Raw genomic sequence first — 47155 nt, forward strand, 5'->3', positions numbered from 1 at the left:
CCAGGTCGATCAGGCCCTGGTCGACGAGCTGGACGGCGATGCGGAAGGCGGCGGCGGCGGTGCGCTTGCCGACGCGGGTCTGGAGCATCCAGAGCTTGCCGCGCTCGATGGTGAACTCGATGTCGCAGAGGTCGCGGTAGTGGTTCTCGAGCTTCTGCATGATCGCCATGAGCTCGTCGTACGACTTCTTGTCGAGGTTCTCGAGCTCGGACAGCTGCAGGGTGTTGCGGATGCCGGCCACCACGTCCTCGCCCTGGGCGTTGGAGAGGTAGTCGCCGTAGACACCCTGGGTGCCGGTGGAGGGGTCGCGGGTGAAGGCGACGCCGGTGCCGGAGTCCTCGCCGAGGTTGCCGAAGACCATGGTGCAGACGTTGACCGCGGTGCCCAGGTCGTTCGGGATGCGCTCCTGGCGGCGGTAGAGCCGGGCGCGGTCGCCGTTCCAGGAGTGGAAGACCGCGTGGATGGCGAGGTCCATCTGCTCGCGCGGCTCCTGCGGGAAGGCCCGGCCGGTCTCGCGCTCGACGATGCCCTTGAACACCTCGACGAGGGCCTTGAGGTCCTCGGCGTCCAGGTCCAGGTCGTTGACGGTGCCCTTGGCGTGCTTGGCCTCGTCGAGGGCCTCCTCGAACAGCTCGCCCTCGACGCCCAGCACGGTCTTGCCGAACATCTGGACCAGGCGGCGGTAGGAGTCCCAGGCGAAGCGCTCGTTGCCGGACTGCGCGACCAGGCCGGCCACCGACACGTCGGAGAGGCCGATGTTGAGGACGGTGTCCATCATGCCGGGCATGGAGAACTTGGCGCCGGAGCGTACGGAGACGAGCAGCGGGTTGTCGGCCTGGCCGAGCTTCTTGCCCATCTCCTTCTCGAGGGCGTCCAGGTGGGCGCTGATCTCCTCGTGGAGGGAGGTGGGCTCACTGCCGGTCTCCAGGAAGACCTTGCACGCCTCGGTGGTGATGGTGAACCCCGGAGGGACGGGGAGCCCCAGGTTGGTCATCTCGGCCAGGTTCGCGCCCTTGCCTCCGAGAAGATCCTTGAGGTCCTTGTTTCCTTCGGTGAAGGAGTAAACAAACTTCTGCTGGGACGTCACGGGAAGGTCTCCTCGAACGCGGTTGCCCTGACGCCGGAGAACATACCCATTTCGAAGGCACTTCTCTGCCCTGAATAGGCCACACGAGGCTGGTACCGCGAGGTAACCCGCTAGATCGAATGCACATAAAGGCGTTCACCTCTGTTGGTGAAATCGTCCGGATGACGCGATGATGCGTTCAAGTCTTGAACGCGTTGCAACGCGAAGATCACACCAACCGGACGGAGAGTGTCAGCGGATCGCGCCTTGTGTTTCCCCGGCTTGATTTCCTGCACCCCGATCGGCCGAACCCCGGCCACCGGCTTCGGGAAGCGATCCATGGCCGACCTGTCCACTTCGTCCACTGACCGGGCGTCAGTCGACCTCGCATGTGGTCAGCGTCACCAGCACATCTCACCGATCGGGCGCTGATCATCCTCACACTGCGCGGCGATTCGCGCACCTTGAGTCATATGATCACGCCAAAAAGGAGCCCTCCTGTCCAGAATGGACAAGAGGGCTAGGCCTTGGTGGCCAGAGGCCCCGGAGGGGCTACTTCGCCAGTTCGTCTAGATCATCCGCCGGAGGTGTCCGATTCGGCGTCTTCGCCCGGGCGGGCGCAGTCGTACGGATCGTCCAACCACCCCTCGGGCAGGACCACCCGGCCGTTGCCGCTGGTGCGGCCCCGGGGGCCGTCCGCGCCGATCGGCCAGGTCTGGGTCTGCTCCACCTGGGCGAGGGTTTCGGCCAGTTCCTCCAGGGAGGAGGAGTTGGCGAGCCTCACCCGTAGCTCGGAGCCGACCGAGAAGCCCTTGGTGTACCAGGCGACGTGCTTGCGGAAGTCGACCACGCCGCGGGTCTCGTCCCCCATCCACTCGCCGAGCAGCTGGGCGTGGCGCACCATCGCCCGCGCCACGTACCCGAAGTCCGGGCGGGCGTGGTCGACGTCGCCCTCGAAGATCGCGACCAGGTCCTTGAACAGCCACGGCCGGCCCAGGCAGCCTCGGCCCACGACCACGCCGTCGCAGCCGGTCTCGCGCATCATCCGCAGCGCGTCCTCGGCCGACCAGATGTCCCCGTTGCCGAGCACCGGGACGTGCGCCGGGACGGACTCGCGCAGCCGGGCGATCGCCGACCAGTCGGCCGTGCCGCCGTAGTGCTGGGCGGCGGTGCGCCCGTGCAGGGCGATCGCGGCCACGCCCTCCTCGGCGCCTATGCGGCCGGCGTCCAGGTAGGTGAGGTGGTCGTCGTCGATGCCCTTGCGCATCTTCATGGTCACCGGCAGGCCGGCGGCGTTGGCCACGGCCTCGCGCAGGATCTCGCGCAGCAGGTTGCGCTTGTACGGCAGGGCCGAGCCGCCGCCCTTGCGGGTGACCTTGGGGACGGGGCAGCCGAAGTTGAGGTCGATGTGGTCGGCCAGGCCCTCGTCCGAGATCATCCGGGCGGCCTTGCCGACGGTCACCGGGTCCACGCCGTACAGCTGGATCGAGCGGGGCTTCTCGCTCGCGTCGAACTTGATCAGCTGCATGGTCTTGGCGTTGCGCTCGACCAGGGCCCGGGTGGTGATCATCTCGGAGACGTACAGGCCCTTGCCGCCGCTCTGCTCGCGGCACAGGGTGCGGAACGGGGCGTTGGTGATCCCGGCCATCGGGGCCAGCACCACCGGCGGCCACACCCGGATCGGGCCGAGGTCCAGCGGCGCGAACTCGGCGTCGGAGGCGGGGCCGGTCGCGGTGCCGACTGCGGTGCCGGACTCGGGGCGGGCTGCGGCGTCGGACTCGGGGCCGGGCAGGGTCTCGGTCGCGGTGCCGGGCGCGGTGGGGGCGGGCGTGGCTGTCATGGGCGCGGCTGACCTCGGATCGGGGACGGGACTCTCCATTGTCCCCCACCCGGGTCAGCCGCTTCCTCCCCCGCCGGGCGGCGGCACCCGGCGGGATCCGAAGGAGAGGGCCTACGGGTTCCCGCCGCTGCCGTAGCCGATCTGGAGCGAGCCGGAGCCGACCTCGGCGACCAGGCTGTTCGAGCTGGCGGCGTCGCCCAGCGAGGCGTCGATCTGGCTGCTGCCGGAGCCCGTCCGGCCGCTGATCCGGTAGTGGCTGCCCTTGGGCACGGTCACCGTCGCCGAGCCGGAGTTCGTCTTCACCCGGACGTCGGCGGGCGCGGTCGCGAAGTCCAGCTGCACGGAGCCGGAGTCGCTGGTCGCCTCCACCGTGCCGGACCCGAGCCCGGTGCCCTGGACCATGCCGGAGGAGGTCTTGGCGTGCACCGGGCCGGTGAGGCGGTCGAGGCCGATCGCCCCGGAGGTGCCCTCCAGGTCGACCGGCCCGGTGAGGTCCTCCAGCTCGACGCTGCCCGAGGTGACCAGGCCGCCGACCTCGACGCCGGGCGGCACCTCCAGGTCGATCTGGGCGCCGCAGTTGTAGAAGGGGAGCTCGCGCCGGCACTGCACGTTGACGGTCATCACCCCGGCGGCGTCGACCTCTGCCTTCACCTTCGGCTCACTGACCGTCCAGTCGAGGCGCTTGGTCAGCAGGACCCGGCCGTCCGACCCCGGCTTGACGCGCACGGACGAGCTGCCCGTCACCAGCTGGATCCGGTGGACGGCGACGGGGTACACCGTGTTCTCGGTGCGCTCCTGCCTGGCCACGACGGCGAGGGTCTGCCCCCCGCCCATGACCAGGACGAACAGCACGGTGGCCAGGCCGGTGATCCGCCAGATCCGGTCGATCCGGGCCGTCCGGGCGGTCCGTTCGGTCCGTTCGGTCCGTTCGAACCGGCTCACGCTCCCCCCACCTCCAGGAAGCGCAGCACCGCCATCACCCGGCGGTGGCTGTCGTCCGTCGGCGGCAGGTCGAGCTTGGTGAGGATGGAGTTGATGTGCTTGGCCACCGCGCTGTCGCTGACCACCAGGGCTGCGGCGATGGCCGCGTTGGAGCGGCCCTCGGCCATCAGCCCGAGGACGTCGCGCTCGCGCGGGGTGAGCTTCTCCAGCGGGTCGTGCTTGCGGCGCACCAGCAGCTGGGCGACGACCTCCGGGTCCAGGGCGGTGCCGCCCGCGGCGACGCGCTGGAGCGCCTCCACGAAGTCGTCCACGTTGGCGACGCGCTGCTTGAGCAGGTAGCCGACGCCGCTGGTGTTGGTGGCCAGGAGGTCGGCGGCGTAGCGCTCCTCCACGAACTGGGAGAGCAGCAGCACGGCGACCTGCGGCCACTGGCGGCGGATGATCATGGCGGCCTTGACGCCCTCGTCGTGGAATCCCGGGGGCATCCGGACGTCGGCGACCACCACGTCGGGCAGGTGCTCCTCGACGGCCGCCAGCAGTTCGACGGCGTCCCCGACGGCGGCGACGACCTCGAAGCCCACCGCCTCCAGGACCTTGACCAGGCCGACCCTCAGCAGGACCGAGTCCTCGGCGATCACAGCGCGCACGGCAACTCCACGGAGATGGTGGTGGGCCCCCCGAGGGGGCTGACTACGGACAGGGTTCCGTCGACGGAGGCGGCGCGCTTGCGCAGTCCGGTGAGCCCGGTGCCGCGCGAGGCGTCGGCGCCGCCCACCCCGTCGTCGCTGATGACCAGGTGCAGCCGGCCCGCGTCCGTGCGCACCGAGACGTCGACGGAGGCGGCGCGGGCGTGCTTGGCCACGTTGGTGAGGGCCTCGGAGACGGTGAAGTAGGCGACGGCCTCGACGGTCGGGGCGATCCGCTCGGCGAGCTCGACGTCCAGGCGCACCGGCAGGGGCGCGCGGGCGGCGATGCCGGAGAGGGCGGCGTCCAGGCCGCGGTCCTCCAGGACGGCGGGGTGCAGGCCCCGGACCAGGTCGCGCAGTTCGTCGATGGCCGCCTGGGCCTCGGCGTGTGCGTCCTCGATGACCTGCATGACCTCGGGCGGGGCGTCCTTGAGGGTGCGCCTGGCCAGGCCCAGGTTCATCGCGAGGGAGGTGAGGCGCTGCTGGGCGCCGTCGTGCAGGTCGCGTTCGATGCGGCGGCGTTCGGCGTCGACGGCGTCGACCAGGCCGGCCCGGCTCTCGGCGATCTCCTCGACCCGGCGCTCCAGTGCCTCAGCGCGGTTGGGGCCGAGGAGCTTCTGCGCGGCGAAGACCTCCAGCCAGGCCAGGGCGGCGGTGAGCCAGGGCGTCACGATGATCAGCACAACGCCGACCACGACGAGCACCACGTCCAGGCCGGCCAGGTCGTGGCGCAGCCCCACGTCGGGCGGCAGCAGCCAGACCCAGGCGTAGAGGGTGGTGAGGACCAGGGCGACGCCCCAGAGGTAGACGACGCTCAGGGCTCCGGCGGCGAGGACCGGGCCGACCAGGAGGTGGTGGACGAACTGGCGCCAGTTCAGGCCCAGGCGCAGCCGGCCGATCCGCCAGGTGAGGGAGGCGCCGGGCGGCGGCACCTCGACGCCGTACAGGGCGCGCAGCCGTCCGCGCTGGGCGGCGGTCAGCAGGCGGGCGCAGGCGACCACCAGGGCGAGGACCGCCCAGAGCAGCTTGGGGGAGGTGACGCCCAGCCAGACCGGGGCCGCCAGGGGTATGCCGGCGGCGGCGAATCGGGTGTCCCGCCAGACGCCGGGCGACCACGGTGGGCGCCCCAGGCTCCTGACGAGCGCTCGGCGCAACGTGGTGGAGGTCATGGCCGACAGCGTAGGACCCGCAGATCAGGGCCCACCATGAAGGGGGGTTCCGGGTGGGGGTGTAGCTAGCTACACCCCCTTTTCGGTGTGGAGCACCACCGACAGCGGCCCCGGTGGGGCGGGAGTCTTGACGGCATGACGACGACCGCTTCGCACTCCGCCACCCCGCCGCACCGGCGGCCCGCCCTCGGGGGCCACGGGGGTGTCCCCGAGGACGCGCTGCTGCGCCCGGTGCTGGTGCCGGAGGCGGGGTCGGTGCCGGGGTCGGGGTCGCTGCCGGGGTCGGTGCCGGGGTCGGAGTCGGGGCCGGAGGGTGCGCTGCCGGCCGGTGTCGGCCCCTGGTCGGTCCGCTGCGTGCGGCCGAACCGGGGGCGGGCGGCGCTGGAGCTGTACCAGGACGGCGAGTTGGCCGATGTGCTGGTCGCGGCGCGGCTGACGCCGCAGCTGCTGCGGGGGGCGCGGCGCTGCCCGTCCGCCTCCGGTGGTTCCCGGGCGGCGCGGTCCTGGCGGGCGCGGTCCTGGCAGGCGCTGGCCTGGGGGCGGCTGCCCGTGGGCGGGGAGGTGCCGGCGGTGGAGTTCACCGGGCGGCGGCGGTTCCGGTCGGCGCCGTGCGCGGTGGCGGCCGAAGTGGTCACGGTGGCCGGGGAGTTCTGGCTGGCGTGGGCGCAGGGGCCGGTGGACGCCGTGGTGGTGCGGGTCTCCGGTGCGGGGGTGGCCGAGCGGCTGCCGCTGGAGCGGGTGCGCGGGGCGCAGGATGCGCCGGTCGGAGGTGCCCGGTGAGCACCGCCCTCGCGTTCGGCGCCCCGGCGTCGTACGTCCCCTCCGCCCGGCTGGCCCGGGTGCCGCTGGTGGCGGCCGTCGCCCTGGTGCCGTGGCTGCTGATGCTCGCCGCCCGGCACGAGACGCCGTGGGTGGTGCTGGACCTCGCGGAGTTCTCCGTACTGCTGTGGCTGGACGCGCTGGTGCGTCGGCGCAGCGCCGGCGCCGCCTGGGTGGGTACGGCCGCGGCCCTGCTGCTGGCGGGGGACGCGCTGGTGGACGTGGCCTTCGCCGGGCCGGGGCACGAGGTGCTGGCGGCGCTGGCGATGGCGGGGTGCGTGGAGCTGCCGCTGGCGGCGGTGTGCGTGCTGCTGGGGCGGACTGGTTTTACAGCTTCTGCATGAGGGCGCGGGACTCCTCGTCGAGCGGGGTGTAGGCGATCATGCGGGTGCCCTGGGAGGGGCCGAGCCAGAAGTTGGTGTACTCGCAGCTCAGCAGGCCCACGCCCGGCACCTGGAAGCGCTTGACGCCGTTGCCGGGCAGGGCGACGTCATGGCGCTGCCAGGACTCCTCGAAGTCCGGGGAGGCCTTGCGCAGCCGGGCCAGCAGGCACTTCCAGGCCGGTTCGGAGCCGTGGTCGGCCATCGCCGAGCGGAACCGGGCCACCATGCCGGGCCGTTCGCTGCGGTAGTCGATGAGCACCGTGCTGAAGTGCGAGGGGGTGAACGCCAGCCACAGCAGGTTGCGGTCCTCGGGCGGGAGTTGCTCGAGGTCGCCGACGAAGGCCGGGTAGGTGCGGTTGTACGCCAGTACGTCGTAGCGGCTGTTGATCACCACCGCCGGGTAGGGCTCCATCTGCTTCAGGAGCAGTTGCACGCCCGGGGTGACCGAGAGGCACTGGCGCACCGGGGCCGGGTCGTCGGCGCCGGCGAGGGTGAACAGGTGGGCGCGCTCGCTCGGGTCGAGCAGCAGGGCGCGGGCCACCGCGTCGAGCACCTGGGCGGAGACCTGGATGGCGCGCCCCTGCTCCAGCCACGTGTACCAGGTGACGCCGACGGCGGCGAGCTGCGCGACCTCCTCGCGGCGCAGGCCCGGGGTGCGGCGGCGGCCGGTCATGGGCAGGCCCACCTGCTCGGGGGCGATGCGCTCGCGGCGGCTGCGCAGGAACGCGGCCAGTTCGTGGCGGCGGGCGTCGCCGGGGGTGGCGGGCTGCGGGGTGGCCTGCTGTTGGGTGGTGGAGGTGGGGCGGGCTTGCGGGGCCTGCGTCATGACGCTCATCATCCCAGGATGCTGCAGTGGGCAGGCGGTTGCCAGGTACTCGTTATACCTGGATAAGTCCACTCTGGTACCAGGCTACGGCGGAGCGGATCGTAGGACCCGTGACCCGACAACTCGCCGCCTCCCCCACCCTCGCCCGTCCCGCAGCCGCTCCCTCCGCCGTCTCTTCGTCCGCCTCTTCCTCTGCCTCTTCCTCCGGCAGCCCGTCGCTGGGCACCGCCGGGCTGGTGACCGTCCTGCTCGGGGCGTTCCTGCCGATGCTGGACTTCTTCATCGTCAACGTCGCCCTGCCCACCATCGACCACGACCTCGCCGCCGGGCCCGCCGTCCTGGAACTCGTCGCCGCCGGATACGGCATCGCCTTCGCCGTCCTGCTCGTCCTCGGCGGGCGGCTCGGCGACACCTACGGCCGCCGGCGCCTGTTCGTCATCGGCGCCGTCACCTTCGCCGTCACCTCGCTGGCCTGCGGCCTCGCCCCCGGCGCGTGGAGTCTCGTCGCCGCCCGCGCCGCCCAGGGCGCCTCGGCCGCGCTGCTGCTGCCCCAGGTGCTCGGCACCATCACCGCCGCCACCGAGGGCGCCCGGCGCGGACGGGCGCTCAGCATCTACGGCGCCGCCGGCGGGATCGCGGTCGTCATCGGGCAGGTGCTCGGCGGGATGCTCGTCGCCGCCGACCTGTTCGGCACCGGATGGCGCTCCGTCTTCCTGATGAACGTTCCGTTCGCGCTGCTCGCCGTCGTCCTGGCCGTCCGGTACGTGCCGGAGAGCCGCGCCACGCAGGCGGCCAGGGTCGACGTGCCCGGGACGGTGCTGCTCACCGCCGCGCTGCTGTCACTGCTCGTACCGCTGATGGAGGGCCGCGCGGCGGGGTGGCCGGTGTGGTCCTGGGTACTGCTCGCCCTGTTCCCGGTGCTGGCCGTCGCGTTCGCCCTGGTCGAGCGCCGGGCCGAGCGTTCCGGGGGCACACCGCTGGTGCCGCCGTCCCTGCTGCGCATCCCGGAGATGCGGCGCGGGCTCGGCATCGCGCTGCCGTACTTCGCGGGCTTCGGCGGCTTCATGTTCGTGATCGCCGTCGTCCTCCAGCAGGGGCTGCACCTGGGCGTGGTCGCCGCCGGGTGGGCGCTGGTGCCGATGGCGGTCGGCTACTTCTCCGCCTCGCTGGCCAGCCCCCGGCTGCTCGGGCGCTGGGGCAGCCGGGTGCTCAGCGCCGGGGCCGTCGTCCAGGGGGCGGGCCTGGCCGTGCTCGCGGTGACCGTCCTCACCGACTGGGAGCACCTGACGCCGCTGGTGATGGCGCCCGGCGTGGCCCTGGCGGGCATCGGGCAGGGGCTGATCGGCACCCCGCTGTTCCGGATCGTCCTGTCCAAGGTGCCCGCCGCCCGGGCCGGCGTCGGCTCCGGGGTGCTCGCCACCGGGCAGCAGTCCAGCCTGGCGCTGGGCGTCGCCACCCTCGGCTCGCTGTACCTGGCGCTCTCGCCGAGCCTGGGGGTGGACCGGGCGCTGGCGATCTGCCTGGGGCTGCAGTTCACCGGGTCGGTCACCATCCTGTACCTGACGACGCGGCTGCCGCGGTCCATCGGCTGAGGCTTCCCGCCTCTCCGGGGGCGGGCGGGGACTACGCCGGTAGTGCCACTACTTCGGTAGTGGCACTACCGGCGTAGTGGCGTTCCTCCCCCGTGGCGGCACTACGGAAGTAGTGGAACTACTGCAGTAGTTCCACTACTTCCGTAGTTCAGGGGAGTCCGGGCCATCGGGCCGTGGCCTGTCAGGCCATGCTCCGGACCACGGACACGTACTCGCGGATGGCGTCCCGGTTGCGGACCAGGCAGTCGATCCGTCTCGACATGCGGTCGGTCTCGGACTCCAGGGTCTCCAGCATCTCCGCGGTGGCCTCGGCGAAGTGGATCGTCCGGGGCGCGTCCAGGCAGGGCAGGATCTGCTTGATGATGCGGGTCGGCAGGCCCGCGTCCAGGAGGCCCCGGATCTGCAGCACCCGGTCCACCAGGTAGTCGTCGTAGTCGCGGTAGCCGTTGGGCCGGCGGCTCGGGGTGATCAGGCCCTGCTCCTCGTAGTAGCGCAGCAGGCGCGGGGTGCTCTCCGTCATCCGGGCAAGCTCGCCGATCCGCATATGACCACCCTCACGCCGGGGCCGGAGTCCGGCCGGCTGGACCTTGACATGGATGTCAACGATAGAGCATCGGCCCCATGCCGGCATCTGAACTCCGCTCCCCCGCACGGACCGTGGGAGCCGCCGTCGCGATGGCCGGCGCGACGGTCGCCCTCTCGATCGGCGTCCCGGCCGGAACCCTGCTCGGCGGGGCCGCCGGGTGGCGCCTCGCCCAGTCCCTGCTCGTCACCTGCTGGAACCTCGGCATCGCCACCGCCGCCGCCACCGGCGGCCTCCTCCTCGCCCACACCGGGCCCATCTCGCTCTCCTGGACCGCCCTCGCCCTACTGGCCGCCGCCCTGACCGTGACGGCCGGTGCCCACCACCACGGCTTCCCCCTGCGCAACTCCCGCCCCAGGTGAGGCGGGAGGCGGGATGGAGGCGAGCCGCCGATCCACACCTGACATCGCGGCCGCTCGACTCGCACCAACCGAAGGATCCGCCCCATCCCGATGGCCACCCCGTCCCACCGTGTCCGAGCCTGGGGATCTCCGGACTCGGACACGGTCGACTCCGGCAGCCGAATCAGCTCAGCCGCCGGAGCGCTGCACGAGACGCGGGCGGAGGAATGCCGCTGACCGCGCGGGCTGGACGCCCGGAACGCTAGTCGGTGGGCAGGGTGCCGAGGAAGGTGTCCAGGCAGGTGGTCACGGTGTGGAGGATGTCGATGGAGGCGAGGGAGTCGCCGGGGAGTTCGAGGGAGTGGTCCGCCGAGGGGATCTCCAGGACCTGGTGACCGGTGGCGGTGGCGGTGGGGCCGTTCCACCAGTGGTCGGCGGTGCCGCCGATGAGGAGGGTGGGGGCCTTGGCGGCGTGGAGGGAGGCGGCGACCCGCTCGGCGATGAGGAGGGGGGTGAGCCAGGCGGCGGGGAGGTCGCGTTCGGCGGCGAGGCCGGTGGCGAGGGAGCCGAGGGACTTGCCGAGGAGGAGTCCGCAGGCGCCGTCCTCCGCGTCGACGGCGCGGGCGACTTCGTTCTCGACCCAGGCGATCCGGTCGTCGGTGGGGAGGCCGCCGAGGTCGCCCGGTGGTTGCCACCACAGCTCCTGGACGGTCCATCCGTGCCGGAGCAGCACCTCGCGGGCGAAGTGCAGCAGCGGCCGGGCCGGCGAGTAGCCGACGCCGGGGACGACCAGGGCGACGCGGCCCCGGCCGGCGTCATAGCGGGTGGGGTGGGAGAGGGCGGGGTGGGAGAGGGGCGGCGGGGTGGGCATGGGGGCCAACATATCCGCGCCGTGGGCGGGCTGACATTCTTCGGTGCACGGAGTTCCGCCGCCGCTTCGCCGAGTTCAGGGGAGATCCCATGCCGTGGTTCACGCTCGAACGGTTCGACCCGTCCTTCTTCGACACCGCCCCGCACCGCCACTCGTACACCATGGACCTGCCCGTCAGCCCCGAGGCCGTCTGGGAGGGGCTGGCCGGCGCCGCGCCGCTGTCCTGGTGCCGGGGACTGGGCAACGGCCGCTTCACCTCTCCCCCGCCGCACGGCGTCGGCACGACCCGCGAGATCACCGCACTCCAACTGCTGCACCTGCGTGAGGAGTTCGTGCGCTGGGAGGAGGGCAGGCGGCACTCGTTCATGGTCACGGAGGCCACCCTGCCGATCTTCCGCCGCTTCGGCGAGGACTACGAGGTCGTCCCCACCCCGACCGGCACCCGCTTCACCTGGACGTTCGCCTTCGAACCCGAACCGCTGCTGCGCCGCCCCGCCGCGCTCACGGACGCGCCCGGCACCAGGTTCATGAGGAAGCTGGTCGCCGACACCAAGCGGCACTTCGGCGCCGCATGACGGCCGTCGACTGGGACCGGGTGTGGCGCTTCGCCGAACTGCGGTGGCGCTGCGGCACGTCGGCGGGTTTCGTCGCCGCCTGTACGGGCGATGCCGGGCGCGCCCGCGCGGCGGCGGAGCTCGGTGCGCGGGCGTACGCGATCGCCCCGCTGGACCTGCGGGCACTGGAGGCCATCGCCGAGGAACTCGCCGTGATGGAGCGCGAGTTGGAAGGCCACCCGCTGCGGCCCGTCGACCCCGCGCCGGACGAGTTCGACCGCATCATCCGCGAACACGCCCGGGACGTCCTGCGCACCCTCCTGCCCGACGGGCACCAGTATCAACGGGAGTACACGCGCAGCTCGTTGGACTACCACTTCCGGCTCCTGTGCCACCTGCCCGGCCTCGACCCCGCCACCCACCGGGACGCCCACTACCTCTACGGACGCGCCACCATGGCCCTCGACCTCGGCCACGCGGCCGCCTTCGGCCGGGCGTACGCGCGGCTGCGCGCCCTGTGGGAGGCGAACCGGCCGGAGGAGGAGGACGTATGACGTGCGATCATCGCCGGATGCGCGCACTCGAGGACCTGATCACCGTCGACGACCCCGCCTGGCCCGCGCTCGGCCCGGCCCTCGCCGCCACCGGAGCCGTCCAGGTCCTGCCGCCCGGCGACCCCGAGGAGGGGCGGCGCAGCCTGCTGCAACTCCAGGTCACCGCACGCTCGACACTCGGCGCGCTGGTCCTGCACACCGGCGGGCTGCTGCTGGACGGCGGATGGCTGCGCGTCCTCGGCGGCGGCGCGGGCGAACTGCCCGGACTGGGCCGCGCCAACCGCTTCCCCACCACCGTCGACCCCGGCTGGCAGCCGGACACGGGCCTGGTCGTCGGCTACGACGTCCTCGGCGGCGTGTTCGCCCTCAACGGCCACGACCCCGCCGGCGCGGGCCGCCCCGGCGCCCCCGGCCAGATGACGTACTTCGCGCCCGACACCCTGGAGTGGGAGGCCATGGAGACCGGCCACTCGGGCTGGATCGCCTGGCTGCTGGACGACCGGCTGGAACAGTTCTACGACGGCCTGCGCTGGCCCGGATGGCGCGAGGAGACGGCGGCCCTGACCCTCTCCGAGGGTTTCACCGTGTACCCGTTCCTGTGGTCCCAGGAGGGTCAGTGCGACCTCGGCGGCCTCAGCCGCCGCGCGGTGGGGATGCGCCAGCTCCTGGGCTCGGCGGCGGAGTTCGCCGGCCAGCTGGGCCTGGCCGACCCGGGGTTCCTGGGCGAGGTCTGATCACCGCCGACCGTGCCGTGAGCAACGGGCGGGCGAGTCGTCCGGGAGGGGTGGTGCGCGAGAAGTCGGGTGGGCCGACTTCTCGTGCGGCGGGGTGGTGGGGCGTTGCCACGGGAGCGATGCCACGGGAGCGTTGCTGCGGGGGTGGGGGTGGGGGGATGCTCGGGGGATGGGGATGGTGAGGGGTTTCATTCGGCTTGAGGGTGGGCTCGTGCTGCGGCGGTTCGAGGGGGAGGCGGATCTGGCGGAGTTGTTCCGGGTGGTGGAGGAGTCGGTGGAGCATCTGCGGCCGTGGATGCCGTGGGTGGCGGAGCACGGGGTGGAGAAGACGCGGGAGTACCTCGCCCGGCAGCCGGGGCAGTGGGAGAGCGGTGAGGAGTACAACTACGCGCTCGTGCTGGACGGGGCGATCGTGGGGTCCGTCGGGCTGTCGCCGTGCGGGGACGCGCCGGTGGCGGGGCGGGAGATCGGGTACTGGCTGCATCCCGCGGCGACGGGCCGGGGGCTGATGACCCGGGCGGTCGGCGCGCTGGTGGAGGAGGCGTTCCGGGTGCCGGGGGTGGAGTACGTGGAGGTGGCGCACGATGTGACGAACCTCGCCAGCGGCGGCGTCCCGGAGCGGCTGGGGTTCGGCGTGCACCGCCGTAGGAGCGTCGAGCCGCAGGCCCTCGGGGAGACCGGGGAGGAGCAGGTGTGGCGGCTGACCTGCGGCGAGGCGCGGGGGCGGTAGGGCGAAAATCGCGTTGCCGAGGGCGGCGGGGGCGGGGAATGCTCCGGGGATGGAGACACCACAGCCTGTCGTACGCCTGGCCGACGGCCTCACCCTGCGTCGCTTCGAGGGGGAGGCCGATCTGCCCGAGTTCCTCCGGGTGATCGAGGAGTCGCTGGAGCACCTGCGGCCGTGGATGCCGTGGGTGGCCGAGCACGCGCCGGAGAAGACGCGGGAGTTCCTCGCCGGGCGGGCCGGCTGCTGGGAGAACCGGCAGGAGTTCACGTACGCGGTGACGCTGGACGGGGCGATCGTCGGCGTCTGCGGGCTGTTCCGGCGGGAGCACACCCCGGAGGGCGGGCGGGAGATCGGGTACTGGCTGCACCCCGCGGCGACCGGCCGCGGGGTGATGACCAGGACCGTCCGCGCGCTCGTGGAGGAGGCGTTCCGGCTGCCTGACGTCGAGTACGTGGAGGTGGTGCACGACGTGGCCAACCTCGCCAGCGGCGCCGTCCCGGCCCGGGTCGGGTTCACCGTGCACCGGCGCGAGGCCGCCGAGGAGGATCTCGCGCCGGCCGAGAGCGGGGAGAACCAGGTCTGGCGGCTGACGCGCCGTCCCGCCTGACGAGGGCCTCAGGCGGCCGGCCGGGCGATCTCGACGACGTCGAACGCGGCGGCGTCGGACGCGGCGCGTACCCGGACCTCGCCGCCGGCCGGGACCAGGCTGCCGTTGCCGAGGATCAGCGTGTCGGCGGGGTGGGCTTCGGCGGTCGTCGCGGGCATACTGCGGACGGGGGCTGTGCCCTCCAACTCGGCTCGGGCCGTGGGTGATCGGTGCAACGGGGAACGGGGAGGCTGGGCTCGTGGAGACGGTTGTGGTGTTCGGGGTCGTGCTGGTGGGTGCCATCGTCGGGGCGGCGGGGTTCCTGATGTTCCGGGAACGGTCGCGGTCGCGCGGGTACGGGGGCGGGGAGGGCGCGCTGATCGAGGCGCGGGCGACGGCGGAGGCGGCGCGGATGCGGGCGGCGTACCCGACGGTGTCCGTCCACGAGAGCAGCCTGGGCAACGAGGAGCTGTTCATCCCCCGGTAGCCGGCGGGTGGCAGCGCCTGCGAGAACTTCGCAGGTGGGAGCGTCCGATAACCCGGTGATCGCGGAGGAGGTCGTCCGCTAGCCTCTGCCGGATGACGATCTCTTATGACGTGACGGGCGAAGGCCCCGCAATCGTTCTGCTGCATTCGGCCGTGTGCGACCGGCGGATGTGGGACGAGCAGTGGAAGGCCCTGACCGAGGCCGGGTACCGGGTGGTGCGGCTGGACTTCCGCGGGTTCGGCGAGTCGCCGATGGCGGACGCCGCGTACAGCGACGCCGGGGACGTGCTGGACCTCCTCGACCGCCTCGGAGTGGAGAGCGCCGCGCTGGTCGGCTCCTCGTACGGCGGCAAGGTCGCGCTGGAGGTGGCGGCGACGCGGCGGGAGGCCGTGACGGCGCTGGCGCTGCTCGCCGCCGGGATGCCCGGGCACGAGCACAGCGCGGAGGCGCGGGCCTTCGGCGCCAAGGAGGACGAGCTGCTGGAGGCCGGCGACGTCGCGGGCGCGGTGGAGCTGAACGTGGCGGCGTGGCTCGGCCCGGAGGCCGGCGAGGAGGCCCGGGCGCTGGTCCGGGAGATGCAGCGCAACGCCTTCGAGGTGCAGCTGGCGGCGACGGAGTTCTTCCGCAGCAGCCCGGAGGTGGACCTCGGGAAGATCACGGCGCGGTGCCTGGTCGTGACGGGGGCGCACGACCTCGCGGACTACCGCGAGATCGCGGCGGCCCTGCCCGAGCGGATCGCGGGCCCGGTCCGGCACGTGGACCTGGAGTGGGCCGGCCACCTGCCGAGCCTGGAGCGACCGGCCGAGGTGACGGACCTGCTGCTGGACTTCCTCGGCGGCGAGTGACGGTTCGTCCGTTTGCGCCGGATGGCGGGTTCCCGTCATGATGTGCCGCCATTCGACGAAGCGGGAGCACGCGAGCCATGAACATGCAGGTCACCTACGACGCGACCACCGAGGACATCGTCGCCTCGGTCACGGCGAACGCGGCCTCCCGGCTCTGGCTGCGCTGGACGATCGTCGGCCTGTGGCTGGCGCTGGCGGCGGTCTGCCTGGCCTCGGGCAGCGTCATGTTCGCGATCGCGGCGGTCTGCTTCGGGTTCGTCCAGGTCGTGAACATCACCTCGGGCGGCAAGCGGATGGGCCTGAAGGTCGCCCCGCGCTACGTGGGGCCGACGGTCGTCACGCTCACCGAGGACGCCCTCGAGCTGAAGACCCCGGCCCTGGACCGCCGCATCCCCTGGACCTCGGTCAGCACGGTGGCGCACAACCCGGTGGCGTGGACGGTGCTGGCGCGGAAGACGGGCTCCGCGCCGCTGTCCGCGACGGTGCTCAAGGCGCCGTTCACCGAGGCGCAGCGCGCCGAGGTGGACCGGTTCCTGGCGGGCCTGCCCAAGGTCAGCCACAAGGGCGGCCCCAAGGACGGTCAGCAGGGCGGCCGGCAGGGCCAGGTGCCGGTCGGCGCGCGGTAGGGAAGCGTTTCTCCCGGGCCTCGGTCGTCAGCGATGACGGCCGAGGCCCGTGACGTACTCCCGCAGGAGCCGGCCGAGGGCCTCGGGGTGTTCCAGGTGGACGTCGTGGCCCGCGCCGGGGACGCTCGCGGCGACGGTCTCGGGACGGCGCTCCAGCATGGCCGCGGTCTCCTCGGCGGGGATGATGCCCGCCTGGCCGAAGACGGCGAGGGTGGGGCAGCTGAGGCCCGTCCACTCGTCCCAGAAGGAGCGTCGGGCGATCTCGGCCAGCGCCTCGACCATCACGTCGGTGTCGAAGCGCGGCCGCCAGCCGCCGTCGCGCTCCTCCAGGCCGCCCGCCCAGCCCTCGCCGACCGTGCCGCCGCCGAAGAAGCCGACGGCGGCGGCACGGGAGGGGAAGGGCAGCGGCCAGGCGCCGAGTGCCTCGCCGATCGCGGCGGGCAGGCCCGGGTCGGCGCGGCCGGGGCCCGCCTCGACGAGGACGAGGCCGCCGGCCAGGTCGGGGTGCGCGGCGGCGGTGAGCATGGCGGTGTGGCCGCCGAGCGACTGGCCGACGAGGACGGGCCGGTGCAGGCCCAGCTGCTCGACGACGGCGACCACGTCGGCGACGTACGCGCCGCGTGAGACGTCGCCGGGGCGGCGCTCGCTCGCGCCGTGGCCGCGCTGGTCGACGGCGACGAGGCGGTGGTGGCCGCCCAGGTGGGCGGCGAGGGCGTCCCACTCCCCCGCGTGGCCGGCCAGTCCGTGCAGCAGCACGATCGGGACGCCGGGCCCGCTCCGGTCGCGGCAGGAGAGGTGGACGCCCTCGCGGACGACGGTGTGCTCGGTCCAGGTCATGCCGGGTTCTCCAGGGGTGGGTGATCTCCGGGGTGGGTGATCTCCGGGGTGGGTGACTCCGGGCCGTGGCCGAGGGCCTAGAGCTGGCTCAGGATCGTCGGGTCCGTGATCTTGGTATCCGCAGCCAGCAGCATCGCCTTGCTGAGGATCACGGCGAGCATCCGGTCGCCCTCGAAGGGCAGGTAGCCCGTCTGCGGGGCCGCTGCGGCCGGCTTCGGGACGATGCACAGGTACTGGTCGTTCGGCGTCATCAGGATGTTCCCCGAGCCGAGGTGGATCTTGTACGTGTGGCGCTCGCCCTTCACGTGGAGGAAGCGGCCCTCCAGGGTGCAGCGGTCGGCGATGGCCAGCCGGGGCACGAGCCGTTCCAGCAGCGTGCGGCGGGTCTCGGCGCCCTGGCCGAGCTCGCCGAAGCCGTACGAGGCCCAGTACGCGCGGTAGCGGCCCTCCGGTCCGCCGTCGTACCAGGTGGGGTCGTTGCCGACGCTGGCCACGCCCACGAACAGGTCGACGTCGCGCAGGACTTCGGACAGCACGAGCGGCGGGACCTCGGCGATCGGGACGGGCTCCACCGGCTCGGCGCCGTCCCTCGGCCACATGCGGTACTCGCTGCCGTAGCAGTCCGCCTCGTTCTGCGGCGCGTCGATCGGATAGAAGCGCACCTGGTCGGTGGTCAGGCGCAGGTAGCTGCCCGACTCGGTGGTGTCCTCGCCGAACTCCTCGCCCTCCCCGTGGATCCAGTACTCGGCGCGCAGCCCCCACTGCGGCAGCGCGCGGGTGGCGGGCGGGGCCGAGTCGTCGACCATCAGGCGCAGCTTGTTGCGCCAACCCCGCACCGAGGCCAGGGAGTTGAACTGGTGCTGGCGCAGGACGTGCGCGGCGAAGCGGTTGGAGTACGTGCCCGTCGCGCGTTCGGCGTCGGTCAGCAGGTACACCTCGCGGTGGGCCTGCTTGAACGGCTGGGTGATCGTGTGCCGCTCCAGCCAGTCGCGCCAGGCGACGATCGCGGCGGGCTCGTGGTCCACCGGGTGCCAGAGCCGGACCTCGCCCCCTTCGCGCACCGGGTCGTCGGCGAGCGTGCGCAGCTCGCCGTCCGCGAACCCGACCGCCGTGCCGTCGACCGTCCACAGCAGCCGGCGGGCCAGGGTGCCGACCAGGGGGTGGTCGAGGTAGCGCTCGCGCCAAGTGGCGTACGGCCAGGTGCGGTTGGCGAGGAACTGGCGGTCGAGGCGCTCGCTCTGGGCGGAGAGCATCCCGTCGATGTCCTTGACGGCCGTCTTCAGCTCCTTGAGCTCCTCGGCGTGGTCGCGCTTGACGGCGGCGGGCACGCTCTTGACCTCCTTGCCCACGGCGTTGCGCCAGCCCAGGAGCACCCTGGTGCCCCGGACCTCGAGGACGGCCGCGACCTCCCCCAGCAGCAGCTCGGCCCGCCCGACATCCGTCAACCCGTAGGCGGGGACGGCGAGTTCCTCGATCTCCTCACGGGACAGGCCCAGCGCCTCCGCCCGCGTCTGGAGCGCGGCGTCGACCAGCTTGAGCGTGCCCTTGTACGTCACGCGGGTGCCCAGGCGGGCGAGTTCGGCGAGGGCCGCCTCGCCGTCGAGGCGGGAGAGCGCGCCGACGGCGGCGTTGGCGACCTTCGGGTTGCGCGGGCCCAGCCCGGGGATCTTGCGGAGGGAGGTCTCGACGAGCGCGCCGAGCGCGCGGGCGCTGTCCGGGTGCGCGGGCAGCAGGGCGAGCACCCAGGCCAGTCCGCGCAGGGCGTTGGCGTTGTACGCGTCGTAGGCGCTCTGGCCGTCCGCCCCGAGGGGTTCACGGCCCACCGCGAAGGTGCGGCGGCCCGCGAGGGCGAGCCAGGGCAGCAGGACGACCCGGACGCGGTCGGCTCCGAGGGGCAGGATCAGGCTCTCGGCCTGCTTCTCCCACGGACGGGAGGGTCTGGCGGCGGTGGCGGTCACCGCGTGCCGCAGGAGCGCCTGCATGTCGGGGTCGCCTTGGGTGTCGCGCAGGGCCTGCTCGGCCCACACCTCGCCGACGTTGAGGACGGGCTCGGTGAGGCCGGCGGCGAACTCGACGAGCGGCTTCCTGCAGTACGGGCTCATGGCGGAGCGCCGGAACGCGGCCACGATGTCGGGTGCGAGGAGGCGACCGGCCTCGATCTCGGCCTCGGCGAGGAGCTGGTGGTGGTGGCGGTACCCCACACCCGACTGGCGGCCGAGTTCGGCGAGCTTCTCCCGGTGCTCCGCCGGGAGCCGGTCACGGAACAGGTCGTGTGCGAATTCGCAGAGCAGGGCCGGGACGTGATCTCGGACGACCGTGCCCGCCTCGGCCGCGAGGTGGTGCGCGACCAGCGCGTCGGCGAGCGCGGTACGGCCGGCGGACGGCAGCGCGCTCAGATCGTGGAACACGCTGTTCCACCGGCTGTCGTGGAAGTTTCCCCTCGCGGCCACCGCCTTCAGCAGGGCGACGGCGAGTTCGTTTGTCCGCCCCACGTACGGCCGGAGCAACTCTGTGATCTCCTCGAAGTCCGTCACCGTCATCCCCCCACCAGCGGCACGAGCTTCAGGAACGTGACCTCCGTGCCGAGCCCGAGCTCGACCTCCTCCTCCGCGTCGGTCACCTGCCGGTCCCCCACCAGCACCAGGAAACCGTTGCCCGCGAACGCCCGCAGCGCCAGTTCGGTCTGCGCCTCCGGGTCGATCCGGCGCGGCGTGCGCAGCGCGTACCCGTTCAGCACCCGCTCGGTGTCGTGCGGCTGCACGAGCCCCTGGAACACCTGCGGCGCCTTCGCGTTGAACTCGGCGACCTCCTGGAACACCCTGCGCCGGATCAGCTCACGCACGGTGAGCCTCTCCTCGAGGATCTCCAGCCCCCACCCGTCACTGCGGTCGCCGGCCGTCGTCTCGTCGACGAACATCACGATTGCCATGCCGCGAACAGTACGGGCCCGCGGTGACAGTCACGCCCGGCGGGCCTCCTGGTCGGAAACGTCGGCCAGGTACTCGCCGAGGCTCGGCAGGGCGCTCCACAGCTGGTCGAAGTGGCCGGTGAAGTAACCCATGAAGGTGCGGTCCTCGACGCTGAAGCCGTTGAGCTTCTGGCGGGCGTGGCCGGAGAAGGCCAGGAAGACGACGCTGTCGTCGATCAGCGCCATGTTGAGGCCGTCGGCCGCCGCCGTCCACCGCTGCACGCGGGCCTCGTAGTTGAGCAGGTCGTCGGTGTCCTCGTGGTGCCGCCGGGCCCAGGCCAGCATGTCGGCCTGCGGGACGCCGTCGCGCTCGGGGACGCCGATGATGCGGCGCACGCAGCGCTCGTCCTCGCTCTCCGCGCCGGCCCAGGCGAGGATCTCGCGGAAGTACTCGACGGAGGCCGGGGTGGTCAGCGCGGTCGGCGGGGACTGGCGGGTGTAGGTGAGGCGGATCTCCGCGCGGGCCAGGCGGACGCGCTCGGTGGCGGCGGCGTAGAACTCGGGGTTGTTGCGGTACCAGTGGGCGGACAGTTCGGCGGCCCCGAGGAGGTGCTCGGCGATCGGGAGGCCGGGGGGCGCCTCGTGATCGGGCTCCGGCGGCGGGGTGGTCGTGGCGCACTCCAGGCGCAGCGTGGTCAGGTGGCCGCGGGCCTCCTGCCAGCGCGCCTGCCACGCGTCCGGCCGCTCCCCGCACGCCTCGGCGAGGGCCGCCATCTGCTCCCAGCTGGGGAAGCGCTTGCCGTTGAGCAGCGCGGACACCGTCGTACGGCCCCACCGCATCCGGGCCGCGAGGTCCTGGAGCGTGGGCTCGCCGCCGCGGGTCCAGAGCTTGCGCAGCTCGGCGGCGAAACGGAGTTGGGGCGCCGGGATCGGGTCGTACGGCTTCGACATGGCTTCCCTTCGGACGGGCGCTGAGCGGGCACTGAGCGGGCGCGGGCGGGAACTGAGCGGGCGCGGGCGGGAACTGGCGGGAACTGGCGGGCAGCGGCAGGAATCGACGGAACCGATGCCCTGATTGTCCGTCAACGACCGCTTGTGCCGTCCGGGTTCCGCCGTTCGTCGGCGAATGCCGCCGGCGCCCGGCTGGGACCGTGCGCGTTCGCGATTCATTGAAGCCCGCGAGGGGCGCTCCCAGACTCGAAGTACCCGGTAAGACCGGCCACTTCGGCGGAGGGAGAACCCCATGTGACCCACCACCGGTGAACAGAACACCCCGCCGTCCCGGGCCCGCGCGCCCGGGACGGCTCCACCAGAAGGAGAGGACCAAATGCTCGCAGACATCACCCTGGACCTGCCCCGGGCGCACCTGCTGTTCGTGGCCGTGCTCGTGCTCGGCACCGTGCTGGTGCTGGGCGGCTTCCTCCCGGCCGAGTCCCTGTGGGGCGCACTCGCCGCCCCGCTGGCCCGGCTCACCGCCGGCCCCGCCGCCGGACGCACGGGCCTGCGCTACGCGGGCCGCCTGCGGGGCGGGAGGGCCGCCCGATGACCGGGACCACCGAGAGGCACTGCCCGTCCTGCCGCACCGGCACCCCGTTCGACGGCCCGTGGACGGTCCCGGTCGTCCACTGCTCGGGCACCCTGGAGATCCGCGAGGAGTGGACCTGCCGCCAGTGCCACACCCGCACCTCCACCCCCCGCCGCCCCACCGCCCCCCGCCCCTCCTGCCTCCCGGGCCCCGACCCCGGAAGCTGTCACTGAGGCCCCCTCCCGGGCCGCCCCGCGCAAACGGGGCGGCCCGGGTGCGTCGCGTTATGCTCCGGCGGTGACGCTCTACTTCGATCCCACGGCCGGTCTCGGCGCCGATCGCGACACGTTCACCGGCCGCTGGGAGGACAAGCTCTGGCTCAACGTCCCCGGGCCCTTCTACGGGGCCGATACCGACACCTGCTGGACCGGCAGGCTGTCCGCGCCCGACCACGTGCTCTACGGGGGCGACTACCTGACCGAGTACGTGTACCGCCAGCCCCGCACCCCGGCGGAGGTCGCCCTGCTGGTGGAGGGGGCCTACCAGGACCCCTTCCTCGGGTACGGCTGCGACGGCGACACGCACTGGACGCCGGAGGGCGTCCGGGAGTGGTGGCGCGACCGGGGCCGGGTCACGGACTTCCTGTCCGGCCGGGACTGGGAGGCCTACAACTCGGTGGAGCAGGGCATCGCCGCCTCCGTCCGGGACTTCGAGTCCTACCTGGCCGGCGGCCTCGCCCAGGACCTGCGGACCTACCTCTACTGGCTGGAGCAGGGCAGCTCCCCCACACCCGAGGACCGGCTGCCGGAGCTGTAGCAAATCGTTCGCACGCCGTCCGCGCGGCGGTGCACACTGCTCGGCATGACCGAACCCGGAGACCAGCCCCCGCAGCCCCTGGAGTGGTGCGTCGTCGCCAACGTCGCAGCTCAAACCCGTCATGGGATGAGCGGTGACGTCGAGACCGGCCTCAAGCACTTCGCGCCGGGCGCGAAGCTGTGGGTGTTCCCGCCCCGGTACCAGGGGGACGACGACCGCCTCCACGTGATCGGCGTGCACCGTGGGAGCCGGACGCGCTACATCAGCATGATCCTCTTCCGGAAGCACCTGGAGAACTTCCGGGTCAAGGGCCTCTACAGCCCTGCGGTGCAGCGCGTGAAGGAGAGCAGCAAGTACTGGAGCTGGGGCCGGGTGTGGTGCTGCCCCGAGGTCGCCCAGCCCTGGATCGACCGGTGGAACGACCCCACCTCCGGCTCCGCGCCCGAGGACTTCCCGGCCTGGCCGGTCCGGCGGACCCACAGCCACAACGAGACCTGCCCGCACGGGAGTCAGTGACGGTAGGCCGCCGTCGCGATCGCGACGAAGGAGCGGATCAGCGGGTTGGTGTCGCCCTCGTTCCACGCCGCGACCACCCGGCTGGGCGGCATGTCGGTGAGCGGGACGACGGCCAGCTCCGCAGGAACCTCGTGCCCGAGGGGCGCCAGGCCGACCGTGCCGTTCCACAGCACGACCTGCAGGCACTCCTGGACGGTGCTCACCATCGGCCCCTCGCGCGGAAGGCCCCCGTTCCAGTAGGACTTCCACACCGGGTCGGTGCCCTGCGGGAACTGGAACCAGCGGCGGTCGCCCAGTTCGGCGAGACTCAGGCCGTCGCGGCGCGCGAGCGGGTCGTCGGCGGGCAGGACCACGCCGACCGGGTCGGCGCGGAGGGTGCGGACCGTCAGGGCGGTCTCGTCGAAGGGCGCCCTGGTCAGGGCGACGTCGACCAGTCCGGCGCGCAGCCCGCAGGTCGGGTCGGTGAGGTCGGTCTCGCGGACGCGGATGTCGATGCCGGGGTGGCGGCGACGGTAGGCGGCGGCGAGGCGGGCCACGCCCGGGTCGGTGCCGTCGGCGAGGATGCCGACGGTGATGCTCGATGCGCCGGCCGCCGCGCTCACGCGCACCCGGAGGCGGTCGGCGTGGTCGAGCAGGGCCCGTGCTTCGTCGAGCAGTACGGAGCCGACGGGGGTGAGGGTGACTCCCGTGGGTGAGCGGGTGAAGAGCAGGGCCCCGGCCTCGGCCTCCAGCTGCTTGATCGCCCGGCTGAGCGGCGGCTGGCTCATGTGCAGGCGGGTGGCGGCGCGGCCGAAGTGGAGTTCCTCGGCGACGGCGACGAAGTAGCGCAGGGTCCGTAGCTCCACGCTGCCACGATACCCGTGGGGTATCGGGGCGGCGGGATGGGTCTTGGACGGCGGCGGGCGCCCGGCGGTGCACTGGTGGGCATGACCGAAGAAACCCGCGCCACGGTATCGGTGGTGCGCCCCGGTGAGGGCGAGAGCATCGTTCTGGGCACCACCCGCATGCGCATCCTGGAGGACGGCAGCCACACCGGCCACCGCCTCGCCATCGCCGAGTCCGTCCTCGCCCCACACACGCAGGGGCCACCGCAGCACCGGCACGCGCAGCACGACGAGGGGTTCTACGTCCTCTCCGGCACGGTGCGGTTCACCGTCGGGGAGGAGACCTACGACGCCGGGGCGGGCACGCTGGTGGTGGTCCCGCCCGGGGCCCCGCACGCGTTCGAGAACCCGGCCGACGAACCGGCCGTCCTGCTCAGCACGTTCACGCCGGACCTGTACGTGCAGTACTTCCGGGATCTCCAGGAGGCGCCCCGGGCCGGCGTCGAAGTGATGAGCCGCTACGCGACGGAGCTCGCGTGAACGTCGCGTACTGGGTCGTCGCGGGGCTGCTCGCGCTGTTCTACCTGTACGCGGGCGGGCTGAAGCTGGTCCGCAGCCGCGATCAGCTCCGCCCGATGATGGCGTGGGTGGACGGCGTGCCGCTGCCCGCCCTCAGGGCGCTGGGGGCGGTGGAGGTGCTGGGCGCGGCGGGCTTGGTGCTGCCGCCACTGACCGGCGTCGCCCCCTGGCTTGCGACGGTCGCGGCCCTCGGCTTCGTGGTGCTGCAGATCGGCGCCATCGCCGTCCACCTGAGCGGCGGAGACCGAAGGATCGCCCTCAACGCGGGGCTGCTGTCCGGTGCTGTCGTGACCGTCTGGCTGACCATCGGGCTGTGATCGGTCATCGCCCGGGGCTGATATGACCTAGGAGGGGAAGCACGGGATACCGGGAGCCAAGTGATGCGACTCAACAGCAAAGGCCAGATCACGATCCCCGCAGACCTTCGAAAGAGGTGCGGTCTCCACCCCGGGGACGAGGTGGATGTGATCGAGGAGGAGGGCGGTCTGCGGATCGTGCGCCGGACCGGGGCGAGCACCCGAGGCCAGCGGATAGCACGGCGGATGAGAGGAACGGCCGCAGGCGGGATGTCGACCGACGAGATCATGGAACTACTGCGTGGCGAGTAGCCGACGGCTCGTGGAGCAGGACTTGCCGGCTGCGGTCGTCGACAGCAGCGACGACCGCAGCCGCCTCACTCGTCCGCACGTTGCGGAAGAGGTTGCCAGAATGCGGATATGGCAGACCTCACGATCCGGGGCATCCCGGACGAGCAGATCCAGACCTTGAAGGCCCGTGCAGCCCGCGCCGGTCAATCGCTCCAGGAGTTCATGCGGGACTTGATCGCCAGAGAGGCGTCGCGACCCACGATGGCGGAGCTGACAGCACGGTTGGATCGCGAGGCCATCGATGAGGGGCGAGCCGGACGTTGACCATCGTTGACTCTGATTCTTGGGGAGGTGCCCGCTAGACGGCCGGGGTGCAGATGACGTTCGCGACGAGGGTGCGGTACTCGGTGTCGCTGGTGTTGTAGGCCGTGACCTCCCATCCGTTCCCGTCGATGCGCTGCCGGGACGACATGAGCAGGGCGTAGTAGTTCGGGTCGGTGCCGTTGAAGGAGGCACGGCCTCCGCCGCCGGTCACTTCCTGGCCCGCCGGGCACAGCGCATCGGCGATGGCGACGCCGTTCGGCGGCAGGCTGACCGCGGGGCCGTCGTGGATGGTGTGCTGTGCTCCGGCGACGCAGACCACGAACGAGCTGAGCTCCCGAGGGAGGGTGGTGTTGTTGACGCCCCTGGTGACCCAGGCGCCGTAGGTCGGGAACGTCCCCATCGCGAGCGCGTTCCCCGCGTCGGTCCAGAAGCCTCCCCCGGTCACCTGGTAGCCCTGGGGGCAGCGCGCGGTCACGGAGTCGGTCCACGGCGAACTGCGCGGCAGGTCGATCCGCTCCGAGTCGAAGCTCTCGTGGACCAGTTGGCTGCAGACGACATAGGCCGCGGCGTAGGCCGGGGAGCCGGTCTCGTTGCTGTAACTGACCTCCCAGAGACCGCCGTTGATGGACGAGCTGTTGAGGAAGAGCCCCACCGCCTTGCTCACTCCCCCGCCCCCGCTGGGCTCCCAGCCGGCCGGGCACTCGGCCCTCGCGATCGCGCTGTCGCCGGGTAGCACGAGGACGTCGGGGCCCTGGACCCCGAAGTGCCTCGGGGCAGCCTGGCGTCCCGGGGCCGGGGCGGCGGCACTGGCGGGCGCTTGAGTCACGGCGGTCAGGCCGCCGGTGGCGAGGACCAGTGCCACGACTGCGGCGGGGATCGTCGAGCGGGGCATGGTCACGTCTCCTCGGGATCGGCTGCCGGGGCCGCAGCACATAGCCCAAGGGGAGAAGCCGTGATGCCGGGTCGCAATCCGGCGGTGGCGGCCGGGTGACGGCAGCGCAGGAAGTCGGCCGGGCCGACTTCCTATGCTGCCGTCACCCGTCCTTCGCAGCACGCAGGCTGTAGAGCTGCGGGACGCCCACCCCTGCGGGCAGGCTGAAGTGGCCGCCGTCGTGCTCGTGCAGGAACTCCAGCCGGAGGCCCGCCGCGATCAGGGCGCTGACGACGTCGCCGACGCCGTGCCGCCATTCGTACGTCAGGGTCGCGGTGGTCTCCGCAGTCCGGTCGGCGTAGCTGCCGGGCTCGTCCACGACGATCGGATCGCGGTCGAAGTAGTCGCCCTCGACGGTGCGGCCGTCCTCGGAGAGGACTTCGGTGACGGGATGGAACTCGGCCAGGTACAGGAAGCCGCCCGGGGCGACCAGGGCCGCCGCCGTCCGCGCCCACCGGGCGATGTCGGGGAGCCAGCACAGGGCGCCGAGGCCCGTGTAGACGATGTCGAAGGTCTGGTCGTCGAGGGCGCGGACGGCGTCGTACACGTCCGCGGTGACGAAGCGGGCGGTGGTGGCACCGATCTGCGTCGCGAGGCCGTCGGCTACGTCCACGGCGGGCTCGGAGAAGTCGAGGCCGGTGACGGTGGCTCCACGGCGGGCCCAGGACAGGGTGTCCAGGCCGATGTGGCACTGGAGATGGAGCAGGGTCTTCCCACGGACGTCGCCGACCTCGGCGAGTTCGAAGTCGCGGAGTGTGTCACTGCCCGCGAGGAAGCCGGGGAGGTCGTAGAAGGTGCCGGCGGTGTGGATCGGGACGCGTTCGTCCCAGAGCGCACGGTTGGCCGTGCGCCAGTCTGCTGGGTCTGAGGTCGCCACCATGACGGACACCGTATGCAGGCGCACGGACGGTGATCAATCCGTTTTCGGAATCGTGCGGTAGCTTGATCGGCCGTCAGCCGTCCGTGATCCATTGTGGTCGAGCGGCTGGCGTGTTCAAGTAATTCGTTCTGATTTCGGGGGATTTCGAACCATGCGTTCCATGCGCATCACCCTGGCCGCAGCCGCCGTCGCATCGCTGACGCTGACACTCGCCGCCTGCGGTCCGGACGACGACCCGGCTCCGGCTGCCACTGGCGCCGCGCCCACCACGGCGGGGGCGGGCAAGGCGGCGGGGAAGCCGCTGACGCAGGAGCAGCTCGTGAAGGCGCTGCTCACCAAGAAGGATCTGGACGCGGACGAGCAGCGCTCGACCGTGGGCCCGACCCAGCATGAGCACAAGCAGACGGCGGAGAAGCCCGCCTGCCAGGCCATCGCGGACCTGGACGACGCTGGGAACGCGGCGAAGGCGCCGGTGGCTTCGGCGACGGGGGCGTACTACCACGGCATGGGCCGGGAGTATCTGGAGATCCACCTGACCCAGTACGCGCCGGGGCAGGCGGAGAAGGCCATGGCGGTTGCGGAGTCGGCACTCGCGTCCTGCGCGAACGTCAAGATCGCCATGACGGGGATGCCCAAGGCTCAGGCCAAGTTCAGCAAGGGGACGTACCAGGCGTCCGGGGACGGCACGCTGGCGCTGAAGGCCGAGTACCGCGAGGACGGCGGGCAGAACGCGGTGATGGAGAGCAAGACTTATGTGTTCGTCCGCACCGGGGACGTGATCACGATGGTCGCCAACTCGGCGCTCGCCGATACGTCGATGCCGGAGGAGAAGTGGGTCAAGCAGCAGGTGGAGAGGGTCAAGGCAGTCCAGCAGGGCTGAGATGACGCGACTGGCCTCGGTCGTCGGCAATGGCGACGACCGAGGCCAGGGGTCAGATGGAGGAAGTGCCGAACTCGCTGGAGCGGATGGCAGTTACGAAGGACTGCCAGGCGGCGGGAGTGAAGGCGAGGGCCGGGCCACTCGGATCCTTCGAGTCACGGACACGGCCAGGGGTCGCATCGTCCACCTCGATGCAGTGGTCGCCGTTGCCACTGCTGTAGCTGCTTTTACGCCACCGAGCTGGCCTATGGTCAGTTCCCGCCACGTTCGTACTCCTCTGCGACCGATTCAACGAAGGCCAGCGATGCCTGCGACGACAACGCCGCAGCTCGGGCCCAATCGTAGGCGAGGTGACACCTCCCCACCATCGCCGGATCGTCCAGCAGTTGGCCCGCGAAAGCCGACTCGCTGTACACGAGAGGCGGCGCGTCATCGAACGTCATCAGGCTAAGCAAGCCTGATAGAAGTGAGTGGTTTCCGGAGTCGAATGGCACTACCTGAAGTGTGATCCGACGCCGAATGGCCAGCCCCGCCAAGTGCCGCAGCTGATCGGCCATGACCTCGCCACCACCGATCACCCTGCGCAGCACTGCCTCGTCGAGGATGAACCACAGCTCGGGGCCTTCAGGAGCCGTGATCCGCTTGGAGCGCTCCATCCGCGCTGCCACCAGCGTGATGATCTTCTCGTCCGTATGGAGGGTTCCGGCGTCCCGGAACACCGCCTCCGCGTACGCCGAGGTCTGCAGAGGTCCCGGGACCAGGGTGCCTGCGTACTCGCTGATCGAGGTCGCACGCGACTCGTGATCAGCAGCGTTCTCGAAATAGTCCGGGAAGGTTGTGAAGCCCAGCAGGTAGTGCAGGCGTTCCAGAGCCCCACCAGTGTTGAGCGCCTTGTCAATCAACTTGCTGAGCGCAAGCTGCGGCACTCGGGCCATCGTCTCCAACTGGCCGATGTAGGCGCCGGAACAGAACACGACGGCGCCCAGCTGTTCCTGGGTCATCTTCGGGACCATCGCCTCGCGATAACGCTTCAGTTCGAACGCGTAGAACTCGCGAGGGGTCATTCCACCGAGGGCGATTTCGGGCGCAGGCATACCGCTTCCTAACACGTAACTCGCTGTTCCTCCCCTACTTCACAGAGTAACCCCACGACCTGCACCCTGGATGCCAAAGCACCAATTCCCCCAGGAGCGCACCCCCATGGCATCCATCCTCAGAAGGATCACCGCCGAAGACCGCCGGGAGGCCGCCGACGCCCTCGACGACCTCAAGGCGACCCTCGCCTACGCCGGGACCCAGCTCCCCTCCCCCGGCATCGACTGGCAGTGCGCCTCCGTCACCGGCATCGTCCTCATCGACCTCGGCGCCGCCCCCACCTCCGTGATCCTCCAGATCGTCGACCTCCTCCGCCTCGGCGTCCGCGCCCAGCGCGTCCGGGCCGAGCAGCAGCCCTGGCACCCCGAACTCGGTTCGGCCGTCACCCTGAACCGCGCCGGCGGCACCCCGCTCCCCGCCAAGGTCGTCGGAACGTCCGACAAGGTGATCACCGTCCGCCTCGACTCCTGGGTGATCACGTGATCGACGAACCCGAGCTCCTCTACGACACCCGCACCCGCCAACTCGGCGTCGTCATGGACACCGTGGGCAACGTGGTCTACCTCCGCCCGCCCACCGGCGGCATCGAGTGGACCGCCCGGCTCGAGGACCTCACCACTCCTCCCCCGCCCCAGGGCTCATGACCCCTCCGCCGACCCGCCCCCGGGCCGCCCTGGTCGTCGCCGCGATGTTCTCCGTCGCGACCGGGGCGGGTGCCGGGTTCCTCGCCTCCTCGCCCGTCCGCCCCGCCGACCCCGGGGTGGCGAACCTCCTCTTCCTCCTCGTCCTCTCCTCCGTGACACTGATCGCCAACTCGCTACTCAGCCGGGCGATCCAGCACCACCAGCCGCTGCGTGGCCCGCGTCATCGCCACATACCGGTCGACCGCGCCCTCGACCCCGTCCCCGAACTCCGCCGGGTCGACGACCACGACGAGGTCGAACTCGAGCCCCTTGGCGAGCACGGGCGTCAACGCCCGTACGCGCGGACGTTCCTGGAACGCTGAGCCCGCGCCGATGACGCAGGCAGTCCCCTCCGGATGCTCGGCGAGCCAGCCGTCGAGCACCGCGTCCAGCTCCCCAACTGCCCCATGCAGCACGGGAATCCCGCTGGCCCGGATCGAGGTCGGCACGTTCGCGTCCGGCAGCGCCGCCCGGATCACCTTCTCCGCCTCCGCCATGACCTCCTCCGGCGTACGGTAGTTGACCGTCAGCGACGTCTCCCGGACCTGGCCGAACCCGGCCCGCGTCAGCCGCTCCTCCCACGACTCCGCGAACCCGTGCCGCGCCTGCGCCCGGTCGCCGACGATCGTGAAGCTGCGCGACGGGCAGCGCCGCAGCAGCATCTGCCATTCGGCGTCGGTGAGTTCCTGCGCCTCGTCGACGACGATGTGCGCGAACGGCCCGTCCAGCGGGTCGGCCTCCTCGCCCGGCAGGACGGTTTCGTCCACCAGGACGTCCTTGAGGTCCTGCCCGCGCAGCATCTCCACCGCGCCGTCCCCGTCCTCGTCCGCCTCCAGGATGTGGCCGATGACGTCCGCCATCCGCTCCCGCTCGGCCTCCGCCGCCGCCTCCCGCCGCCGCTTGCGGGTGCCGACCCCCGGGTCGCCGAGCCGGTGCCGGGCGGCGTCGAGCAGGGGCAGGTCGGCCGGCGTCCAGGCGTGCGGCGCATCCTTACGCTGCAACTGTCGGACGTCCTCCACCGCGAGCCAGGGCGCGCAGCGGCGCAGGTAGGCGGGCACCGTCCAGAGGTCGCCGACGATGTCCGTCGCCTCCAGCATCGGCCAGGCGCGGTTCAGGGCGGTGACCAGCGCCCGATTCTGGCGCAGCGACCGGTGGAAGAGCTGCGGGGAGACCTCGTCCTCCTCCTCGGCCGCCTCCTCCAGCTTCTCCCAGAGGTTGGAGGCCAGTTCGTCCCAGATCTGCTCGCGCGCCTCGTTGTGCGGGGTGCCGGGTTCGACGGCGCCGAAGGCGTCGGCCCAGTCGGCGGGGGTGAGGGGGAGGTCGGCCCAGTACGTCTCGACGGTGAGCCCCTCGGTCGGCGGATCCTCGTACAGGCGGACGGCGGCGTCGATCGCCTCCGTCGCCATGCCCGTCGTGGCCTTGAGGCGGGCGACCTCGGGGTCGGCCTCGGCAGTGGCCCCGGCTCCCTCGGGGAGGAGGTCGCCCAGGGTGCAGGTCCGTACGCCCTCCTCGCCGAGGCTGGGGAGCACGTCGGCGACGTACGCGAGGTACGGCTGGTGGGGGCCGACGAAGAGGACGCCGCCGCGCCGGTGGCCGAGGCGCGGGTCGGCGTACAGCAGGTAGGCGGAGCGGTGGAGGGCGACGACGGTCTTGCCGGTGCCGGGGCCGCCGTCGACGACGAGGGCGCCGCGTGAGCCGGCGCGGATGATGGCGTCCTGGTCGGACTGGATGGTGGTCAGGACGTCGCGCATGCGGGGCGAGCGGCTGGTGCCGAGGCTGGCGATGAAGGCGGACTGGTCGTCGAGGGCGGCATGGCCCTCCAGGCCGTCGGGGGCGAAGACCTCGTCCCAGTAGTCGGTGATCCGGCCGCCGGTCCAGCGGTAGCGGCGGCGGCTGGCGAGGCCCTGGGGGTGGGCGTGGGTGGCGGCGAAGAACGGTTCGGCGGCCGGGGAGCGCCAGTCGATCAGCAGCCGGCGGCCGTCACCGTCGGTGAGGCCGAGGCGGCCGACGTACACGGGCTCTCCCCCGGGGGCCGGGACGATGCGGCCCAGGCACAGGTCGAGGCCGAAGCGGCGCAGGGCGCGCAGGCGGGAGGTGAGGCGGTGCACCTCGACGTCGCGGTCCATGGCGGCGCGGCCGAGGCCCCCGGGGGCGCGGCGCAGGGCGTCCAGTTGACCGGACAGTTCGGCGATCGCCTGCTCCAGGCTCGCCGCGACGGCCGCGAAGTGGCGCTCGTCGGCGGCGGTCAGGGCCGGGTCGGCCTTGGCGGAGAGGTGGGCGGGGAGGGCGAACACGCTGGTCGAGAGGGGGGTCATGGCATCAGCTCCGATCTCAGGCCAGTGATTGTGCGCCTCCAGGGGGGCCTTGCCGCAAGGCCCCCCTTGCGCTATACGTTAGGAAGGGAGAGAAGTGCGGCCCGGGCCCGGTTTTCCGGACGGCCGCGCGAGAACCAGGCGGTGGGCGTCGCGGAGGAGATCCGGCGTCAGGCGCCGGTGGACGGCGGAGAGCCGCTTCCAGATCCGGGCCCCCGCCGGGCTCCTGTAGCGCAGGACGGTCGCCAGTGAGACCTGGTCCCCGTCGGTCCGTACGACGAGGTTGCCGGTGAGCATACGGCCGTGGGCCTCGACACGGATCAGGCCCTCGCGCCGCTCGGCGATCCGCCAACCGGCGATGTGCTGAGGCGAGGCGCCCCGGCGCAGTCTCGGTCGCGGTCGCGGTCGCAGCCGCAGGCCGAGCAGCACCCGCCACACGAACTGGCCCTGGATTCCGGCGACTTGCTCCAGCATGGCGCGGGCCCACACCTCCGGGGTGGCGATCGTGCCGTCGGTGGCGAGGGCGAACAGGTCGGCGTAGCCGCGCTGTCCCGGGCCCATGAGGGCGCGGATCTCCTCGGGGATCTCCCGCTGCCTGCTGACCGGGGGCGCCGTCCGCCCGCGCGAGGGGCGTCGGGTGCGGGTCTGCCTCGGGGTCCTCGGGGTCCTCATGGCCGGATTCCCAGCACGCCCGCGGCGGCGCGTTCCGCGAGCACCTCGTCGTAGGGCGCCTGGCCGGCGAGGGAGACGACCACGCCCTCCAGTGCCCCGACGAAGGCCAGCGCGAGGGCGTGCGCCGGCTGGCCCGGCGGGATCGTCCCGGAGGCGCGGCCGGCCTCGATGCGGGCCTCGCAGTCGGCGACGAGCAGGGCGTAGCCGGCCTCGACGGCGCGGCCCACGGGGTGGTCCTGGCCGCTGAACTCCAGGCGCAGGGCGAGGGCCATGCGGGCGATGTCGCGGCGGCAGAAGACGGCGTGGCCGCGCGCCATGGCCAGCAGCGCGCCGACCGGGTCCGGCTCGCGCTCGACGAGGGTGCCGACCTCGCGGTTCCAGGTGGCGAAGACCCAGTCGAGGGCGGCGAGGACGAGTTCCTCCTTGCCCTTGAACTGGTGGTACAGGGCGCCGCGGCTGTACCCGGCGTCGGCGGCGACCTGGGCGAGGACGAGGTTGCCGTAGCCGGCCTGGGAGAGGCCGCGGGCGGCGGACTCCATCAGGGCGCTGCGGGACTGGGCGCTGCGTTCGGCCTGGCCGGGGCGGCGGGGGGCTTGCGGGGCTAACGGGCTCGGTTCTGCTTTACGTACATGCATGTCTGTACGTTAACCGGCCTTATGTTGGCGCCGAGGAGGGGTCAACGGTTGGACTACAGCGCGGAGTTGAGGCGCAGCGGTACGGCCAGCGGGAGGTAGTTGGCGGCCACGGGCAGATGCAGGGCGCGGGCCTCGGCGGCCCGGCTCTTGCCGACGCCGGGGGCGCCGCCGATCAGCAGAACGTGCCGGGTGGGGGCGTGGTCGGGGCTCATCGGAACACAGTAGACGGCGAACGAACTTTCGCGACACTGCACAAAGGAGCTCTCCCCCTCGCGATACGGTGCCGCCATGTCCCGATCGGTCGAACACGCACCCGCCCCGTCCCCCGTCACCGCCGACGACGTCGAGCTCGCCGTGCGGCTCGCCGTCGCCGCCCTGCGGCAGGCCCCGCCGGACGGGTGGGGCGGCAGGGCCGGGTCGCTGGAGTGGGACTGCTGGGAGACCACCGAGCACCTCGCCAACGACCTGTTCTACTACGCCGTGCAACTGGGGCCGCAGCAGCCGCCGTTGGACACCCATGTGCCCTTCGCGCTGACCCGCAAGCGGGCCGAGGCCCCCATGGTCTTCGCCCACGCGGAACGCGACGCGGGCCCGGCGGGCCTGCTGCAGGTGCTGGAGGCGTGCGGCGCGCTGCTGGTCGCCATGGTGCGCACCACGCCGCCCCACGTCCGCGCCCACCACACCTCAGGGGTGTCGGACCCCGAGGGGTTCGCGGCGATGGGGGTGGTGGAGACGCTGGTGCACCTGCACGACGTGGCGGAGGGCTTCGGGCTGCCCTGGACCCCGCCCGCCGACCTCTGCTCGCGGGTGCTCACCCGGCTGTTCCCGCAGGCCCCGGACGGCGCGGACCCCTGGCCCACCCTGCTGTGGGCCACCGGCCGCGCCGAACTGCCCGGGCACCCCCGGCTCACCACCTGGCGCTGGCACAGCTCGCCGCGTTAGGCCGCATCCTTCAGCTGGCGGAAGAAGGCCCGGATGTCGCCGACGAGCAGCTCCGGCTGCTCCATCGCGGCGAAGTGGCCGCCTCGGTCGAACTCCGTCCACCTGACGATGTTGTCGGTGCGCTCGGCGATGTGCCGCAGGAGGACGAAGTTCTCCTCCGGGAAGGCCGCCAGCGCGGTCGGCGCCGTGGACGGCTCCGGAGGCGCGCCCCAGTAGTCGGCGTGGGCGCGCTCGTAGTAGATGCGGGCGGAGGAACCGGCCGTGCCCGTGAGCCAGTAGAGCATCACGTTGGTGAGCAGGTGGTCGCGGTCGATCGGGCCCTCGGGGTGTTCGCGGGTGTCCGTCCACTCGACGAACTTCTCGGCGATCCAGGCGAGTTGGCCGACCGGCGAGTCCGTGAGCGCGTAGGAGAGGGTCTGCGGGCGGGTGGCCTGGATGTCCGCGTACCCCTGGCGGTCGCGGCTCCACGCCTTCATCCGCTCCCAGGAGGCGCGGGTGCGCTCGCGCTCGGCCGGGGTGAGCGGGGCGAGTTCCTCCTCGGTGGGCTCGGTGGTGGCGGCCGCGCCGGGGATCAGGTTCAGATGGACGCCGATCACCCGCTCGGGCCGGGCGCGGCCGATCTCGCGGGAGATCGCCGAGCCCCAGTCGCCTCCCTGCACGCCGTAGCGTTCGTAGCCGAGGCGCCGCATCAGCTCGGCGAGAGCAGCCGCGACGCGCTTGAACTCCCAGCCCCGGTCGCGGGTGGGGCCGGAGAAGCCGAAGCCGGGGATGCTCGGCAGCACCAGGTGGAAGGCGTCCGCCGCGTCCCCGCCGTGCGCGACCGGGTCGGTGAGCGGGCCCGCGACGCGCTCGAACTCGGCGAAGGAGCCCGGCCAGCCGTGGGTGATCAGCAGCGGCGTGGCGTCGGGCTCGGGCGAACGCAGGTGCGCGAAGTGGACGTTGGCGCCGTCGATCGTCGTCGTGAACTGCGGCCACGCGTTGAGCCGCGCCTCGGCCGCGCGCCAGTCGTACGCGTGGCGCCAGTAGCGCGCCAGCTCCCGCAGGTGCGCGCCCGGGACGCCGTAGTCCCAGCCGACGCCCGGGAGTTCCTCGGGCCAGCGGGTGCGGTCCAGGCGCTCGTGCAGGTCGGCCAGGTCGGCGTCCGGGATCGCGATGCGGAACGGGCGGAGGCGGTGGTCGTCGGGTGCGCTCATAGCCGGGCAGCTTAGGGGCCGCTTGGGGCGCGTCCTGACGCGGCACTAGGCCGAGCGGGGGCGGGTGACGGCCTGCTGAGCTACCGTTCTGCCTCCAGGGTTTGTGCGGAGGGGTGGAGGAACGCGCGATGCAGCGTGGGACGTTGTGGTGGATCGCCGGGGTCGGGGGCGCGGCGACGGTGGCGCTGGTGCTGGTCGCGCTGCTGACCAGCCAGGAGACAACGGGGCTGGTCTCCGGCGTCGCGGGCGCGGTGGCGGGGGTGGTCGGGGCGGTGGCCGCCGTCCTCGCCCTGCGGGCACCGGCGGTGACGCCGACGGCGAGCAGTGACCGTACGGTCGAGGCGCGCGGCGGCGGGGTCGCGGCAGGTGGGGACATCAACGAGAGCGGCGGCGGCGCGAGTTCGGGCCACCGGAACGTCTCGGCCAGCGGGCGGGGATCGGTGGCGGCCGGCGGTGACATCAACGGGATCGACCTGAACCGGCGGTCCTCTTGAGCCTCTGGCCCTGGCGACGCACCGAACGGATCGTTTCGGCCGAGGGCCAGGACGCGATCGCTGCCGGGCGCGACATCACCATCTACCAGGGCACGCCGCCCGAACCCGCCGTCGACGCGCAGGCGGCCATCGCCACGTACCTGGAGCGGGTACGGGAGGTCTACCGCCGCCTGAACCTGGACGTCCTCGGGCCTTCCGGGCTGGCGGGCGAGCAACCGGTGATCGAGCTGCGGCAGGTGTACATCCCGCAGGACTGCGACATCCACGACGCCCGCAGCCCCATCGACCGGGACGCCCTGCGACTCCACCCCATGGCCGCCCACGGGGAGGATCCACCCTCGGTCCTCCGACTGATCGGAGAGAGCCGGGAACTGCGGCTCGTCGTCATCGGCGATCCCGGCGGCGGCAAGTCGACGCTGACGAAGTTCCTCGCCCTGGCGCTGGCCGACGCGTTGGAAACGGTTCCGTCCGAACTTGCGCCCCTGATGGGCCTGGTACCGGTCGTGGTGGAACTCCGGCAGTACGCGCAGCAGCCGGAGCGCACCATCGAGGAGTTCCTGGAGTTCATCCACGCTCAGGAGCGCATGGGCCTGCCCTCCTCCGTTCTCGGCCAACTCTTCGCCGATGGCGACGCATTGGTGGCCTTCGACGGCCTCGACGAGATCTTCGATCCCGAACTGCGCTCGACCGTCGCCCGCCGGATCGCCGCCTTCGCCTCCGCCTACCCGAGGGTGCGCACGATCGTCACCTCGCGCGAATACGGCTACCGGGCGAGCGACTTCACCTCGGCCGACTTCCGCCACGTGAAGCTGCGGAACCTGGACGCCGGCCAGGTCGCCGAGTTCACCCGCCGCTGGTACACGGCTGCCCACCCTGCCGCTCCGGCCCGCGCGGAGCAGCTCACCGAACGGCTGCTGAACGCCGTGAAGAACATTCGCGCGGTCGGCGAACTCGCGGGAAACCCCCTGTTGTTGACCGTGCTGGCCGCCATCGGTCTCGGGCACACCATCCCCCGCGAGCGGCGCAACGTCTACGCTCACGCGATCGAGGTCCTGGTCGAACGGTGGGACCGAGACGCCAAGTTCCTCACCCCATCCGGTCCGGCGAACGCGGAGGCCGCCCAAGCGCTGGAATGGCTGAACGCGGGCCGCAGGCTGAAGCTCCTCGAACGCATCGCCCGCCGGATGCAGAGCGACGCCGGAAAGCCCGCCGGAACCTTCATCCACCACGATGAACTGACGGGCATCATCAGCGGGTTCCTCAGTGAGCACAACATCGGCGGGCCCGCCGCCGAGATAGCCGCCGACTTCCTGGTCGAGCGCCTCCGAACCCGGAACTTCCTCCTCGCCCACTACGGCGGCGGCATCTACGGCTTCGTCCATCGCACATTCCTCGAGTACCTCGCCTCCTCCGACCTCGTACGTCGCCGGGACGAGGAGGAGTGGAGCCGGGATGAGTTCGTCGACCTGCTCAACGAGCTCTCCCAGGACCCGACCTGGCACGAGGTGGTGCTGCTGACCGCCAGCCGACTGAAGCAGCGGGACGTGGCGGCTTTCCTCGCCCGTCTGCTCAAGCGGCACCGGCGAACGTTCCGACAGCGGAGAGCGCCCGCGCTGCTCTTCGCCATCCGGGTACTCGCCGAGGTGGAGGAGATCAGCGACCAGGCAGGGTCGAGGGCCGACGACGACCGATTGTCGGTGTCGGCGCAGAGCGACGCCGCCGTCGACGCACTGACCACCGCACTCCGCCGGAAGCCCCGACTCGACGCCGACGAAGCCCTACCGGCCCTCGCCACCTTCGATCACTTCTGGAGCGGCCGCCAACGCTACCTGCGCTGGTACCGCGCCGCATTGAGCGGCTCCAGCACCCATGGCGCAGCCACTGGCATCCTCGTCGCCCGGAGCCTCTGCCGGGACGACCGATCGACCAGACGGACGACATCAGTCCGCTGGCATCCACTCGCTTATAAGTTCGCCTCTCAATCCGGCCCCGATGGACCGCCGCGCGCCGCCTACCCACGCAGCCAGGAACTCCAGGCGATCGCGGAGGGGGCTCCACCCCTCAGTGAGGTTATTGCCGCCATCCAGGCAGGTGTCGACCATCCCGATGCGGACCGGCGCCTCGACGTCCTCCTCCTCCTCGCCGACACCTGGCCCGATGACACCGAAACGGCCCGGATCGTCGAAGCAGCCACCCAGGACGCCGATTCTCACGTCCGCAGCCTGGCTCTCCAATTGATCGCGGGTTCCTGGGCCGCATCCTCCAGCGTGTCCCGTGCCCTGGGCGGCGACACACCCATCCGGCTGCCGGGCCCTCGCGTGGTCACGAACGACCAACGCGGCCTACTCGCCGTTCGAGCCGCCGCCACCGACGACACCGACCCGAGCGTCCGCATCGAGGCGCTTCAGATCCTCCTCGCCGTCTGGCCCGGACACCCCGACACCCACAGCACCATCGAGGCGGCCTCCACCGATCCCGACCGGAGCGTCCGCATCGAAGCCCTCCGGTTGATCACCATGCTCCAGGCGGGCCACCCCGACACCCACATCGCCCTCCTCGCCGCCGCCACGGACCACGACGGGACCGTCCGCGTCGCAGCCCTGCACCTCCTCAGCGACAACTGGCCTGGACACCTCGATTCCTGGTCCGCCATCCACACCGCCACCACTGACCCCGATCCGGCCGTCCGCACCGAAGCCGTCCGACTCCTGGCCGACCACTGGCTCGACCGTCTCGACACCCGAGCCGCCGTCGACACAGCCGCCGGCGACGACAACCCGGCCGTCCGCTCGGAGGCGCTGCAGCTCCTCGGCGAGTACTGGCCCAACCGATCCGTCGCTTACACGGCCCTCGCCGACCCCGCTTGGGAGGTCCGCATCGCGGCCCTCCAGGTGCTGGCAGCCCGCTTCACCGAGACGGCGCTGCGCCCGGCGCTCGAACTCTCCCGCCAGGACCCGTCCGACGAGGTCCGGACGGTCGCGGTCAAGCTGCTCGCGCTGGCCTGGCCCGAGGAACCGGAGGCGGTCGCGACGATCACCGCCCTGACCGCCGACCCCTCCGAGACGATCCGCACCGTCGCCGGCGAAGCCCTTTCCGTCCTCGGCGTGGAAAACCCGCTGGCCTAAATCCATCCTTTGCGTCAGAATGACGATATGAGCACCATCCGCCCCCGCCAGACGCCCGCCACCCTCGCCGACGTCCGCACGCGCGCCGAGCTCTCCGCGCTGATGGCCACGGGCATCCAGCCCAAGTGGGTCATGTTCTGGGGCCACACCGACCGCAAGGGCGGCGGCACCCGGCAGGAGTGCCTGAGCCAGTGGTGGCCGCAGCCGTTCACCGTGGACGGCGTCACCTACGCCTCCGCCGAGCACTGGATGATGGCCGGCAAGGCCCGCATGTTCGACGACCACGCGACCGCCGCCCGGATCCTCGAAGCCCGCACCCCGGCCGAGGCGAAGAAGCTCGGCCGCCTCGTCAAGGACTTCGACGACGAGACCTGGGCGGCCAACCGCTTCGAGCTCGTCGTCGAGGGCAACGTCGCCAAGTTCCAGCAGCACGACGACCTCCTCGCCTACCTCCTCGGCACCAACACCCGCGTCCTGGTCGAGGCCAGCCCGCTGGACCGGATCTGGGGCATCGGGCTCGCCGCCGACGACATCCGGGCCCAGCAGCCGGACGAGTGGCGGGGCTTGAACCTGCTGGGCTTCGCCCTGATGGAGGCGCGGGCCCGGCTGGCGCAGTGAGGCCCGTCGTCCCGGCCCTGGCCATCCGCGGGGCTGCGCGCGGCGACCTGCGCTCTGCGCTCTGCTCGCAGCCTCCGCCCTCTGTGTGTTCCTTGACGGAGAAAAAGGAGTAGCGAGGTTCCGGAAGAGCTGCTAGCTTTCCGCTGTCCGTGAGACAGACCAAGGAGGTGAGACCCGTGAACGCAGTGACGACGTGGGCGCTCCCCCTTTCCATCACGGCCGGCCGATAGACGTAGGTATCGCCGGGGAGCGCCTGACCTTCAGCGCAGGCTTCTCCCGAAAACAGGTGGTTGCTATGTCCTCTTACTCTCACTCCTTCCGCTTCACCGCCGAGTCGACCGCGAACGGCATCCTCGAGCGCGACTTCCTCCTCGGGGACGTCCCCGGTGTCCTCTGGTCCCCGGCAGCCCCCGCCGCCGAACCCGCGCCGCTGATCCTGATGGGCCACGGCGGCGGCAACCACAAGAAGCACCCGGCGATGTCCGGCCGCGCCCGGCTGCTGGTGCTCAGCTGCGGGTACCACGTGGCGGTGCTCGACGCCCCCGGGCACGGCGACCGTCCGCGCACGGCGCACGACGAGGCCGAGATCGACGTCATGCAGGAGGCGATGGCGACGGGCAAGCCGGTCGGCCCGATCGTCGTGCGGTACAACGACCACCTGGCCGAGCTCTCCCTCCCCGAGTGGAAGGCCGCCCTGGACGCGCTCCAGCGACTGCCCGAGATCGGCACGGACGGGCCGGTGGGCTGGTGGGGCATCAACATGGGCACGGCCATCGGCATCCCGTTCGTCGCCGAGGAGCCCCGGGTCGCGGCGGCCGTGTTCGGGCAGCACTGGCCCGACACCCTGGCCGACAGGGCCCGTAGGATCACCGTCCCGGTCGAGTACGACCTCCAGTGGGACGACGAGCACATACCGCGCGAGGCGGGCCTCGCCCTGTTCGACGCGTTCGCCTCCGAGGAGAAGACGCTGCACGCCAACTCCGGCCGCCACAAGGAGCTCCCCCGCTTCGAGGCCGACAGTGCCGTGCGCTTCTTCGCCCGCCACTTCGGCCGGCCGAACGCCTAGGCCCTGCGGCGAGCACCACCGTGGCCACGCGGTGGTGCTCGCCGCCCCCGGAGCGCGACCGGCGCACTTCGCGCAACGACCGCCCTCTGCGCGCTCCTTGACACCACTTGGACACGACTGGTCGCACTCCCTTAACTCCACAGCCACATAACCTCGCCAATATGGCCCACAGTCAGGGTCTAGATGGACGGGATGGGGCGATCATGCGCATGCGGCCGATGGAGGAAACCGCAGGCCAGCAGCTCACCATCGAGCAGGAGGCGTACGAACTCCGTACCGAGCTCGACGAGTTACTGAGGGCGAGCCGCTACGCGGGACAGCGGGAACGACGACTGAACGAGGCCATACGCTCGGCGCCCGGCCGCAACCGCCCGGACGGGGACCTGCTGCGCCAGCTCGCCCAGGCCCGCACCCTGCGCGAGGGGCTGGGCGCGCGCTGCCTCCAACTGAGCGACCAGATACAGGAGTTGGAGATACGTCTCAGACATGACCAACAGCTGCACCCCGAGCAACAACCCCAACAGCAGCCCCAGTACCACGACGAACCCGCGCAGCCCCGGCCGCAACCCGAGCTCCGGCAACCCGAACCCCCGCAGCCCGAACCACCGCGGCCCGAACCGCAGCCCCAGCCCCAGCCCCAGGAAGAGCCACCCCCGGTGAAACCCGACCTGGGCGCCCTCACCCAGCGGATCACCTCCCTCCACCGGTCCGGCGCCGGCGCCGAGGTCACCGAGCTGCTGAACCAGGCCGCCGTGCTCCTCGCCCCGCCGGACGCGGCGCTGCTGACCGGCATGCTCGCCCGGCGCGGCCCCACGGGCGCCTCGCTGCAGCTCGCCGCGACCTGCGCCACCTCCCCGCCCGAGCAGGCGGTGGCCGTCCTCGTGGAGCTGCGGGAGCTGGGCCTGGCGGAGGAGGCGGAGCATCTGTTCCGCGCCTTCTGGGCCTACCCGGCCACCGACCTGCCCGTGCTGCTCGCCGCACTGGAGCGGGCCGGGCAGCACGCGGACGGCGCGACGCTGCTGTGGGAGTGGGGTTCGGCGCCGACGCCGGAGCTGACCGCCCTGGCCGCCGCCCTGCGCCAGCACGGCCGCCAGGCGGACGTCCGCACGCTGCTGCGCCAGGCCGCCGGCCGGCCCACCTCGGACCTCGCCGCCCTCGCGACCGACCTGCTGCCCGAGCTGTCCACCATCCTGCTGCAGGAGCTGGCCGCCCTGCGCCCGCCGGCCGAGCTGGCCCGGCTGGCGGCCTCGATCAACGAACACCCGTCGCTGTACGGGCAGTTACTGACCGAACTGCTCGCCGACGAGGCCCGCCACCGCACCACCCTGGCCGCCCTGCGCAGCGCGGGCCTGCCCACCACCACCCGGGCTCCCCGCTCGCGCTGGGCCTGGCGCTAGCGCCGCGTCAGGCAACCTTCGCCCCGGGAAACCCGAGAAACACGAGGGAGCCCCCGCCCACCCCGGCCGAAGGGCCGGAGCGGACGAGGGCTCCCAGGAAGGGAACGCTCAGCAGCCGATGAGCCGCGCGCCCAGGTACGCCTTGACCTGGTCCAGCGACACGCGCTCCTGCGACATGGTGTCGCGGTCGCGAACGGTCACCGCGTCGTCCTCGAGGGTGTCGAAGTCGACCGTCACGCAGAACGGCGTGCCGATCTCGTCCTGGCGGCGGTAGCGCTTGCCGATGGCGCCGGCGTCGTCGAACTCGACGTTCCACGCGGTGCGCAGGTCGGCGGCCAGGCCGCGGGCCTTCGGGGAGAGGTCGGCGTTGCGCGACAGCGGCAGGACGGCGACCTTGACCGGGGCCAGGCGCGGGTCGAGCCGCATGCCGACGCGCTTCTCCATGACGCCCTTGGCGTTGGGCGCCTCGTCCTCGAAGTAGGCGTCGAGGAGGAAGGCGAGCATGGCGCGGTTGAGGCCGGCCGCCGGCTCGATGACGTACGGGAAGTAGCGCTCGTTCGACTCCTGGTCGAAGTAGCGCAGGTCCTTGCCGGACGCCTCGCTGTGCACCCGCAGGTCGTAGTCGGTGCGGTTGGCGACGCCCTCGAGCTCCGAGAACTCGCTGCCACCGAAGTTGAAGCGGTACTCGATGTCCACCGTGCGCTTGGCGTAGTGGGAGAGCTTCTCCTTCGGGTGCTCGAAGAAGCGCATGTTCTCGGTGCGCATGCCGAGGTCGACGTACCAGTCCCAGCGCTGCTGGAGCCAGTACTCGTGCCACTGGTCGTCCTCGCCCGGCTTGACGAAGAACTCCATCTCCATCTGCTCGAACTCGCGGGTGCGGAAGATGAAGTTGCCGGGGGTGATCTCGTTGCGGAAGCTCTTGCCGGTCTGGGCGATGCCGAACGGCGGCTTCTTGCGCGAGGTGGTCTGCACGGCGCTGAAGTTGGTGAAGATGCCCTGGGCGGTCTCGGGGCGCAGGTAGGCCAGGCCGGACGCCTCCTCGGTGATGCCGAGGTGGGTCTTCAGCATGCCCGAGAATTCCTTGGGCTCGGTGAACTGGCCCTTGGTGCCGCAGTCGGGGCAGTTCACGTCCTTGAGGCCGTTCGGCGGCGGGAAGCCGTGCTTGGCCTCGTACTTCTCCTCCAGGTGGTCGGCCCGGTGGCGCTTGTGGCAGGAGAGGCACTCGGTCAGCGGGTCGTTGAAGGTGGCGACGTGGCCGGAGGCCTCCCAGACCTCACGGGCCAGGATGACCGAAGAGTCGAGTCCGACGACGTCCTCGCGGCCCTGCACCATCGCGCGCCACCACTGGCGCTTGATGTTCTCCTTGAGCTCGACACCCAGCGGCCCGTAGTCCCAGGCGGCACGCGTACCGCCGTAGATCTCGCTGCAGGGGTAGACGAAGCCACGGCGCTTGCTCAGGCTGACGATCGTGTCGATCTTGTCGGCGGCCACAGTGCTCTCTTCAGTACGTACGGCACGGTCAGGGCGCGGCTGGTTGCTCGCACCCGAATACCCAAGGTTACCGGCCATATGGGTACGTGGTTCAAATCGGTATCGTCCGGCACCCCCCACCCATCGCCACCTGCCGTTCACCCGATCGAGTGATTTGACAATCATTTCCACTTAAGTTGAGAATGATTGTCATGATGATCGGACAGTCTGGACGCCGCGCCCGCACCTCCATAGCTCTGGCCGCCACCGCCGTGACCGGCGCGCTGGTCCTGACCGCCTGCGGCGGCGACAGCAGCGCCACCAGCGGGGACGGCAAGCTCAAGGTCGTCGCCTCCTTCTACCCGATGGAGTTCCTCGCCCAGCAGATCGGCAAGGACCACGTCCAGGTCACCGACCTCACCGCCCCCGGCGTCGAGCCGCACGACCTGGAGCTCACCGCCAAGCAGGTCGGCGCCGTCCAGAAGGCCGACGCGATCGTCTACCTCAAGGGCCTCCAGCCCACCGTCGACCAGGCCGTCGGCCAGGCCTCCACCCAGCACAAGGTCGACGCCACCGCCGCCAGCCCCCTGGTCGACCACCACCTCCCCGCGGAGGGCCAGGAGGGCGAGGCCCACAAGCACGACGGCCCGGCCGGCGACCCGCACATCTGGCTCGACCCGACCCGCTACGCGGCCATCGCCAAGAGCGTCGGCGACGAGTTCGCCAAGGCCGACCCGGCCCACGCCGAGGAGTACCGGAAGAACACCGACGAGCTGGTCACCAAGCTCGGCGCCCTCGACCAGGAGTTCCGCGACGGCCTGAAGGACGCGAAGACCAAGACCTTCGTCACCAGTCACGCCGCCTTCGGCTACCTCGCCGACCACTACGGCCTCACCCAGGTCGCCATCAACGGCGTCGACCCCGAGTCCGAGCCCACCCCGGCCCGCCTCGCCGACGTACAGAAGGCCGCCAAGGACAACGGCGTGACCACGATCTTCTTCGAGACCCTGGTCAGCCCCAAGCTCGCCGACACCGTCGCCAAGGACCTCGGCCTCAGGACCGCCGTCCTGGACCCGCTTGAGGGCGTGAAGGACCCGGCCAAGGACGACTACCTGAGCGTCATGAAGCAGAACCTGGCCAACCTCCAGGCCGCCCTCGGCACCCCGGGCAGCGCCACCGCCACCCCCAGCAGCACCCCGACCGCCGGCTGACGGGAAGCACCGCCATGACCGACCCGACACCCCTGCCCCAGCCCCCCGTCGTCCACCTCCGCGACGCCGTCGCCGCCCGCGGCGGCCGCCCGGTGCTGCGCGGCGTCGACCTCACCGTGCGCCCCGGCGAGGTCGTCGCCCTGCTCGGCGCCAACGGCTCCGGCAAGTCCACCACCGTCAAGGCGGTCATCGGCTCGGTGCCCCTGGAGCAGGGCAGCCTGGAGCTGTTCGGCACGCCGTACCGCTCCTTCCGCGCCTGGCACCGCATCGGATACGTGCCTCAGCGCACCACCGCCGCCTCCGGCGTCCCGGCGACCGTCCGCGAGGTGGTCTCCACCGGACGGCTGGCGCAGCACCGGCTGCTGCCCTTCCGCCGCAGGGACCGCGAGGCCGTGGACCGCGCGCTGGACGCCGTCGGCATGCTGGACCGCGCCGGGGACGGCGTCGCCGACCTGTCCGGCGGCCAGCAGCAGCGGGTGCTGATCGCCCGCGCGCTGGTCGCCTCCCCGGACCTGCTGATCATGGACGAGCCGATGGCCGGCGTGGACGCCGCCAGCCAGCAGGTGCTCGCCGACACCCTGCGCGCCGAGGTCGGGCGCGGCGCCGCCGTCCTGCTCGTCCTGCACGAACTCGGGCCGCTGGAGCCGCTGATCGACCGCGCCGTCGTCCTGCGGGACGGCTGCGTGGCGCACGACGGCCCGCCCGTGCCCAACACCGGTCTGCACGCGCTGCCCGGCCACGACCACGTGCACCCGCACGCCGACCTGACCCCGCCGAGGCTGCTGGCATGACCGAGATGCTCTCCTACGACTTCATGCAGCGGGCCCTGCTCGCCGCCGTCCTGGTCGGGATCACCGCCCCCGCCGTCGGCATCTACCTGGTGCAGCGCCGCCAGGCCCTGATGGGCGACGGCATGGGCCACGTCGCGATGACGGGCGTGGGCCTCGGCTTCATCTTCCAGACCAGCCCGGTCTGGATGGCCGTGCTGGTCTGCGTGCTCGGCGCCGTCACCATGGAACTGGTCCGCTCCCGCGGCAACCAGCGCGGCGACATCGCCCTGGCGATGCTCTTCTACGGCGGCATGGCCTGCGGCAAGCTCCTCGTCTCGATGTCCGCCCAGGCCGGCGCCGGCTCGCTGGAGAGCTACCTGTGGGGCTCGATCCTCACCGTCGCCCCCGCCGACCTCATCACCATCGCGATCCTCGGCGCCGTGGTCATCGCCGTGACGGTCGGCCTGCGCCGCCAGCTGTTCGCGATCTGCCAGGACGAGGACTTCGCCCGCGTCACCGGACTGCCGGTGCGCACCCTCAACCTGCTGCTCGCCGTGATGGCCGCCGTCACCGTCACGGTGGCGATGCGGGTGGTGGGCCTGCTGCTGGTCAGTGCCCTGATGGTCGTCCCGGTCGTGGCCGCCCAGCAGCTCACCCGCTCCTTCGCCGCCACCCAGGCCGCCTCGATCGCGCTGGGCGTGGTCGTCGCCCTGGCCGGCGTCACCGGCTCGTACCAGCTCGACGTGCCCTCCGGGCCCGCGATCGTGCTGCTCGCCATCGCCGTGTTCGCGGTGTTCAGCGCGATCGCCGCGCCGCTCGCCCGGCGCCGCCACCGCGCGGGCGCCGACCCGGGGCCGAAGGTCTGCGACGTCGCGCTCCCCTCACAGAGCTCCTCATCCTCACGGAGCTCCTCGCAGGGCTCCTCATCCTCACAGAGCTCCTCACAGGGCTCCTCCGACGCGACCACCCCGGGGCGGGGGGCGGGGCTGGCACAATGAGGTGCGAGACGCCCCCCACCCCAGGAGGACCAACGGTGACCACCGCCGGCCCGTCGCCGCGCGCCCGCTCGACCCGGCAGCGAGCCGCCGTCTCGGCGGCCCTGGACGAGATCGCGGACTTCCGCAGTGCCCAGGAGCTCCACGACCTGCTCAAGCACCGCGGTGACTCCGTCGGTCTGACCACGGTCTACCGCACCCTGCAGTCGCTCGCCGACGCGGGCGAGGTCGACGTGCTGCGCACCTCGGACGGCGAGGCCGTCTACCGCCGGTGCAGCAGCGGGCACCACCACCACCTGGTCTGCCGCCACTGCGGCGCCACCGTGGAGGTGGAGGGCCCGGCGGTGGAGCGCTGGGCCAACACCGTCGCCGCCGAGCACGGGTTCAGCGACGTCGCGCACACGCTGGAGATCTTCGGCACCTGCGCGGAGTGCGCGAAGACGGCCTGACCTCCGCACCGGGGCAGCCGGTACGGAACGCAGGGATGGCGAAGGGCCCGCAGGATCGCGGCGGTTTCTAGTGGTCGTTGCAACACGTGGTCGGCTGTCTAGGCCGCGATGAGTTTATGCAGACGCTCGGCTGGGGTTTCCCAGCCGAGCGTTTTGCGTGGGCGGCGGTTGAGCTGGTCGGCGACGAAGG

The 47155-nt window shown here is 72.0% G+C and carries 58 protein-coding genes (1 of these 58 running past the window's edge); 33 read left to right on the plus strand and 25 right to left on the minus strand.

The window, feature by feature from the left end:
• The 6 genes from ppdK to ACIBCA_RS25085 all read right to left on the minus strand — a co-directional run.
• On the minus strand, nt 1-1087 hold the start of the coding sequence (gene ppdK, locus ACIBCA_RS25060; RefSeq protein ID WP_396285222.1) for a pyruvate, phosphate dikinase. The gene continues 1622 nt to the left of window position 1, outside the view; the window shows 1087 of its 2709 coding nt (coding positions 1-1087); its start codon is at nt 1085-1087; its stop codon lies beyond the left edge, outside the window.
• 110 nt (nt 1088-1197) lie between these two features.
• Complete coding sequence (locus tag ACIBCA_RS25065) at nt 1198-1407, minus strand: hypothetical protein (protein WP_396285223.1); 210 nt, start codon at nt 1405-1407, stop codon at nt 1198-1200.
• Between the two features lie 233 nt (nt 1408-1640).
• A complete protein-coding gene (dusB, locus tag ACIBCA_RS25070; RefSeq protein ID WP_396285286.1) occupies nt 1641-2714 on the minus strand; it encodes a tRNA dihydrouridine synthase DusB in 1074 nt (357 codons plus the stop codon).
• Nucleotides 2715-3017: 303 nt separating this feature from the next.
• Entirely contained in the window at nt 3018-3848 is an 831-nt protein-coding gene (locus ACIBCA_RS25075; RefSeq protein WP_396285224.1) for a DUF4097 family beta strand repeat-containing protein, read from the minus strand.
• Nucleotides 3845-4495, minus strand: coding sequence for a response regulator (locus ACIBCA_RS25080; protein ID WP_396285225.1), 651 nt, complete (start codon nt 4493-4495; stop codon nt 3845-3847). Before ACIBCA_RS25080 ends, ACIBCA_RS25075 begins: the two co-directional genes overlap by 4 nt.
• Nucleotides 4483-5703, minus strand: a complete 1221-nt coding sequence (locus tag ACIBCA_RS25085; protein WP_396285226.1) for a histidine kinase — start codon at nt 5701-5703, stop codon at nt 4483-4485. Before ACIBCA_RS25085 ends, ACIBCA_RS25080 begins: the two co-directional genes overlap by 13 nt.
• A 135-nt stretch (nt 5704-5838) precedes the next feature.
• On the opposite strand from ACIBCA_RS25085, the gene ACIBCA_RS25090 reads away from it, so the two are divergent.
• Both ACIBCA_RS25090 and ACIBCA_RS25095 read left to right on the plus strand, forming a co-directional pair.
• The gene (locus ACIBCA_RS25090) at nt 5839-6483 is read left to right on the plus strand and encodes a hypothetical protein (RefSeq protein WP_396285228.1); all 645 of its coding nucleotides are present in this window, start codon (nt 5839-5841) and stop codon (nt 6481-6483) included.
• Nucleotides 6480-6866 (plus strand): hypothetical protein, encoded by a 387-nt coding sequence (locus tag ACIBCA_RS25095; RefSeq protein ID WP_396285229.1) that lies wholly within the window; start codon nt 6480-6482, stop codon nt 6864-6866. The genes ACIBCA_RS25090 and ACIBCA_RS25095 overlap by 4 nt, the downstream gene beginning before the upstream one ends.
• Here ACIBCA_RS25095 and ACIBCA_RS25100 read toward each other — a convergent pair.
• On the minus strand, nt 6850-7740 hold the full coding sequence (locus ACIBCA_RS25100; protein ID WP_396285230.1) for a helix-turn-helix transcriptional regulator: 891 nt from the start codon (nt 7738-7740) through the stop codon (nt 6850-6852). The genes ACIBCA_RS25095 and ACIBCA_RS25100 overlap by 17 nt on opposite strands.
• Nucleotides 7741-7841: 101 nt before the next feature.
• Between ACIBCA_RS25100 and ACIBCA_RS25105 the strand changes: the two genes are divergently transcribed.
• Nucleotides 7842-9323: an MFS transporter gene (locus ACIBCA_RS25105; RefSeq protein ID WP_396285231.1), complete on the plus strand. Its 1482-nt coding sequence runs from the start codon at nt 7842-7844 to the stop codon at nt 9321-9323.
• A 181-nt stretch (nt 9324-9504) separates the two neighbouring features.
• Here the strand turns inward: ACIBCA_RS25105 and ACIBCA_RS25110 are convergent, their stop codons facing one another.
• On the minus strand, nt 9505-9867 hold the full coding sequence (locus tag ACIBCA_RS25110; protein WP_396285232.1) for a MerR family transcriptional regulator: 363 nt from the start codon (nt 9865-9867) through the stop codon (nt 9505-9507).
• Nucleotides 9868-9944: 77 nt separating this feature from the next.
• On the opposite strand from ACIBCA_RS25110, the gene ACIBCA_RS25115 reads away from it, so the two are divergent.
• A complete protein-coding gene (locus tag ACIBCA_RS25115) occupies nt 9945-10268 on the plus strand; it encodes a hypothetical protein (RefSeq protein ID WP_396285233.1) in 324 nt (107 codons plus the stop codon).
• A 241-nt stretch (nt 10269-10509) separates the two neighbouring features.
• On the opposite strand, the gene ACIBCA_RS25120 is transcribed toward ACIBCA_RS25115, so the two are convergent.
• The gene (locus tag ACIBCA_RS25120; RefSeq protein ID WP_396285234.1) at nt 10510-11118 is read right to left on the minus strand and encodes an alpha/beta hydrolase; all 609 of its coding nucleotides are present in this window, start codon (nt 11116-11118) and stop codon (nt 10510-10512) included.
• An 89-nt stretch (nt 11119-11207) separates the two neighbouring features.
• Between ACIBCA_RS25120 and ACIBCA_RS25125 the strand changes: the two genes are divergently transcribed.
• From ACIBCA_RS25125 to ACIBCA_RS25145, 5 genes are all read left to right on the plus strand, one after another.
• Complete coding sequence (locus ACIBCA_RS25125; RefSeq protein WP_396285235.1) at nt 11208-11693, plus strand: SRPBCC family protein; 486 nt, start codon at nt 11208-11210, stop codon at nt 11691-11693.
• On the plus strand, nt 11690-12226 hold the full coding sequence (locus tag ACIBCA_RS25130; RefSeq protein ID WP_396285236.1) for a hypothetical protein: 537 nt from the start codon (nt 11690-11692) through the stop codon (nt 12224-12226). Before ACIBCA_RS25125 ends, ACIBCA_RS25130 begins: the two co-directional genes overlap by 4 nt.
• Nucleotides 12227-12243: 17 nt before the next feature.
• Entirely contained in the window at nt 12244-12960 is a 717-nt protein-coding gene (locus ACIBCA_RS25135; RefSeq protein WP_396285237.1) for a DUF2625 family protein, read from the plus strand.
• 211 nt (nt 12961-13171) lie between these two features.
• Nucleotides 13172-13690, plus strand: coding sequence for a GNAT family N-acetyltransferase (locus tag ACIBCA_RS25140; RefSeq protein WP_396285238.1), 519 nt, complete (start codon nt 13172-13174; stop codon nt 13688-13690).
• 49 nt (nt 13691-13739) lie between these two features.
• Complete coding sequence (locus ACIBCA_RS25145; RefSeq protein ID WP_396285239.1) at nt 13740-14294, plus strand: GNAT family N-acetyltransferase; 555 nt, start codon at nt 13740-13742, stop codon at nt 14292-14294.
• 8 nt (nt 14295-14302) lie between these two features.
• Here the strand turns inward: ACIBCA_RS25145 and ACIBCA_RS25150 are convergent, their stop codons facing one another.
• On the minus strand, nt 14303-14452 hold the full coding sequence (locus ACIBCA_RS25150) for a hypothetical protein (protein WP_396285240.1): 150 nt from the start codon (nt 14450-14452) through the stop codon (nt 14303-14305).
• Between the two features lie 80 nt (nt 14453-14532).
• On the opposite strand from ACIBCA_RS25150, the gene ACIBCA_RS25155 reads away from it, so the two are divergent.
• The 3 genes from ACIBCA_RS25155 to ACIBCA_RS25165 all read left to right on the plus strand — a co-directional run bounded on the left by ACIBCA_RS25155 (nt 14533) and on the right by ACIBCA_RS25165 (nt 16231).
• Complete coding sequence (locus ACIBCA_RS25155) at nt 14533-14760, plus strand: hypothetical protein (protein WP_396285241.1); 228 nt, start codon at nt 14533-14535, stop codon at nt 14758-14760.
• Between the two features lie 92 nt (nt 14761-14852).
• Complete coding sequence (locus ACIBCA_RS25160) at nt 14853-15605, plus strand: alpha/beta fold hydrolase (protein WP_396285242.1); 753 nt, start codon at nt 14853-14855, stop codon at nt 15603-15605.
• 77 nt (nt 15606-15682) lie between these two features.
• The gene (locus ACIBCA_RS25165) at nt 15683-16231 is read left to right on the plus strand and encodes a hypothetical protein (protein ID WP_396285243.1); all 549 of its coding nucleotides are present in this window, start codon (nt 15683-15685) and stop codon (nt 16229-16231) included.
• A 27-nt stretch (nt 16232-16258) separates the two neighbouring features.
• On the opposite strand, the gene ACIBCA_RS25170 is transcribed toward ACIBCA_RS25165, so the two are convergent.
• The 4 genes from ACIBCA_RS25170 to ACIBCA_RS25185 all read right to left on the minus strand — a co-directional run bounded on the left by ACIBCA_RS25170 (nt 16259) and on the right by ACIBCA_RS25185 (nt 20927).
• Entirely contained in the window at nt 16259-17068 is an 810-nt protein-coding gene (locus ACIBCA_RS25170; protein ID WP_396285244.1) for an alpha/beta fold hydrolase, read from the minus strand.
• Between the two features lie 77 nt (nt 17069-17145).
• Nucleotides 17146-19608, minus strand: coding sequence for a DUF4132 domain-containing protein (locus ACIBCA_RS25175; protein WP_396285245.1), 2463 nt, complete (start codon nt 19606-19608; stop codon nt 17146-17148).
• Nucleotides 19605-19997, minus strand: coding sequence for a hypothetical protein (locus ACIBCA_RS25180; protein WP_396285246.1), 393 nt, complete (start codon nt 19995-19997; stop codon nt 19605-19607). Before ACIBCA_RS25180 ends, ACIBCA_RS25175 begins: the two co-directional genes overlap by 4 nt.
• 30 nt (nt 19998-20027) lie before the next feature.
• The gene (locus ACIBCA_RS25185; RefSeq protein WP_396285247.1) at nt 20028-20927 is read right to left on the minus strand and encodes a helix-turn-helix domain-containing protein; all 900 of its coding nucleotides are present in this window, start codon (nt 20925-20927) and stop codon (nt 20028-20030) included.
• A 376-nt stretch (nt 20928-21303) separates the two neighbouring features.
• Here ACIBCA_RS25185 and ACIBCA_RS25190 point away from each other — a divergent pair, with 376 nt between their 5' ends.
• The 4 genes from ACIBCA_RS25190 to ACIBCA_RS25205 all read left to right on the plus strand — a co-directional run bounded on the left by ACIBCA_RS25190 (nt 21304) and on the right by ACIBCA_RS25205 (nt 22833).
• Complete coding sequence (locus tag ACIBCA_RS25190) at nt 21304-21522, plus strand: hypothetical protein (protein ID WP_396285248.1); 219 nt, start codon at nt 21304-21306, stop codon at nt 21520-21522.
• Nucleotides 21519-21734, plus strand: a complete 216-nt coding sequence (locus ACIBCA_RS25195) for a hypothetical protein (RefSeq protein ID WP_396285249.1) — start codon at nt 21519-21521, stop codon at nt 21732-21734. The genes ACIBCA_RS25190 and ACIBCA_RS25195 overlap by 4 nt, the downstream gene beginning before the upstream one ends.
• A gap of 64 nt (nt 21735-21798) precedes the next feature.
• Nucleotides 21799-22317 carry a ferredoxin gene (locus tag ACIBCA_RS25200; protein WP_396285250.1) on the plus strand — a complete coding sequence of 173 codons (519 nt, stop codon included), beginning with the start codon at nt 21799-21801 and terminating at the stop codon, nt 22315-22317.
• A 45-nt stretch (nt 22318-22362) separates the two neighbouring features.
• Complete coding sequence (locus tag ACIBCA_RS25205; protein WP_396285251.1) at nt 22363-22833, plus strand: hypothetical protein; 471 nt, start codon at nt 22363-22365, stop codon at nt 22831-22833.
• Here the strand turns inward: ACIBCA_RS25205 and ACIBCA_RS25210 are convergent.
• The gene (locus ACIBCA_RS25210; protein ID WP_396285252.1) at nt 22827-23678 is read right to left on the minus strand and encodes a LysR family transcriptional regulator; all 852 of its coding nucleotides are present in this window, start codon (nt 23676-23678) and stop codon (nt 22827-22829) included. The two genes, ACIBCA_RS25205 and ACIBCA_RS25210, sit on opposite strands and share 7 nt — an antisense overlap.
• A gap of 81 nt (nt 23679-23759) precedes the next feature.
• Between ACIBCA_RS25210 and ACIBCA_RS25215 the strand changes: the two genes are divergently transcribed.
• The 4 genes from ACIBCA_RS25215 (at nt 23760) to ACIBCA_RS25230 (ending at nt 25147) form a co-directional block, all read left to right on the plus strand.
• The gene (locus ACIBCA_RS25215) at nt 23760-24197 is read left to right on the plus strand and encodes a dimethylsulfonioproprionate lyase family protein (RefSeq protein ID WP_396285253.1); all 438 of its coding nucleotides are present in this window, start codon (nt 23760-23762) and stop codon (nt 24195-24197) included.
• Complete coding sequence (locus ACIBCA_RS25220; RefSeq protein WP_396285254.1) at nt 24194-24553, plus strand: DoxX family protein; 360 nt, start codon at nt 24194-24196, stop codon at nt 24551-24553. The genes ACIBCA_RS25215 and ACIBCA_RS25220 overlap by 4 nt, the downstream gene beginning before the upstream one ends.
• Nucleotides 24554-24616: 63 nt before the next feature.
• On the plus strand, nt 24617-24844 hold the full coding sequence (locus ACIBCA_RS25225) for an AbrB/MazE/SpoVT family DNA-binding domain-containing protein (RefSeq protein WP_396285255.1): 228 nt from the start codon (nt 24617-24619) through the stop codon (nt 24842-24844).
• Nucleotides 24845-24952: 108 nt separating this feature from the next.
• Complete coding sequence (locus ACIBCA_RS25230; protein ID WP_396285256.1) at nt 24953-25147, plus strand: FitA-like ribbon-helix-helix domain-containing protein; 195 nt, start codon at nt 24953-24955, stop codon at nt 25145-25147.
• A 34-nt stretch (nt 25148-25181) separates the two neighbouring features.
• Here ACIBCA_RS25230 and ACIBCA_RS25235 read toward each other — a convergent pair whose 3' ends face one another.
• Both ACIBCA_RS25235 and ACIBCA_RS25240 read right to left on the minus strand, forming a co-directional pair.
• Nucleotides 25182-26039, minus strand: a complete 858-nt coding sequence (locus ACIBCA_RS25235; protein WP_396285257.1) for a hypothetical protein — start codon at nt 26037-26039, stop codon at nt 25182-25184.
• Between the two features lie 142 nt (nt 26040-26181).
• On the minus strand, nt 26182-26958 hold the full coding sequence (locus ACIBCA_RS25240; RefSeq protein ID WP_396285258.1) for a class I SAM-dependent methyltransferase: 777 nt from the start codon (nt 26956-26958) through the stop codon (nt 26182-26184).
• A 160-nt stretch (nt 26959-27118) separates the two neighbouring features.
• Here ACIBCA_RS25240 and ACIBCA_RS25245 point away from each other — a divergent pair, with 160 nt between their 5' ends.
• Nucleotides 27119-27838 (plus strand): hypothetical protein, encoded by a 720-nt coding sequence (locus ACIBCA_RS25245; RefSeq protein WP_396285259.1) that lies wholly within the window; start codon nt 27119-27121, stop codon nt 27836-27838.
• 52 nt (nt 27839-27890) lie between these two features.
• Here the strand turns inward: ACIBCA_RS25245 and ACIBCA_RS25250 are convergent, their stop codons facing one another.
• Nucleotides 27891-28103, minus strand: coding sequence for a DUF397 domain-containing protein (locus ACIBCA_RS25250; protein ID WP_396285260.1), 213 nt, complete (start codon nt 28101-28103; stop codon nt 27891-27893).
• Nucleotides 28090-28932, minus strand: coding sequence for a helix-turn-helix transcriptional regulator (locus ACIBCA_RS25255; protein ID WP_396285261.1), 843 nt, complete (start codon nt 28930-28932; stop codon nt 28090-28092). The genes ACIBCA_RS25250 and ACIBCA_RS25255 overlap by 14 nt, the downstream gene beginning before the upstream one ends.
• 106 nt (nt 28933-29038) lie before the next feature.
• Between ACIBCA_RS25255 and ACIBCA_RS25260 the strand changes: the two genes are divergently transcribed.
• Nucleotides 29039-29416: a hypothetical protein gene (locus ACIBCA_RS25260; RefSeq protein ID WP_396285262.1), complete on the plus strand. Its 378-nt coding sequence runs from the start codon at nt 29039-29041 to the stop codon at nt 29414-29416.
• On the plus strand, nt 29413-29577 hold the full coding sequence (locus ACIBCA_RS25265) for a hypothetical protein (RefSeq protein WP_396285263.1): 165 nt from the start codon (nt 29413-29415) through the stop codon (nt 29575-29577). Before ACIBCA_RS25260 ends, ACIBCA_RS25265 begins: the two co-directional genes overlap by 4 nt.
• Nucleotides 29578-29750: 173 nt before the next feature.
• Here ACIBCA_RS25265 and helR read toward each other — a convergent pair whose 3' ends face one another.
• The 4 genes from helR to ACIBCA_RS25285 form a co-directional block, all read right to left on the minus strand.
• On the minus strand, nt 29751-31931 hold the full coding sequence (helR, locus tag ACIBCA_RS25270) for an RNA polymerase recycling motor ATPase HelR (protein WP_396285264.1): 2181 nt from the start codon (nt 31929-31931) through the stop codon (nt 29751-29753).
• 78 nt (nt 31932-32009) lie between these two features.
• Entirely contained in the window at nt 32010-32600 is a 591-nt protein-coding gene (locus tag ACIBCA_RS25275) for a hypothetical protein (protein WP_396285265.1), read from the minus strand.
• Entirely contained in the window at nt 32597-33139 is a 543-nt protein-coding gene (locus ACIBCA_RS25280; protein WP_396285266.1) for a TetR/AcrR family transcriptional regulator, read from the minus strand. The genes ACIBCA_RS25275 and ACIBCA_RS25280 overlap by 4 nt, the downstream gene beginning before the upstream one ends.
• Before the next feature lie 149 nt (nt 33140-33288).
• Nucleotides 33289-33447, minus strand: coding sequence for a hypothetical protein (locus ACIBCA_RS25285; protein ID WP_396285267.1), 159 nt, complete (start codon nt 33445-33447; stop codon nt 33289-33291).
• A gap of 76 nt (nt 33448-33523) precedes the next feature.
• On the opposite strand from ACIBCA_RS25285, the gene ACIBCA_RS25290 reads away from it, so the two are divergent.
• Nucleotides 33524-34177, plus strand: a complete 654-nt coding sequence (locus tag ACIBCA_RS25290) for a hypothetical protein (protein WP_396285268.1) — start codon at nt 33524-33526, stop codon at nt 34175-34177.
• On the opposite strand, the gene ACIBCA_RS25295 is transcribed toward ACIBCA_RS25290, so the two are convergent.
• A complete protein-coding gene (locus ACIBCA_RS25295; RefSeq protein WP_396285269.1) occupies nt 34174-35370 on the minus strand; it encodes an epoxide hydrolase family protein in 1197 nt (398 codons plus the stop codon). The two genes, ACIBCA_RS25290 and ACIBCA_RS25295, sit on opposite strands and share 4 nt — an antisense overlap.
• A gap of 128 nt (nt 35371-35498) precedes the next feature.
• On the opposite strand from ACIBCA_RS25295, the gene ACIBCA_RS25300 reads away from it, so the two are divergent.
• From ACIBCA_RS25300 to ACIBCA_RS25320, 5 genes are all read left to right on the plus strand, one after another.
• On the plus strand, nt 35499-35864 hold the full coding sequence (locus ACIBCA_RS25300; protein ID WP_396285270.1) for a hypothetical protein: 366 nt from the start codon (nt 35499-35501) through the stop codon (nt 35862-35864).
• A complete protein-coding gene (locus ACIBCA_RS25305) occupies nt 35861-38989 on the plus strand; it encodes a HEAT repeat domain-containing protein (RefSeq protein ID WP_396285271.1) in 3129 nt (1042 codons plus the stop codon). Before ACIBCA_RS25300 ends, ACIBCA_RS25305 begins: the two co-directional genes overlap by 4 nt.
• A 27-nt stretch (nt 38990-39016) precedes the next feature.
• Nucleotides 39017-39607, plus strand: a complete 591-nt coding sequence (locus ACIBCA_RS25310; protein WP_396285272.1) for an NADAR family protein — start codon at nt 39017-39019, stop codon at nt 39605-39607.
• A 295-nt stretch (nt 39608-39902) separates the two neighbouring features.
• On the plus strand, nt 39903-40673 hold the full coding sequence (locus ACIBCA_RS25315) for an alpha/beta hydrolase (RefSeq protein WP_396285273.1): 771 nt from the start codon (nt 39903-39905) through the stop codon (nt 40671-40673).
• Between the two features lie 218 nt (nt 40674-40891).
• Nucleotides 40892-42070, plus strand: coding sequence for a hypothetical protein (locus tag ACIBCA_RS25320; protein WP_396285274.1), 1179 nt, complete (start codon nt 40892-40894; stop codon nt 42068-42070).
• A 108-nt stretch (nt 42071-42178) separates the two neighbouring features.
• Here the strand turns inward: ACIBCA_RS25320 and ACIBCA_RS25325 are convergent, their stop codons facing one another.
• Nucleotides 42179-43561, minus strand: a complete 1383-nt coding sequence (locus tag ACIBCA_RS25325) for a glycine--tRNA ligase (protein WP_396285275.1) — start codon at nt 43559-43561, stop codon at nt 42179-42181.
• Nucleotides 43562-43752: 191 nt separating this feature from the next.
• On the opposite strand from ACIBCA_RS25325, the gene ACIBCA_RS25330 reads away from it, so the two are divergent.
• The 4 genes from ACIBCA_RS25330 to ACIBCA_RS25345 are packed head-to-tail and all read left to right on the plus strand — an operon-like array spanning nt 43753 to nt 46965.
• Entirely contained in the window at nt 43753-44751 is a 999-nt protein-coding gene (locus ACIBCA_RS25330) for a metal ABC transporter substrate-binding protein (protein WP_396285276.1), read from the plus strand.
• 14 nt (nt 44752-44765) lie between these two features.
• Entirely contained in the window at nt 44766-45542 is a 777-nt protein-coding gene (locus ACIBCA_RS25335; RefSeq protein WP_396285277.1) for a metal ABC transporter ATP-binding protein, read from the plus strand.
• Nucleotides 45539-46519 (plus strand): metal ABC transporter permease, encoded by a 981-nt coding sequence (locus ACIBCA_RS25340; protein WP_396285278.1) that lies wholly within the window; start codon nt 45539-45541, stop codon nt 46517-46519. The genes ACIBCA_RS25335 and ACIBCA_RS25340 overlap by 4 nt, the downstream gene beginning before the upstream one ends.
• Before the next feature lie 35 nt (nt 46520-46554).
• Nucleotides 46555-46965, plus strand: coding sequence for a Fur family transcriptional regulator (locus ACIBCA_RS25345; protein ID WP_396285279.1), 411 nt, complete (start codon nt 46555-46557; stop codon nt 46963-46965).
• Nucleotides 46966-47155 lie beyond the last annotated feature (190 nt).

The organism is Kitasatospora sp. NPDC051170 (genome assembly GCF_044455705.1).
Lineage (GTDB): Bacteria > Actinomycetota > Actinomycetes > Streptomycetales > Streptomycetaceae > Kitasatospora.

Bases quoted from the DNA above. Each gene is read 5' to 3' on its own strand.
- ACIBCA_RS25290 (WP_396285268.1), top strand. From the start codon at position 33,524: ATGTCCCGATCGGTCGAACACGCACCCGCCCCGTCCCCCGTCACCGCC.
- ACIBCA_RS25115 (WP_396285233.1), top strand. From the start codon at position 9,945: ATGCCGGCATCTGAACTCCGCTCCCCCGCACGGACCGTGGGAGCCGCC.
- ACIBCA_RS25230 (WP_396285256.1), top strand. From the start codon at position 24,953: ATGGCAGACCTCACGATCCGGGGCATCCCGGACGAGCAGATCCAGACC.
- ACIBCA_RS25275 (WP_396285265.1), bottom strand. From the start codon at position 32,600: ATGAGGACCCCGAGGACCCCGAGGCAGACCCGCACCCGACGCCCCTCG.
- ACIBCA_RS25300 (WP_396285270.1), top strand. From the start codon at position 35,499: ATGCAGCGTGGGACGTTGTGGTGGATCGCCGGGGTCGGGGGCGCGGCG.
- ACIBCA_RS25240 (WP_396285258.1), bottom strand. From the start codon at position 26,958: ATGGTGGCGACCTCAGACCCAGCAGACTGGCGCACGGCCAACCGTGCG.
- ACIBCA_RS25225 (WP_396285255.1), top strand. From the start codon at position 24,617: ATGCGACTCAACAGCAAAGGCCAGATCACGATCCCCGCAGACCTTCGA.
- ACIBCA_RS25260 (WP_396285262.1), top strand. From the start codon at position 29,039: ATGGCATCCATCCTCAGAAGGATCACCGCCGAAGACCGCCGGGAGGCC.
- ACIBCA_RS25245 (WP_396285259.1), top strand. From the start codon at position 27,119: ATGCGCATCACCCTGGCCGCAGCCGCCGTCGCATCGCTGACGCTGACA.
- ACIBCA_RS25160 (WP_396285242.1), top strand. From the start codon at position 14,853: ATGACGATCTCTTATGACGTGACGGGCGAAGGCCCCGCAATCGTTCTG.
- ACIBCA_RS25130 (WP_396285236.1), top strand. From the start codon at position 11,690: ATGACGGCCGTCGACTGGGACCGGGTGTGGCGCTTCGCCGAACTGCGG.
- ACIBCA_RS25195 (WP_396285249.1), top strand. From the start codon at position 21,519: ATGACCGGGACCACCGAGAGGCACTGCCCGTCCTGCCGCACCGGCACC.
- ACIBCA_RS25110 (WP_396285232.1), bottom strand. From the start codon at position 9,867: ATGCGGATCGGCGAGCTTGCCCGGATGACGGAGAGCACCCCGCGCCTG.
- ACIBCA_RS25125 (WP_396285235.1), top strand. From the start codon at position 11,208: ATGCCGTGGTTCACGCTCGAACGGTTCGACCCGTCCTTCTTCGACACC.
- ACIBCA_RS25205 (WP_396285251.1), top strand. From the start codon at position 22,363: ATGACCGAACCCGGAGACCAGCCCCCGCAGCCCCTGGAGTGGTGCGTC.
- ACIBCA_RS25280 (WP_396285266.1), bottom strand. From the start codon at position 33,139: ATGGAGTCCGCCGCCCGCGGCCTCTCCCAGGCCGGCTACGGCAACCTC.
- helR (WP_396285264.1), bottom strand. From the start codon at position 31,931: ATGACCCCCCTCTCGACCAGCGTGTTCGCCCTCCCCGCCCACCTCTCC.
- ACIBCA_RS25175 (WP_396285245.1), bottom strand. From the start codon at position 19,608: ATGACGGTGACGGACTTCGAGGAGATCACAGAGTTGCTCCGGCCGTAC.
- ACIBCA_RS25310 (WP_396285272.1), top strand. From the start codon at position 39,017: ATGAGCACCATCCGCCCCCGCCAGACGCCCGCCACCCTCGCCGACGTC.
- ACIBCA_RS25215 (WP_396285253.1), top strand. From the start codon at position 23,760: ATGACCGAAGAAACCCGCGCCACGGTATCGGTGGTGCGCCCCGGTGAG.
- ACIBCA_RS25190 (WP_396285248.1), top strand. From the start codon at position 21,304: ATGCTCGCAGACATCACCCTGGACCTGCCCCGGGCGCACCTGCTGTTC.
- dusB (WP_396285286.1), bottom strand. From the start codon at position 2,714: ATGGCCGGGATCACCAACGCCCCGTTCCGCACCCTGTGCCGCGAGCAG.
- ACIBCA_RS25320 (WP_396285274.1), top strand. From the start codon at position 40,892: ATGGAGGAAACCGCAGGCCAGCAGCTCACCATCGAGCAGGAGGCGTAC.
- ACIBCA_RS25090 (WP_396285228.1), top strand. From the start codon at position 5,839: ATGACGACGACCGCTTCGCACTCCGCCACCCCGCCGCACCGGCGGCCC.
- ACIBCA_RS25330 (WP_396285276.1), top strand. From the start codon at position 43,753: ATGATGATCGGACAGTCTGGACGCCGCGCCCGCACCTCCATAGCTCTG.
- ACIBCA_RS25185 (WP_396285247.1), bottom strand. From the start codon at position 20,927: ATGTCGAAGCCGTACGACCCGATCCCGGCGCCCCAACTCCGTTTCGCC.
- ACIBCA_RS25145 (WP_396285239.1), top strand. From the start codon at position 13,740: ATGGAGACACCACAGCCTGTCGTACGCCTGGCCGACGGCCTCACCCTG.
- ACIBCA_RS25335 (WP_396285277.1), top strand. From the start codon at position 44,766: ATGACCGACCCGACACCCCTGCCCCAGCCCCCCGTCGTCCACCTCCGC.
- ACIBCA_RS25085 (WP_396285226.1), bottom strand. From the start codon at position 5,703: ATGACCTCCACCACGTTGCGCCGAGCGCTCGTCAGGAGCCTGGGGCGC.
- ACIBCA_RS25285 (WP_396285267.1), bottom strand. From the start codon at position 33,447: ATGAGCCCCGACCACGCCCCCACCCGGCACGTTCTGCTGATCGGCGGC.
- ACIBCA_RS25120 (WP_396285234.1), bottom strand. From the start codon at position 11,118: ATGCCCACCCCGCCGCCCCTCTCCCACCCCGCCCTCTCCCACCCCACC.
- ACIBCA_RS25295 (WP_396285269.1), bottom strand. From the start codon at position 35,370: ATGAGCGCACCCGACGACCACCGCCTCCGCCCGTTCCGCATCGCGATC.
- ACIBCA_RS25315 (WP_396285273.1), top strand. From the start codon at position 39,903: ATGTCCTCTTACTCTCACTCCTTCCGCTTCACCGCCGAGTCGACCGCG.
- ACIBCA_RS25150 (WP_396285240.1), bottom strand. From the start codon at position 14,452: ATGCCCGCGACGACCGCCGAAGCCCACCCCGCCGACACGCTGATCCTC.
- ACIBCA_RS25170 (WP_396285244.1), bottom strand. From the start codon at position 17,068: ATGACCTGGACCGAGCACACCGTCGTCCGCGAGGGCGTCCACCTCTCC.
- ACIBCA_RS25065 (WP_396285223.1), bottom strand. From the start codon at position 1,407: ATGGATCGCTTCCCGAAGCCGGTGGCCGGGGTTCGGCCGATCGGGGTG.
- ACIBCA_RS25165 (WP_396285243.1), top strand. From the start codon at position 15,683: ATGAACATGCAGGTCACCTACGACGCGACCACCGAGGACATCGTCGCC.
- ACIBCA_RS25100 (WP_396285230.1), bottom strand. From the start codon at position 7,740: ATGAGCGTCATGACGCAGGCCCCGCAAGCCCGCCCCACCTCCACCACC.
- ACIBCA_RS25235 (WP_396285257.1), bottom strand. From the start codon at position 26,039: ATGCCCCGCTCGACGATCCCCGCCGCAGTCGTGGCACTGGTCCTCGCC.
- ACIBCA_RS25135 (WP_396285237.1), top strand. From the start codon at position 12,244: ATGCGCGCACTCGAGGACCTGATCACCGTCGACGACCCCGCCTGGCCC.
- ACIBCA_RS25255 (WP_396285261.1), bottom strand. From the start codon at position 28,932: ATGCCTGCGCCCGAAATCGCCCTCGGTGGAATGACCCCTCGCGAGTTC.
- ACIBCA_RS25340 (WP_396285278.1), top strand. From the start codon at position 45,539: ATGACCGAGATGCTCTCCTACGACTTCATGCAGCGGGCCCTGCTCGCC.
- ACIBCA_RS25180 (WP_396285246.1), bottom strand. From the start codon at position 19,997: ATGGCAATCGTGATGTTCGTCGACGAGACGACGGCCGGCGACCGCAGT.